Origin of the sequence: Sphingomonas sp. CFBP 13603 (assembly GCF_014892665.1) — a bacterium.
In the GTDB taxonomy this organism is placed as follows: Bacteria; Pseudomonadota; Alphaproteobacteria; order Sphingomonadales; family Sphingomonadaceae; genus Sphingomonas.
In genome coordinates this window covers 228018-284866 of record NZ_JADBIA010000003.1, presented here as the reverse complement: position 1 = coordinate 284866, position 56849 = coordinate 228018, and the positions used below count along the sequence as shown (strand labels likewise).

Sequence of the window (56849 nt, the reverse complement as noted above, 5' to 3'; positions counted from 1 at the left end):
CGGTTGAGTAACTGCCCGCGCTTGGCCTAGAGCTACCGGGAACACGAGGCCAACATGACCGATATCCCGAATACCCAGCCCGACAGCCGCGAGACCACGATCCTCGACGCACCCGACCGCATGGTGAAGGTGCGCGAGATGTTCGGGATCGATTCCGACATGGAAGTGCCGGCCTTTTCCGAAGCCGACGAGCGCGTCCCCGATCTCGATCCGGCGTACGTCTTCGATGCCGACACCACGCTCGCCGTCCTCGCCGGGTTTGCGCATAACCGTCGCGTGATGGTCCAGGGCTATCACGGCACCGGCAAATCGACGCATATCGAGCAGGTCGCGGCGCGCCTGAAATGGCCGTGCATCCGCATCAACCTCGACGCGCACATCAGCCGCATCGACCTGATCGGCCGCGATGCGATCGTGCTGAAGGACGGCCAGCAGATCACCGAGTTCCGCGAAGGCCTGCTGCCTTGGGCGTTGCAGACGCCGACCGCGCTGGTGTTCGACGAGTACGACGCCGGTCGCCCGGACGTGATGTTCGTAATCCAGCGCGTGCTGGAGACCGAGGGCAAGCTGACGCTGCTCGACCAGAACCGCGTGATCCGTCCGAACCCGTGGTTCCGTCTGTTTGCAACTGCCAACACGGTCGGCCTCGGCGACACCAGCGGGCTGTATCACGGCACGCAGCAGATCAACCAGGGCCAGATGGACCGCTGGAACATCGTCGTCACGCTCAACTATTTGCCCGCCAAGGTCGAGGCGCAGATCGTGCTCGCCAAGTCCGGCGAATACGACAAGCCCGAGGGCAAGAAGACCGTCGAGAACATGGTCCGCGTCGCCGACATGACGCGCAAGGGCTTCGTCAACGGCGACATCTCGACCGTGATGAGCCCGCGCACGGTGATCACCTGGGCACAGAACGCGCTGATCTTCGGCGACGTCGGCTTCGCGTTCCGCCTGTCGTTCCTCAACAAGTGCGACGAAGCGGAACGGCCGCTGGTCGCCGAATATTACCAGCGCGTGTTCGGCAAGGATCTTCCTGAGAGCGTGGTGGGTAAGGCCTGAGCCTTTGGCCAACGAAACCCCTCTCGATCGCTTCAAGGCGGTTCTTGCCGGCACGGCGCGTGCGATCTCGGAGGAGCCGGAGGTCGAGCTCGCGTTCACTGCCGACGCGCCGACGCAGAGCGGCAAGCACATCAAGGTGCCGATGCCGGCGCGCGCTCTTCCGCTCGAGCAAGTCGCTGAGGCGCGTGGGTTTGCGGACGGCTTCGCGCTTCGGTTAAAGCATCACGACATCGCGCTGCATAATCGTGCGGCGCCGGTCGACGCGGTGGCGCGTGCGGTGTTCGACTCGGTCGAAACCGCGCGGGTAGAGGCGCTTGGGTCGCGCGGCTATGCGGGCATTACCGAGAACCTCGAACGGGCGCTCGACGTTCGCCTTCGCGCCGATCCGATTACACGCGCGCGCAATCGTGACGAGGTGCCATTGTCGACCGCACTCGGCCTCATGGTACGCGAGCGGCTGACCGGGCAGGAATCCCCCGCGCTCGCCGCACCCGGTCTCGCGCTGGTGCGCGAGTGGATCGAGAGCAAGACCGACCTCGACGCGCTGGCCTACGCGCTCGACGACCAGAAGGCGTTCCAGGGTCTTGCGCGGAAGATGCTGCAGGAACTCGAACTGGTCGAGAGCGATCAGGTCCCCGAGGAGAGCGACGAAGGCGGCTCCGAGGACGAGGGCACCGACGAGCAGCAGCAGGACGAGGGCGACGAAGGCGACGAGCAGGGCGAGGACGGCCAGGGCGAAGTCGAGGCCCGCGGCGAACAGTCCGAGCAGCAGAACGAGGAAAGCGACGGCCAGGAGCAGAGCGACGAGTCGATGGACGACATCGACGGCGAGCCCGGCGACGACGGCGAGGAAGGCATGCAGCCGGTCCGCCCGAACCGTCCCTTCGCGGACATGGGCGGCGCGTTCGACTACAAGCCATGGACGACGCAGTTCGATGAGGTGATCGCCGCCACCGAGCTGTGCGACGCCGACGAGCTGGCGCGGTTGCGCGGCTATCTCGACCAGCAGCTCGTGCACCTGCAATCGACCGTGTCGAAGCTCGCCAACCGGCTCCAGCGGCGGTTGATGGCGCAGCAGTCGCGGTCGTGGGATTTCGACCAAGAGGAGGGTATCCTCGACGCGGCGCGCCTCGCACGCGTGATCGTCAACCCGACGCTGTCGCTGAGCTACAAGGCCGAACGGGAGACCGACTTCCGCGACACCGTCGTGACGCTGCTGATCGACAATTCCGGCTCGATGCGCGGCCGCCCGATTTCGATCGCAGCGATCAGCGCGGACATTCTCGCACGCACGCTGGAGCGCTGCGGCGTGAAGACCGAGATCCTCGGTTTTACGACGCGTGCCTGGAAGGGTGGGCAGAGCCGTGAGACCTGGCTCGCCGCGGGCCGTCCGCCGCAGCCGGGTCGCCTCAACGACATCCGCCACATCGTCTACAAGCGCGCCGATGAGCCGTGGCGCCGCGCGCGCAACTCGCTGGGCCTCATGATGCGCGAGGGGTTGCTGAAGGAGAATATCGACGGCGAAGCGCTGATGTGGGCGCATGCGCGTCTGGTCGCACGGCCCGAGGAACGTCGCATCCTGATGGTGATCAGCGACGGCGCGCCGGTCGACGATTCGACGCTCAGCGTGAACTCGGGTTCGTATCTCGAACGCCATCTGCGCCAGGTGATCGGCTGGATCGAGAGCAAGTCGCCGGTCGAACTGGTCGCGATCGGCATCGGTCACGACGTCACCCGTTATTACGCGCGCGCCGTGACGATCATGGACGTCGAGCAGCTCGGCGGCACGATCATCGAACAGCTGGCCTCGCTGTTCGACACCGAGTGATCACGGCTTGAGCGAGGGGCCGGGGATCGTCGCGCCATCGGACGGGTTTCACGGCCCGGTAAAACGATCGATCACGATTGCCGGCCACCAGACCTCGATCAGCCTAGAGCCCGTATTCTGGCAGGCGCTGGAAGCCGACGCGGTGCGCCACGGGCTGCCGCTATCCGCGCTCGTTGCCGAGATCGACGCGATCCGCATCGTCGCGGACGATCCCCCCAACCTTGCTAGCGCGTTGAGAACATGGCTCTTCAGTAACAATATGTGATAACCAGTCGCAATAGCGTTGACAGTGAGAACGACTCTCAATAGCGAGCCCCCAACTATCAAGGGGTTTCGCATGTCCGGTTTCTCGTCGCGCTCATCCGCCGCGCCTGCATTTCTGGCGCTTTCGTGCGTAGGATTCATCGCCAGCGCGCCCGCCTATGCCGCCGATCGTCCTGCCGAGGCGGCCAAGGTTCACGCGACGGACGATCAGGACAAGCAGCTCGAGCGCGACGAGATCGTCGTCAACGGCAAGAACGCGCCCGCGACCACGCTGGAGAGCCCGAAGGCAACGCGCAGCCTGCTCGACACCACGCAGACCGTGACGATCATTGGCGACCAGACGATCCGCAAGCAGAACCTGCTGACCCTGCGCGACGTGTTGCAGACCATCCCCGGCATCACCTTCGGCGCGGGCGAAGGCGGCGGCGGCTACGGCGACAGCATCAACCTGCGCGGCTATTCGGCCAACAACGACATCACGATCGACGGCGTCCGCGACAGCGCACAGTATAGCCGCAGCGAGACGTTCAACCTGCAACAGGTCGAGGTCTATAACGGCGCGAACAGCGTGTTCGGCGGTGGCGGATCGGTCGGTGGCACGATCAATCTCGTGACCAAGCGCCCGCAGGCGGAGACGCTGACGGTGGTATCCGGCGGCGTTGGCAGCGACGATTATTACCGCACGACGATCGATTCGAACGTCCGGGTCAGCGATCTGGTCGCGGTCCGCCTCAACGCAGTCGCGCACAAGAACGACATTCCGGGCCGCGACGTCGAGTATAACAAGCGCTGGGCCGTCGCGCCGTCGCTGATCGTCGGCGTCGAAGGGCCGACCAGCCTGACGTTGCAATATCTGCATCAGGAGGACGAGAACGTTCCGGTCTACGGCGTGCCGTATTTCCGTAACGCGGTGAACAACGGGCCGCTGCCGGGTGCCGACAATTCCGGCTATTACGGCATCCGCAACCTCGACGCGCAGGACATCACCGTCGACCAGGCGACCGCCACGGTCAGCCACAGCTTCTCCGACAAGGTCTCGATCCGCAATCTGAGCCGGTGGCAGCGCGTTCAGCAAGACTCGTTGACCAGCGCGCCGCAGGGTGTGTTCTGTCTGTCGACTGGGTTCCAGCCATTGCCGCTGACGAACGTCGCGACCACGCCTCTCACGTGCGCGGCGACGAGCGCGACCGGACCGCAGAACATTCCAGGCACCTATTATCCCAGTGGCCCGCGCGGTTTCGTGCGGAACCAGGAAAACCAGATTCTCTACAACCAGACCGATCTCCGTTCGGTCTTCGATACCGCCGGGCTTGAGCACACGCTGGTCCTTGGCGCGTCCTTCGCGCAGGAGGATTATACCATCGTCACGGGCAACACGCTGCGTACCGCGACCGGTGCGACGGTCGCGCAGCCACCGATCAACCTCGCCAACCCGAACACCGACTACACCGGCGCATCTAACTTCATCCAGGCCGGCCGGTCGCAGGGCACCACCAGCAATGCGGCCGTCTATGCCTTCGACACGATCAAGGTGATCCCGCAGATCGAGGTCAATTTCGGCTTGCGCTACGAACATGCCAAGGGAACGTTCCGCGCCGACACCTTCTCGGTCGTGCCCGACGCGACGCTCGGCAATTATACGCGCGGGCTGAACCAGACGAGCGACGAAACGCTGTTCTCGTACCGCGGCGGCATCAACTTCAAGCCGATCGAGACGGTCAGCCTGTATGCATCGTACGGCAATGCGACCACACCGACGTCTGCGACCGTCCGGCTCGGTTGCGGAACGCTGATCAATGCGCCCGCGGGTCAGTTGGACCCATGCGACGTAAAGCCGGAAAAGGCGGTGAACTACGAACTTGGCGCGAAGGCGGACCTGTTCTCGCGCAAGCTGCAACTTACAGCGGCCGTGTTCCGTAACGAGCGAACCAACTACCGCGTCGCCACGAACGACCCGATCGTCACGACGCTCGGCGTCAACGACGGCCGTTCGCGCGTCGACGGCATCGCGCTGGGCGCTAGCGGCAGCATCTCGCACGCCTTCTCGATCTTCGCCAACTACACGTATCTGAAGGCGAAGATCATCCAGAGCGTTTCGAACTTCTGTCTCGCCAATCCGGGGCCGGTCCGTACGACCGTCGGTACGGTCACGACGACGAACAATGCGTGCGGCAACTCGGCCGCGATCCTCGATACGCAGGCAGGGCAGGCGCTCGCGAATACGCCGAAGCATTCGGGCAGCCTGTTTGCGACCTACACGCTGCCGTTCGGTCTACAGCTTGGCTACGGTCTGACATATCAGGGTGCGTTCCCCTTGAACCAGAGCGCGCTGGCCACCCCGCTCGCGCCGACCACCGTGGTGACGCCGGTCTTCCACTCGGCGGATTACCTGACGCATCGTGCGTTCCTGTCGTACACCGTCGGCAACGGCCTGACCGCGCAGCTCAACGTGCAGAACTTCACCAACGAGAAATACTACACCGGCATCCGCAACAATGGCTGGGCGACGCCTGGCGAGGCGCGCTCGGTGCGGCTGACGCTGTTCTACAGCATGTGAGGCTCGGCGGCGATGCGGGCAGATTGCCGGTATCGCCGCTGCATTCTAGGGTGAAGCCATGTTGATCGCGATCCCCGATGTCCTCGATGCGGCCGGTGTCGCGCATGTCCGCACGCTGATCGACCAGGCCGAGTGGATCGACGGCAATGCCACGTCGGGGCCGCAAAGCGCGCTCGCCAAGCGCAACGAGCAATTGCCCGAGGACTCGGCGGCCGCGCGCGAGGCGGGCGGGATCGTGCTCGACGCGCTTGGGCGATCGGCCTTGTTCGTCGCTGCGGCGCTCCCTCTGAAAGTGTTCCCGCCGCTGTTCAACCGCTACGCTGGCGGCCAGGATTTCGGGCTGCACGTCGACAACGCGATCCGGATGAAGCGCGGCACCGATTTCCGCATCCGCAGCGACCTGTCCGCAACGCTCTTCCTCGACGATCCCGAGACGTACGACGGCGGCGAACTGGTGATCGAGGATCAGTTCGGTCCACAGTCGGTCAAGCTGCACGCCGGGCACATGGTCCTCTACCCCGCGTCCAGCCTGCACCGGGTGACGCCGGTCACGCGCGGGGTGCGTACCGCGTCGTTCTTCTGGCTCCAGTCGATGGTGCGTGACGACGGCGCCCGGCGGATCCTGTTTGATCTCGACCAGGGCGTGCAGGCGGTCGCGGTCGCACAAGGCCAAGGCGATCCGGCGACCGTGCGGCTGACGGGGGTGTATCATAACCTGCTGCGCCGCTGGGCGGACGCCTGACCCGCGATTGACGCGCGGCGATCCGCCTGCGACGCCGGCGCGAACAGGGCGGAGTGATGGGCGAATGAGCAAGCTGGCGATGCGGCGCGCGTGGTTCCAGATCCACAAGTGGATCGGGCTGGTGCTGGCGATCCTGATCATCCCGCTGTCGCTCAGCGGCGCGGCGCTGGTTTGGCATGACGCGCTCGACCGGATCGTCGATCCGGCGCGCTATGCGGTCTCGGGGAGGACCGTGGTCGGGCCCGACAGCTATGTCGCCTCGGCGCGTGCTGCGTTGAAGCATGGCGAGCGGATCGCGAATTTGACGATGCCCGACGACGACGGCCCGGTGGTCGTCGCGGCCAGTCCGGCCAGCGCGCCGACCCGGCCGGGGCCTGGCCAGCGGACGATGGTGTATCTCGATCCGCCGACCGCGCGCGTGCTCGAGGTGTCGCCCTCGAACGGCGGGCTCGTGCGGTTCCTGCACGTTCTGCACGGGAGCCTGCAACTGCCCGGCGTCGGGCGCTCGATCGTCGGCTGGATCGGCGTCGCGATGATGGCGTCGTGCTTCACCGGGCTGTGGCTGTGGTGGCCGACGGTGGGGAAGTGGACGCGCGGATTGCGGTTCCGACGGCACCGCGACGTCGAGACCAACCTGCATCACCTGTTCGGGTTCTGGATCGCGTTGCCGCTGTTCGTGCTGTCGCTGACGGGTGCCTGGATCTCGTTCCCGCAGGTCTTCGGGAAGCTCACCGGCGAGACGTCGCGGCCGAGAGGCGGTCCCGATCGCGGCGCGATGATGCGCGCAAAACCGCTGGCGTCGCCCGCGCAGCCTCTCGCGGTGGCGATCGGCAAGGCGCGCGGCATCGTCGACAATGCGTCGTTGCGGAGTGTCACGTGGCCGACCGACCTCAGCGCGGACTGGACGGTGACGTTTCAGGGCAGAGACTCGCCGATCGGTGTGAAGGTCGCGGACGACACCGGCGGCGCGACCGCCGCGCCCGCGCGGCCTCAGGGCGGCGTGGCGCGGTGGATTCGGCGGATCCACGATGGCACCGACATGGGGCCGCTGTGGCAGAGCGTGATTTTTCTCGGCGGGATATTGCCCGCGGTGCTGGCGGTGACCGGCGTGATCATGTGGGTGCGCGCACGCAAGTGGAAGGCGGAGTTGGCGGCGCGACGGGCGTAACCTGTCCCTCTCCCCTCCGGGGAGAGGGAAGGAGGAGCCTCTTGGCGACGGGAGGGTGAGGGGTAGTTAGGATCTGCGTCCCGAGCCCCATTCCCCTCACCCTCCCACGCGCAAGAGCACGCGGGCCCCTCCCTCTCCCCGCAGGGGAGAGGGGTAGCAGTTACCGCCCCAGCAGCACCCGCGCCTGACCGGCGATCTGCGCGAGCATCGCCGCGTTCGGCACCGCCGCATGGCGCGCGCGGTCGATCACCGCCTTGAACTGCGCCACCCGCGCCGCATTCGTCAGCAGCCACTTCTCGACCGCACCCTGCGGATCCTGCGCCCCACACCGCGCAAGGAACTCCAGCCGCAACTGCTGGAAATCGCGTGCCAGCCCGGCGACCAGCAACCGCTCCCAAGGATCGGTCGGACTGATCCGCGCCGCATTCGCCTGCGCCCAATCGAGCCCCAGCGCCTGCCCGAGATGCGTGAACGCCCGCGTCACCACCGCCTCGTCGAGCGCCATCCGCTCGCCAAGATCCGCCAGCCCGACCGCGCCGTCCATCTCGAAAAGGCGAACGACCTTGCGCACCAGATCGCCCGGTGCACCGACCGCCTCGAGCTGCCCCGCGATGCGGCTGCTCTGCGCGCTGGCCTCTTCGAGCAGCAACGCAGCAGTCTGGCTGTCGAGCTGCGTGATGCCCTTCGCCAGCCGCGCGAGGACGTCGCCCGGCACAGCGCCCGGTGCAGACACGCGCAACAAATCGGCGATCTGCGAGCGGGTCGCGACCGCCACCTCGTCGAACAGCGCGATCCGTGCCGCCTCGGGCATCACCGCGGTTTCGATCTCCGCCCACAGTGCCGGCAGGTCGAACAGGCGCTCGGCGACGACGAACATCGCCGCGATGTCGCCCATCGCCGCGCCTTCCTCTTCCGCCAGTTCGAACGGGTAGAGGATGCCCAATCGATTGACGATCCGGTTGGCGAGCTTGGTCGCGACGATCTCGGGCCGCAGCCGATGCTCGTCGATCGCTGTCTCGAACCGCTCGCGCATCGCCGCGGGGAAAGCGGCGTGCAGATCGGGTTTGAGCGCGTCGTCCTTCGCAATGTCGCTATGCTCGATCGCGTCCTGCAACCCGAGCTTGGCGGTCGCCAGCAGCACCGCCAGCTCAGGCCGCGTGAGCCCCAGACCATCCTGCCCGCGCCGCAGCAGGATATCGTTCGACGCCAGCCCCTCGACCGCCCGATCGAGCCTGCCGCCGCCCTCGAAGATCTCGATCACGCGGACATAGCTCGGCATCGCGACCGCGCCGTCCGCTTCCGCGATCGACAGCGCCAGCGTCTGGAGGCGGTTGTCCTCCAGCACCAGATGCGCGACGTCGTCGGTCATGCTGGCGAGCAGCGTGTTGCGGTCCTCGTACTCCAACCGCCCTTCGATCATCTCGCGGTTGAGCGCGATCTTGATGTTGACCTCGTTATCCGAGCAGTCGACGCCCGCCGAATTGTCGATGAAGTCGGTGTTGATCCGACCCCCGCGCGCCGAGAACGCGATACGCGCCGCCTGTGTGACGCCCAAATTCGCGCCTTCGCCGATCGCAATGACGCGCAGGTCCTCCGCGTTGACGCGCAGCCGGTCGTTGGCCGGATCGCCGACCGCGACGTTCGCCTCGGACGCGGCCTTCACATAGGTGCCGATGCCGCCGAACCAGAGCAGGTCAGCGGGCGCCTTGAGGATCGCCGAGATCAGCGCGCCCGGCTCCATCTCGCTCGCCGTCACGCCCAGCGCGGCCTGCACCTGCGGCGACAGCTTCACGATCTTGTCGGTGCGCGCGAACACGCCGCCGCCCTTCGAAATCAGGCTGGCGTCGTAATCCGCCCAGCTCGACCGCGGCAGCGCGAACATCCGGTTGCGCTCCTCCCAGCTGGTCGCTGGATCGGGATCGGGATCAAGGAAGATGTGGCGGTGATCGAACGCCGCGATGACCTTCAGCGTCTTCGACAGCAGCATGCCGTTGCCGAACACGTCGCCCGACATGTCGCCGCAGCCGACGACGGTGATGCTCTCGCTCTGCACGTCGAGACCGCGTTCGGCGAAGTGCCGCTGGACGCTCAGCCACGCGCCCTTGGCGGTGATCCCCATCGCCTTGTGATCGTACCCGACCGAGCCACCGGAGGCGAACGCGTCGCCCAGCCAATAGCCGCGTTCGAGCGCGAGCGCGTTCGCCACGTCGCTGAACGTCGCGGTGCCCTTGTCGGCGGCGACGACGAAATACGGGTCCTCGCCGTCGAGGATCGTCACGCCGTCCGGATGCACGACCTTGCCCTCGACGATGTTGTCGGTGATCGACAGCAAGGTGCGGATGAAGATCCGGTAGCTCTCGGTGCCCTCGGCGAGCCACGCGTCACGGTTCGACGGGGCAGGGAGTTGCTTCGGATAGAAGCCGCCCTTCGCGCCGGTCGGCACGATGACGGCGTTCTTGACGCGCTGCGCCTTCATCAGCCCGAGGATCTCGGTGCGGAAATCGTCGCGACGGTCGGACCAGCGCAGGCCACCACGTGCGACCGGGCCGGCGCGGAGGTGGATACCCTCGACGCGGGGCGAATAGACCCATACTTCGCGCCACGGCACGGGGGCGGGCAGGCCGGGGATCAGATGGCTGTCGAGCTTGAACGCGAGCGCTTCAGACGCGGCGGGCGTGAACGCGTTGGTCCGCAGAGTCGCCGCGATTAGGTTGCGATACGCACGCAGGATGCGGTCGTCGTCGATCGCCGTGACGGCATCGAGCCCGGCTTCGATTGCCTGGTCCGCTTCGATCGCGTTGCCGGGATGATCGGGGTGGTGGACCGCCGTGAACCGCGCGATCAGAGCGGCGGCAACCTTCGGCGCACGCCGGAGCGCATCGACGACGGTGGTCAGGCCATACGGAAGCCCCGCCTGGCGCAGATACCGGAACCACGCGCGGAACAGCACGATCGCTTCGGGACGCATCCCGAGTTCGACGATCAGCCGGTTGAACGCGTCGTTCTCGGCCGCGCCTTCCAGCACCGCCGCGATCGCGCCTTCGAGCACGCTCGCATCGCTCTGCTGCGCCGCGTCGTTCGCCTCAAGCACGAAGTCATGCACGAACGGCACGCTGTCGTCGCGCAACCGCGTCGGCAACTCGCCGATCACGCGGAAGCCGAAATTCTCCAGCACCGGGACTGCGTCGGACAGGGGGAGTGCACCACCCAGCTTGTAGATCTTCAGCTGCGGATCGGTGCCGGCTTCGCCCGGAACGAGGCGCACGCCGCGTGCATCCGCGTCGTTCAGTGCGGCGATGCGCTGGATGTCTTCGGCAGCTTCGGCCGCCGTGCTGAGATTGCGATAATTCTGCGGGAACGCAGCCGCCCATTTCAGCGCCAGACGCGCAGCGCGTGGCGGCGGCAACGTCTCGACCAGCGCGGCCTCGACGTCCGACACCCAGCCACGCACCATCCGCTGCAACCGCAGCGCAAGCGGCGCAACATCGGGCATCCGGCCATCGCCGCGCAGATCGAGCGTGTAGCGGATCATCGCGACCTCGCCGTCCTCCAGCGCGATCGACCAGTTGAGCACGCTGGCATTCGCCGCCTCCGCCAGCATGTCGCCGATCGCGACACGGCGCGTGTTGGTCACGTCGTCGCGGGGCAGCCAGACGAACCCGAACAGGTGACGCCCGAGCGCGGACTCGACCAGCACGAGCGCCGGCCGGGGCCGATCCGCGATGCTCATCGCCGTCAGTGCCAGATCCTCCAACGCATCGGGTGCGAACGCGATCACCAGGTCGTGCGGCAACGCCGTGAACGCATGCGTCAGCGCCTTGCCGGCATGACCACGCGGATCGAACCCGAATTTGGCCTTCATCGCCGCCAGGCGCGTGCGCAATACCGGCACGTCGCGCGGCATCGCGGCCAGCGCGGCGCTGGTCCACAGCCCGCTGTAAATCGACAGCCCGGCGACCGTCGCGCCCTCCATCACCGGCACCACGACCAAGTCGAGCGGGACGGCGCGGTGGACGGTTGAGATCAAATTCGACTTCAGCAGCAACGGTGCGTCGTTGCCCGCTTCGAACCACGCGATCGCGAGTGCGCGCGATGCTTCGGCGAGGATCGGCACGCGGTGTTCGTTGCGCGCGATACCGAGCGCGGCGTGACCGCTCCCGTCACGATGCCAGATCTGATGCCCGAGCAGAGTCAGATGCCCGTTCAGAAACCACTGCAACAGCGCGGCACCCTCGCCCTCGGGCAGCTTCGCGATATCGTCGTCGAGCGCCGCCTGCATCGCGCGCCAGTCGGTCACCGCCGCGCGGACGTCGGCCAACACGGCCGTGAGGTCCTCGATCAGCCCGCGACGGTCACGCGCATCGGCACGCTCCATCTCGAGATAGATCATCGATTCTGGCCGACCTGCGCCCTGGCCGTCCGCGTCGATCGCGTGCAGCGTGCCATCGGGGGCGCGCGTCGTTCGGACGACGGGGTGGATGATCCGATCGACCGCGATGTCCTGCGCGCCGATCGCCGCCGCGATCGAATCGACCAGGAACGGCATGTCGTCGTTGACGATCGCGAGCCGCATCCGCCGCCGCGTGTCGTCCGCACTGATCGGCTCGATCGCGATCGCCGGCGCGCCGTCGTCACGGTGCGCGGCGGTCGCGGCGACGAACGCCGCGGCCTGCGCGACCTCGCTCGCCCCGAAATCCCTCAGTTCGCCCGGAAGGGCCCGTTCGGTCAACCGGCCCGCGAGGGTTTCGGTGAGCGTCTTCAACGATTGGTTCGCCATAGGTCAGGGCCTATGCGCCTGCCTTCCGGCTAGCTCAACCCTTGTGGCAGGTGCGAAGGGATATGCTGCAACGCACCTAGATCGCGCCGTGCTCGGCCTCGGCGATCATGGTCAGGTCACCACCGAACCCGTCGAGAAAGCTTGGCAGTCCTCCGGTCGGCACATGGTGGCGCCGCGCATGCCGCAGGACCGTGGCGAACTCCGCCAGTCGCGCCGCGCCGAACGCGGGACCGAACACGAGCGTGACGATCCGTGTCGTCGTTTCCGTTTCGCCGGGACGGCCCGGCGCGGACCACAGCGCTGCACCGTCGTTGCCGTCATATTCGGCCGATACGGCGAGGTCGTGCGCCTGTCCGAGCGCCCGGTGGAGCGCCGCGCGGCCTCGCGTCTCGGCGTCACGGACTTGCGCAGCGCTCTCGCGGGCCATCGTCAGCTGATCGCCGAGCGGTCCGGCGATGACGTCCGCGGCCAGCGGATCGTCGTCCGATAGGATAGCCTGTGCCTGGGTGTATGGGATCGACGGTTCGGCATCGAACCCGCCGCTTGGACCATCGGCCCAGATCTGCGCCCCGCCCGACGGCGGGGACTGTGCGGGCGGGGTGGTGCTGACCGAGGCATGGAGTTCGGCCGACAGTGCCTCCAGCATGTCCGCGTCGGCGAGTTCCTTCCAGTTGATGACGCCGTAGATGAAGTCGATCGAGTCGCCGCTCGACGAGAACGGCATCAGGATGCCGCGGTATAGCGTCGTGCGGCCGCGGCTGCTGACGAACTCCGCCTCGAAGCCGATCGGTGCGCGGTTGGCGATGATCTGGAGGTAATGGTCGGTCAGGCGGGAGAGCAGCGAGCGGCTCGGCACGTCGGCGATCGTCGCGATCGGTCCTTCCAGCCCGCATTCCTCGCGCAGCGCGCGGCCGAGATATGCGATCTTCGGGTCGCCCATGCCGCGGCTGAAGTCGAGCAGCACGCTGTGCGGTCCGAAATCGGTGATCGTCTCGGGTTCGAGGTTGGCGATCGACGGGTAGGGGCGACCGTTCAGCAGCGACACCCAGTGGTTGTAGGCGCGGACGTGCATTCGTCGCTCGTCGCCGCCGAGGTCGAACATCACGTCGTTGACGCCGGCGTCCGCCATGTCGCGGACGAACGCCGTGCGCGCCTCCACGCCCCCGTGTTGCCCGTCGCGCCGGACTCCCATCGGTCCGTCGCTCAGCTCACAAACTCGATCCATGCCGACTGGCCCCCAAAGTCACCGTAATACATCTACACCCCCGTGGTGAACGACCCGTAAACACGCAAACCGCTTGTCAGCGCAAAAAAGCCCTGTTAAGCGCCGCCCCCTCGACCGGAGAAATCCAGCGTCGGGCCGCTTTAGCTCAGTTGGTAGAGCATCGCATTCGTAATGCGGGGGTCACAGGTTCGAGTCCTGTAAGCGGCACCAAACTACAAGCATTGCGCCTGACAGGCGATGACGTCGCGCGATGGCGTGCGTCGCGCTTGACTTGTAGGGTAATGTTGCTCAGATGTTCTCCCCGCAATAATAGGCGGGGATGGCATGGTCCAGACATCGAGCGGTTGTGAGCGGAACGCGTTTTCGCTGTGGTTGCGGACGGGTAAGGTGCCATCGGCGCTCAGTCCTGACGGTCTCGAACTAAAATTCAATCCATGGCATGATCCGGTAAGCGGCAGGTTTACCTTTGCAGGCGCGGGTCGCCATGATGGGTTTAGCAAGAGCGACACGACCAACACTGGGAGCGGTCGCCCGTCATCCCATGTCGGTCGCGCTCGGAGCCTCGATGATCATGATATGTCGCGCACTGCGGCGCGCCCGAAAGCCAAAGTGCCGCAGGCCAGTCCGATCGCGGGAGATGGCCAGAGGTCGGCAGAGAGCGGGTCGTTTACAGTGCAGTCCACGCACATTCCGGGGGCGCGGTTGGGTGACCAGCCAAACCCCATCGCTGAATTCGTCAGGGGCGTCGGTCTGGGACTTTACGATGTTGGGGAAGGAACGGTCGCAGGAGTCCGTACTGCGCTGACCACAAATCCGATCACTACTGTTCGCAGCGCCGGCCGCGGCATAGCCGGCATGATCGACACCGCGATCGCCGCCGAGGATATGCCCGCTCGCGTGCAAATCTCCCGTGCGGTAGGCTCGATCGGCAATGCATCGGCGCGTGATATCGGTAATGCCACGGGATCGGTTGCCGGGAATGTCGCGCTGGCGGTCGCGCCAGGGGCGGCGCTCTCCAAGGTTTCAGCGTGGCGCAGCCTGCGCATCGCGAGGCAACACGACACCTATAATCCGCCGCAGATCGGCTGGGTGAAGGAAACCCTCAAGCCCGATGAACCGTGGACAGCATATAATGATTCGGCGACTGGCGCCCGCGCAGGACAGGCGCCGACGCTCATGCGGACGATGCCGGACGGCTCGAAGCGACCGGTCAAGTTCGATGGCATACAAGGCGATTATGTTATCGATCGTAAGTGGGGCGTAAGGGACGCGCCGCATGCGCGAGCCCAAATATTGCGACAATCCCAGGTGTTGGCTCAACATCGACTGACTGGCACGTGGGAGGTTCCCAACACAGTTCAGAGGACAAAGGCGCTGAAAATACTGAAGAAGTTGAAGGTGACCAACATCAAAGTCAGGGTGGTGAAGCCATGATAGCCATACAGGTCGCCCGCATCATCGCTCGTTTCGTGGTTTTTGCAGATCTGACCGAGGCAGACCTGCTGGATCCGGATACCTCTGTCGAGATGATGGAAGTTCTGGGCGCACAGCTGGAAGCCCTGGAAAAGGGGTTTCTTCGCGAGTTGGTCGACGCCTTCGTTGTAGTCGCCGAAGAGTACGGCGGAGAAGCGCAGCAGGTGGTGCGTGACATCGCACACAGCTTCTATCTCGAAGAAGCGCTCGCAGCCGACGATCCGGCGAGACTGGCCGAGTTGGAAGCCTCGCGGGACGCGAGAGATTGAGACCGAGAGTACAGCAGCACCCGAACGACTCAGCGGTCATGGGATCACTATGTTAACACGGCCCCATCAGCGGTGATGGATATGAATTGTCTAATGATCTGAGTCCTCATCTTTACCCCCTGTGCGCCACACTACACGGAAGCTTAGCAGAACGACGCGGATCTCAACATCCGCTCGCGTCGCACTCGACTTGCAGGTAATGTTGCCCTGATGTTCTCGTCGCTATCGGGAGCGGGCAACGTGACCAGCGTACCTGACCAAAAGCGATATGCTTTCACGGTATGGCTGCGCACAGGTCGGCTGCCGCCTATGTATCGAGCCGCCGGACTCGAGTTCGAGTTCGGTCCATATCATGACCCGCGTGACGTTCGTTCACCTTTGCGCCAAGCGGGCAACGTGTACAAGTCGACGTGGGTTTTGGCTACGCAGGTTCTCAGTCTCGATCAGTCCGCTCTTCCGCAAATTCGGGAAGCGCTGGCAAAGTATGCCGCAAGCCGCGTCGTCAGCACTGCGGAACGTATCAGTATCGTGGACTGCAATAGACTCGCGACTTGGCTCGGGACCGCAACGGCCGCCCCTTGGACGTGGTGGTAATATCAGAGCTTTCGAGGGCCCGATGACGCTGGAGCATTCGTTCTTGGGCCTACGCGCCTCGCTAAGGCGAGATGATGTTTGCCGTTGCTGACAACCTGTTCGATCTGACCAGTCCCGCGAATGCGATGACCGCAGAGGTGCTGCAGAGTCACGCGAAAAAAAATTTTCGGAGTAGATCAAATCATCGATCCTCAATGGCATTACGATGAGCTCGTACCGATCGGTGCGCTCGGCAATCCAAGTAGAAACGGTGGATGGCCTGAGCGCGAGGGTGAACGACTTGCGCTTGCAACGGGCAAGTGGTCGTGCGAGCGAAGGAGGAATACGAGCCGCTCCAAGTCGAGATATTCCGCTTAGTGCAGCAGCATGCCGACCTCGCCTAAGATCGGAGAGTGGCACTGCTCAAGGCGGAACGCCTCACGCCAAGGTTGTTTGATCAGGAGGCGTTGGGCAACTATGTCGACCGGCAGGTTCGCTAAAACGTTCGCGACCGCTACACCTTACTGAGCATAGATGCAGCTGGTGCAGGACCCGTCCGGGTTAATCGCAGGGAGAACAATAGTTTGGGCAGCGATCTTACCTGCTGACCCCCAGGCGCAAGGATAAAGTACGTGGCATTCGATGTAACGCTCACGCATAAGACATTGAGCACTTCACAGGTCCGCGGCTTCTTAGACGCCGACTTTCGTCCGAGCCACGTGATCATTATCCATCCAAGCCAAATGGCAGCCGATCACACCCACGCCATTTCACGCCCGGAGGCGCAACGACGAGCAGCCCATTTTTCGACCCTCGGCCCTACGTCCCGGGATCGCTGAGTGAGTTCCACGACCTGCTGGGATCAATGGCTTGGATGCGCCGAGGTTCTTGGACCCGCTCGGTAATTTTCCATAACGAAACATACATACTATTTTTCATATGTTTGTTGAAGGATTGGGCGTCGTTCGTCACAAGCTTGGTGAGCAACGCTACGCGGTGCTTTTGGATCTAGCGGCTCGCGCGATGGCATTGTCCGTTGCCGACCAAGACGACACGAATGGCAATACCGACTGGGGACGTACCTTGCTATTAGAGATGGAAGACGTGCTTAGGGATTTCCGCAATCGCCGGGCGAAGGGAAATCTGCTAGATGAGGACGGTGAAATTATCGGCAACTGACGGTAATTCTGCAATGATCTGAGTGCCCATCTTCGACCTCTGTGAGGCACCACCTCACAAAAACCTTCGGTAAATCATCGTTCAGGCTACGGTCTCAAGCGGATTGTCGCATAACGGTATCGCACATGCCCCCCCCCAAAAAAAACTTTTCTAAGCTACTCAGATCGTTCAGTTCGGGTGCTCTGAAGTGTAGCGCAGAGTAGCAGGTGGAGTATGGCGTTAAGGCGCTTTGCGCCGGATGGACGAGACCTACCGGATCCAGATGTCGTTGTTGATCTGATGGATGCACTGGGTGTCGACCTCGAAGCTCTGGGCGGGGGATGTCTTCGCGAAATGATCGAGGTCTTCGGCGATTGCTACGAAATATGGGTGGGGCGCAGAAGATGGCGCGTGACGTCGTGCGTAGCTTCTATCTCGAAGGGGCACTCGTGGCCGACGAGCTGGCGAGGCTAGTGGAGTTGTAGGTGCTGCACGAAGCGCAGCATTGAACGCGCGGGCGTCATCAATCGGACGACGAAAGTGCGATGCAGCTATCGCGCGCTCAGCGGTGGTTAGGCCGAGTGTTGCTTGCCAGCCAGTACAAGCATCTCGTCGTTGGTCCGTCGTATCGCTTCTGGTCGAGCAAATCCTCAACTAAATACCCAGCCGGGGAATGAGGCAAGGTCAACGATCGGGTCCATTTATCGGCGCGATAGGCGAAATTGCGTCACTAGCATCTCTACATGAAGATGTTTTTATTAGCTAAGTGAACAAAAGGGCCTGTAAAGCGTATGCTGGATACCTTGGTGTTTATTCAGCAGCAAAGCCGCCGGTAGTTGCGACAGGGTCTTAATACGAATTCAAGGAAATAGCGTGACGGATACAATCAACACGGTCGAACTCGCCGCCGAACTGACTGCTGCGTGGCTGGCGAACCCCAATACGCGTACGGCTGCCGACGACGTGCCTGCATTTCTCGTCGCGATGCATGCTGCGGTCGAGAAACTCACCGGAAATGGCGATGTGGAGCCCGAAGCAGCGCCGACGTCTGCGTCCGAGCCTGCCGTATCGGTGCGAAAGTCGCTGGCATCGCCCGATCACATCATCTCGATGCTTGATGGCAAGAAGTACAAGACGTTGCGTCGGCATCTGTCGACCAATGGCCTGACGCCAGAGCAGTATCGCGAGCGGTTCAATCTGAAGTCGGACTATCCGATGGTCGCGGCGACCTATTCGGAAGCGCGCCGGGCGATGGCGAAGTCGATCGGTCTTGGCCGCAAGGCTGGCTCGACCGTCGAAAAGGCAGCCGACGGCGCGGCGAAGACGGTTCGCAAGGGCGGCAAGGCAGCATTGGATGCCGCAAAGAAGACGCTGGGCAGCGAAGCCTGAGTGCATGGGGGAGGGCACGGCCTTCCCCCCTTTTTCGACCGGCAAGATCGTGTCGGATATTGTTTCTACGGCCGCGCTTTTAGGCGCACCCGGCTAGGCCAAACTGCCGTCCTCGATCAGCGCTTCTGCGAGCAACGCGCGGATGGCGCGCAGTGCCGGGATTGGAGACGTGATCGTTTCCCGCACGATAGGCTGAGTCTTCTCCGCCGCCAGCAACTGCTGGACGCCGCGAACGGTATAGCCCTCGCGGTTGAGCAGCGTGTCGATCCGTCGCACCAGATCGATGTCCTCGGCGCGGTAATAGCGCCGATTACCTGCGCGTTGCAGCGGGCGAAGCTGCGGGAAACGCGTCTCCCAATAGCGCAGGATATGCTGCGGCAACCCCGTCTCGCGAGACAGTTCGCCTATCGTTCGAAACGCTGCGCCGGCTTTTCCAGTGGGAGGCGCGCCGCTATCGTCGGCGTCGCCCGACATTGATTCAGCCGGCACCGACGATGCGCTCACGCATCATCTGACTAGCGCGGAACGTCAGCACGCGGCGGGGTGCGATCGGCACCTCGATGCCCGTCTTCGGATTGCGACCGACGCGCTCGCCCTTGTCGCGGAGCACGAACGTGCCGAACCCCGAGATCTTGACGTTCTCGCCGCGCGACAGGGCGCCACACATCTCCGCAAGGATCTGTTCGACGATCTTGGACGAATCCGCGCGCGACAATCCTACGTTGCCGTGCAGCGATTCAGCCAGATCGGCTCGTGTCAAAGTACCGGTAATCGTCATTGGCAAGCTCCCACACTCGGTGAACTACCTACACAAGCAGACAGGCGACCGGAAGGACTTTGTTCTGCAAGCGAACCAAAGCGTTTCACAAGGATTAGAAGCGGATAACCGCCGCACCCCAGGTGAACCCACCGCCCATCGCCTCCAGAACGACGATCTGTCCTTGCTGGATCCGCCCGTCACGCACCGCGACGTCCAACGCAAGCGGCACCGACGCAGCAGAGGTGTTGGCATGCTGATCGACGGTCACGACCACCTTCGCAGGTGCGAGACCAAGTTTTCGCGCAGTCGCGTCGAGGATGCGGGCGTTCGCCTGATGCGGGACGACCCAGTCGACCTGGTCCGACGACAGCCCGGCCATCGCCAGCGACTCGGTCATCACCGAGGCCAGATTGGTCACCGCATGGCGGAACACTTCGCGGCCCTTCATGCGGAGCTTGCCGACGGTGCCGGTCGTCGAGACGCCGCCATCGACATAGAGAAGCTCGTTGTGACGGCCGTCCGCGTGGAGCTTCGTCGTCAGGATGCCGCGACCGCCTTCGTCCGCGGAGGCCTGCGCTTCGAGCACGATCGCACCGGCGCCGTCGCCGAACAGCACGCACGTCGTCCGGTCTTCCCAGTCGAGGATGCGGCTGAACGTCTCCGCGCCGATCACCAGCGCGCGCTTGGCGACGCCGCTGCGGATCATGCTGTCGACGACCTGGACCGCGTACAGGAAGCCCGAGCAGACCGCCGCGACGTCGAACGCGACGCAATCGTTGATGCCGAGCATTGCCTGCACCTTGGTAGCGCTGGCGGGGAAGGTCTGGTCGGGCGTCGCGGTGGCAAGCACGATCAGGTCAATGCTGTCGGCTTCGATCCCAGCCGCGGTCAACGCTGCGCGGCACGCGTCGGCAGCGAGCGTCGCGGTCGTCTCGCCGTCGCCGGCGATGTGGCGGAAGCGGATGCCAGTGCGCTCGAAGATCCACTCGTCACTGGTGTCGACCTGCTCCGCGAGTTCAGCGTTCGAGACGCGGCGCGCGGGCAGGGCGGAGCCGGTGCCGATGACAACCGAACGGATCATGCCGCCTTCTCCACGCTGCCGAGATCGTCGGCAATGCGCCGGATCAGGTCGTTGCGTACCATCTTGGCGGCGTTGCCGATCGCGGTCGCGACGCCGCGCTCGGTGGCGCCGCCGTGGCTCTTCACGACGATGCCGTTGAGCCCGAGAAAGACCGCGCCATTATGATTGTTGGGATCGAGGTGATCGCGCAGCAACTCGGTCGCCGGCCGCGAGATCAGGAAGCCGAGCTTCGACCGAACCGAACTACGAAACGCGCGCTTGAGCAGGTCGGCAACGAATCGCGCTGTGCCCTCGGCGGTCTTCAGCGCGATGTTGCCCGAGAATCCGTCGCACACGACGACGTCGACCTCGCCGCGCGACAGACGGTCGCCCTCGATGAAGCCGTTGAACTGCATGTCCACGGCCGGCGTCGCGCGCAGTTGAGCCGCCGCATCGCGAATCTCGTCCGTGCCCTTCATGTCCTCGCTGCCGATATTCAGCAGCGCGACGCGGGGGTGCGGGATGTCGAGCGCGGTGCGGGCATAGGCGGCGCCCATGATCGCGAACTGGACGAGGTTGCGCGCGTCGCACTCGGTGTTCGCGCCGAGGTCGAGCATCACCATGTCGGTGTCGCCAAGCGTCGGCAAACGCGCCGCGAGGGCCGGCCGGTCGATCCCGGGCAGCATCCGCAACGACAGCTTCGCCATCGCCATCAGCGCGCCGGTATTGCCCGACGACACCGCAGCGGCGGCGCGACCCTGTTTCACCAGGTCGATCGCGATGCCCATCGACGTCTTCTTGGCGCGACGAATCGCCTGGGTCGGCTTGTCGCTCGACCCGACGACTTCCGGCGCGTGGACGATCTCCGAATGCTGCGACAGGTTCGGATGAGCCTTCAGCCCCTCGCGAATCGCAGCTTCGTCGCCGACCAGCAGGAAGCGCATGCCCTCGAATTGATGACGTGCGCGGGCGACGCCGGCGAGCATCACTGCCAGCCCGTCATCGCCACCCATCGCATCGACCGCGATCCAGCCGCTGTCGGGCATCGCTTATCCTTCGTTCAAGTTAGAGGTTCCGGACGGAAGCCTCAGCCCTCGATCGAGAGGATTTCGCGACCGTTATAGTGACCGCACGAACCGCACAGGTTGTGGGGACGCTTCAGTTCGCCGCAGTTGGGGCATTCCTGGAACGACGCGATCGTGAGCGAGTCGTGGCCACGGCGCATGCCGCGCTTGGAGGGCGAGGTTTTTCTTTTGGGGACGGCCATTTCGGCACCTTGTTCAATCTAAAGGTCGGGGCTCCGAGTACGTCCGGACACGGGACACAGGCAACCGACAAGAATGCCGGCCGCCTGAAGCAACCCATGCGGCCTGACGCTCGCGAAGCGTGGCGCTATAGCGATTTCACCCCGCGTTGCAAGCTTCCGCCCCCCACGTTGCAACCCCTGATGTCCAGTGGCAGGGCATGCGCCTGACAAAAGACCTGATATTCGAGGGGCAACGCCGTGATATTACCCGTAACGCTGACGATCGCCGCGGCCGCCGCCGTCGTCAACCTGTGGCTCGCCTTCCGAATCGTGCCGATGCGCGTGAAGGAAAGCGTGCTGATCGGTGACGACGGCAACCAGCGCCTGCAGGCACGGATGCGCGCGCATGCCAACTTCACCGAATACGCGCCGTTCATCCTGATCCTGATCGGGCTGATCGAGCTCGCCGGCGGATCGACGCTTTGGCTGTGGATCGCCGGTGCGGTGTTCGTGATCGCGCGAATCGCGCACGCGTTCGGGATGGACCGGACGACATCCAGCGCACCACGGGCAGGGGGCGCACTGGCGACCTGGGCGCTGATGGCGGTGTTGGCCGGGTGGGCGCTGACGATCGCGTATCAGGCGAACAGCGTACCCGCTGCGAAGACCTTCCAGGTCGTGCCGTCGGGTGGCCGGGCATGAACGCGCTTCGTTTATGGGGTGCCGCCACGCTGCTGGCTGCGTCACCGGCGGCCGCGCAAGTATCGCCAGAGCGGTTGTCCGCCGACGTGAAGACGCTCGCCTCCGACGCGTTCGAGGGCCGTGCGCCCGGAACCCCCGGTGAGACCAAGACCATCGCGTGGCTGATCGCGCAGTTCAAGGCGATGAAGGCGCAGCCCGGTGGCCCGAACGGCAGCTGGACGCAACCGGTGCCGCTCGTCCACACCCGGATGGGCGCGGGCACCGTCCGCGCCGGCGACACCGCGCTGGTGCAGGGCCGCGACGTGTATCTCAGCACCGTCCGCGGCGTCGACCGCGTCGCGATCGCCAACGCGCCGATGGTGTTCGTCGGCTACGGCGTCAGCGCGCCCGAGCGCGGCTGGGACGACTTCAAGGGTCTGGACCTCAAGGGTAAGGTCGCGGTCTTCCTCGTCAACGATCCCGATTTCGAAGCGATCGCCGGCGACGATGCGAAGGGCAAGTTCGGCGACCGCCGGATGACTTACTACGGCCGCTGGACGTACAAATACGAAGAGGCCGCGCGACGTGGCGCGGTCGGCGCGCTGATCGTCCACGACACGGCGGGCGCCGGGTATGGCTGGAACACCGTCACCGCCCCCGCCGGCGAGAATTACGATATCGTCCGGAAAGACCCTGAGTCGCGGGTGATGCTCCAGGGCTGGCTCGAAGGCGGCGCGGCGACCCGGTTGTTCGCAGCCTCGGGCTTCGACCTGGCGGCGTTGCGCAAAGCAGCGCGGCGGAGCGACTTCCGCCCGGTCGCACTGAAGCAGGCGTTCACCACCGATCTGCCGGTCAAACACGACACCGCCGTGAGTCAGAACGTGCTCGCGAAGCTGCCGGGCACGAAGCACGCGGACGAAGTCGTCATGTTCGGTGCGCACTGGGACGCCTACGGCATCGGCGCGCCCGATGCGCAGGGGCGCACCATCCGCCCCGGCGCCAACGACGACGGCCTCGGCGTGGCGGGCGTCCTCGAACTCGCGCGCAATTGCGCCAAGGCCCCCCGCACCGACCGCAGCCTCGTCTTCGCGCTGTGGAGCGGCGAGGAGCGCGGGTTGCTCGGGTCGGAGACCTATGCGGTGAGCCCGGTCTATCCGGCCGCCAAGACGGTCGCAAACCTGACGCTCGACATTCTCCAGACCGCAGGGCCGGCGAAGGACGTCATGCTGGTCGGCGCCGGGCAGAACAGCCTCGAGGACATGCTGGGCGACGCCGCCAAGGCGCAAGGCCGCGTCGTAACCCCCGAAGCGCTCCCCGAACGCGGGCTGTTCTACCGCGCCGACCATTTCTCGGTCGCGCGGCGCGGCGTGCCGACGCTGCTGCTGATGGCGATCAGCGGCGCGCCAGATCTGGTCAAGGGTGGCCGGACCGCGGGGCAGGCTTGGCTGGACGGCTATATGAAATGCTACCACCAGACGTGTGACGCGTGGGGCGCCGACTGGGACCTGCGCGGGGCGGCGCAGGACGTGGACCTGTTCAAGACGATCGGCACGAAGCTGGCGAACAGCCGGTCGTGGCCCGAGTGGCGCGACGATTCCGAGTTCAAGTCGGTGCGGGCTGAGACGGCAGAGGAGCGGAAGTAAGGCCAACCCTCACGCTCGGGACCACCCCGGCGAAGGCCGGGGCCCAGTTGGAGAGGTCGCAATAACAGACCGCGACGCCAGCCAAACCTCGTCCCTCAACTGGGCCCCGGCCTTCGCCGGGGTGGAGCAATTGAGAGGATAGCGCTTCTGTTTCTTGTTCCCCCGCGAAGGCGGGGGCCCAGGGGCCAAGCGTACCGCCCTTGGTTGAGTCTGTGCCCCCGCCTCCGCGGGGGAACAGCTAGGGTTGCAAGCGGACGCTACTCCGCCAAAGCCCGATCGCTCACGAACATATTCGTCGCCCGCTCATGCGCGAACGTGCTCGCCGGCCCATGTCCCGGAATAAAGCTCGTATCGCTCCCGAGCGGCCAGAGCTTCTCGACGATCGACTTCACCAGCGTCTCGTGATTCCCGCCAGGCATGTCCGATCGCCCGACCGACCCTTGGAACAGCACATCCCCCACCTGCGCGAACTTCGACGGCGCGTGGTGGAAGATCACATGCCCCTCGGTATGTCCCGGCGTCTCGTACACATCGAGCACGAGGTCGCCGACCGAGACCGTGTCGCCCTCGACCAGCCACCGGTCGGGCTCGAAATTGACGCCCGAAATCCCGTATTTCGGCCCATCCTGGTCGAGCCGCTGCAACCAGAAGCGATCCGCCTCGTGCGGCCCCTCGATCGGCACGCTCAGATCGTTCGACAGCCGCTTCGCACCGCCGGCATGATCGATATGCCCATGCGTCAGCAGGATCTTCTCGACCGTCACCCCCGCCTGTTCGACCGCCGCCATGATCCGCGGCAGGTCGCCACCCGGATCGATCACCGCCGCCTTCATCGTCGCGGTGCACCAGATGATCGTGCAGTTCTGCTGGATCGGCGTGACGGGCACGATCGCGGCGCGGAGTGGTGGATTTGTCATGCCCTCGAAATAGGATGGCGCGTCGGTTGGAGCAATCGCCGCTTGCGGTTTACCCCATCGCCCGTGCAACAGTGAAGGCGATGTGGACCGCGCCCTACGTGTTGCTCGATGACGCCCGCGCGGCAGGCGCCCCGGCGCGAGTGTACCGCGATCCCGTCCGGATCATCCGCGCCGATACGCTCGCCGAAATTCGCCCCGCGCTCGACGCCCTCCGCGACGCCCGTAAGGAAGGGCTCCACGCCGCCGGATACCTCACCTACGAAGCCGGCGCCGCACTCGCCTCGAGGCCGGTCGACGTCCGCACCGAAGGCCCGCTGCTCTGGTTCGGCCTGTTCGCCAATTACCGGACGATCGCGCCCGAAGACGTGGCCGCCTTGCTCCCCGACCCCGCGGGCGCCTGGACCGGCGCACCCAAACCCCTGATCGACCGCGACACGTACGACGCTAGCCTGTCGCGCGTACTCGACCTGATCGCGGCGGGCGACATCTACCAGGCCAACCTCACCTTCGCCGCCAGCGTGCCGTTCGTCGGCAACCCTCTCGCGCTCTACGCCCGGCTGCGGCAACAGGCGAAGGCGGGCTATGGCGCGCTCATCGACACCGGCGAGACGCGGTTCCTGTCGCTCTCCCCCGAACTCTTCTTTGCGCTCAACGGCGACACGCTCACCTGCCGCCCGATGAAGGGCACCGCACCGCGCGGCGACACGCCCGACACCGATCGCGCGCTCGCCGAGACACTTGCGGTCGACCCGAAGCAGCGCGCCGAAAACCTCATGATCGTCGACCTGATGCGCAACGACCTGTCGCGCGTCGCTACCCAGGTCGCGGTCCCTGACCTGTTTACCGTCGAGACCTATCCGACCGTCCACCAGATGACCTCGACCGTCACCGCGACGCTGAAACCGGAGTGCGACGCGGTCGACGTCCTGACCGTACTGTTCCCGTGCGGATCGATCACCGGCGCGCCGAAACAGCGCGCGATGGAGGTCATCGCCGAGGTCGAGCACGCGCGCACTCGCGGCATCTACACCGGGTCGATCGGTCGGCTTGATCCCAATGGCGACGCGATCTTCAGCGTCGCGATTCGCACGATTGCGATCCGGGATGAGACCGCGACGATGAGTCTCGGCTCGGGCATCGTCGCCGACAGCGCAGCCGACGCCGAATGGGACGAATGCCACGCGAAGGGCGCATTCGTCACCGCCGGCCAGCGCCGCTTCGACCTGATCGAGACGATGGCGTTCGATCCCGACGACGGCCTCGCCCGTCTCGAGGCGCATCTCGCACGGATGAAGGCGAGCGCAGAGGCCTTGGGCTTCACCTTCGACCGCCACACGGCGCGCAACGAACTCCAGGCCGCCACCTTCCGGCTGCGCGGACCCCGCCGCATCCGCCTGTTGCTCAGCCCATCGGGCGCGATCGCGATCGAGGCGGCGCCACTCCCGCACTCGCCTGCGCAAGCGACCGTCGCGATCGTTCCGCTGCCCGTCGCCGCGACCGACTTCCGCCTCCGTCACAAGACGAGCGCGCGCGCCTTCTACGACGACGCGCGGAAAGCCGCGGGGACGTTCGAGGTGGTGTTCGAGGACGCGGAAGGCCTTCTGACCGAAGGCAGCTTTACCTCCCTGTTTGTCCAGCGCGGAGAAGGCCTCGTCACGCCGCCGCTACGGCATGGCCTGCTCCCCGGGATATTGCGAGCCGACCTCCTTGAATCAGGCCGCGCAACCGAAGCCCCGCTAACCCGCGCCGACCTGACCGCCGGATTCTTCATCGGAAATGCAGTCCGCGGGCTCATTCCCGCCATCGTTACGGTTGCGAATTCGACCGATCGGCGCGTATAGCGCCCGCGAATTCCGCGGCGACGTTCGCGGACAACCGCAAAGGTTACACCATGCACGCATCCGCCGCGCTCGGCCGCATCAGCCCCTCGCCGACGCTCGCGATCACCTCGCGCGTTCTTGAACTGAAGCGCGCAGGCGTCGACGTGATCGGGCTTGGCGCGGGCGAACCCGATTTCGACACGCCGGACTTCGTGAAAGAGGCGGCGATCCAGGCGATCCGCGACGGCAAGACCAAATACACAAACGTCGACGGCACGATCGAACTGAAGCAGGCGATCGTCGCGAAGTTCGCGCGCGACAACAACCTCACCTACACCACCGATCAGATCAGCGTGAACGTCGGCGGCAAGCACACCCTGTTCAACGCGATGGTCGCGACGATCGATCCGGGCGACGAAGTCGTCATTCCCGCGCCGTACTGGGTCAGCTATCCCGACGTCGTGCAGTTCGCGGGCGGCGTGCCGGTGATCGTCAAGGCGGGTCCCGAGGTCGGCTACAAGCTCGATCCGGCCGCACTCGACGCTGCGATCACCTCGAAAACCAAGTGGGTGATCCTCAACTCGCCGTCGAACCCGACGGGGGCCGGCTACACGATCGACGAGCTGAAGGCGCTCGGCGCTGTGCTGGCGAAGCACCCGCACGTGTGGATCTTCGCCGACGATATGTACGAGCACATCGTCTATGACGGCTTCAAGTTCGCGACGATTGCGGAGGCATGCCCCGAGCTGTTCGATCGCACGCTGACCGTCAACGGCTGCTCGAAGGCCTATGCGATGACCGGTTGGCGGATCGGCTACGGCGCCGGCGCATCGTGGCTGATCAAGGCGATGGCCAAGCTCCAGTCGCAGTCGACCTCGAACCCGTGCTCGATCGCCCAAGCCGCCGCTGTCGCCGCCCTGAACGGCGACCAGTCGTTCCTCGCCGAACGCAACACCGCGTTCCAGGGCCGTCGCGACCTGGTCGTGTCGATGCTCAACGAGATCGACGGCATGCACTGCCCGACGCCGGAGGGTGCGTTCTACGTCTACCCGTCGTTCGCCGAGCTCATCGGCAAGACCACGCCGAACGGCCGCCTGATCGACACCGACGAGGCGATGGTCGGCTATCTGCTCGACGACGCCAAGGTGGCGGTCGTGCAGGGCGCCGCGTTTGGCCTCTCGCCGGCGTTCCGGATCAGCTACGCGACGTCAGACGCGCTGCTCCGCGAGGCCTGCACGCGCATTCAGGCGGCGTGCGCCGCGCTGACATAACGCCGGCAACATTCGAGACACGCGGCGACATCTTCCGGCAACCCTGCCGGGCGATGCCTGCTGCACGATGAACGCATCGGCCACGGCGCGTTAATCGAGAGTTTCTAAAAACGACATTGTGGTTGGCCGGCATCTCTACGACATGCCGGTCCGTAACTGACGCTGACCTATCCGGTCGGCGCCATCACTGGGTTTCATTGGGATCGCATCATGCGCAGCATCGTAAAGTCGAGTTTCTTCTGGCAGTTCAGCGGCGGTTTCGTCCTCGGCGCCATCGGCTTGCTCGCACTGCAGCCTGCCGAAGCCCGCCAGACCTTCGCCAGCCATTTCGAGCACAGCGTCTCCGCCACCACGCGATAACTGCGGCGACGGCCTAGCGAAGTCGAGCGGCAACCCCATGTATCAAAACATGAAAAAGCCGCTTCTCGCCACGCTCGCCGCCGTCGGTATCGCCGGTGCGCTTATTGCCACCGACACCGCGCAAGGCGCCCGCGCCGTCGTCATCCCCGCCGTCAAGACCGACCTTCCCGCGGCTCCCGGTATCCAGACCGCGGTACTAGCCGGCGGCTGCTTCTGGACGATGGAAGCGGTGTTCGAACATGTGAAGGGCGTGAAGACCGTCACGACCGGCTATGCCGGCGGCACCAAGGCGACCGCGACTTACGATCAGGTTTCCGCCGAGACGACTCGGCATGCCGAGGCGATCAAGATCGCCTATGATCCCCGCGTGGTCAGCTACGGCACGCTGCTTCGCGTCTATTTCTCGATCGCGCATGATCCGACGACGTTGAACCGCCAGGGACCGGACAGCGGCACCAGCTACCGTTCGGCGATCTTCCCGCAGTCGCCCGCACAGGCACAGGTTGCGCGGGCGTACATCGCGCAACTCGGTGCCACGCACGCGTTCTCCGGGCCAATCGTGACGAAGCTGGAGACCGGCCCGTTCTATCCGGCCGAGGCGTATCATCAGAATTTCTATGCCCGGAACCCGACGCATCCCTACGTCGTGATGTGGGACAAGCCGAAGGTTGCCGCCTTCCGCGCGGCGTTTCCGACGATTGCGAGCTGACGCGGCACCTCCCGTCAAAGTGCACCACCCCGGCGAAGGCCGGGACCCAATTGGAAAGGTCGCAATAACGACGGACCAACCTTCGTTATGAACCGCCCGCAATTGGACCCCGGCCTTCGCCGGGGTGGTGGAATACTTCGGGTTACGATCTAGGCAGCAACCGGAAACCGCAGCATCCGGTCCGCCACTGGCACCATAGCCTCTGCGCCGACCCCGACAGCCCGAACGATCTCCGGATGGTCCACGTCCAACCCGCCAGTCAACGACCCGAACGCAGGCAAAATCAGCTTCGTTGCCGTCGCTACGAAACACCGTCGCGCCACCTGCTTCCCGCGTACGCGCAGCCGAAGCTTCGGATGGAAATGCCCCGACAGTTCCGGTCGCGTCTCCGCCCGGTCCGCTTCATGCCGCAGCACCAGCCCGTCGACGACCACCTCGTCCACGACCTCCCCGCCACACCGATCGAGAATCGCCGGATCGTGATTGCCCGTGATCCATGTCCAGCGCGTCCCGTCGGTCATCGCCCGCAGCATGTCCTGCGCGCGCTGCGGCAATCGCTCGCAGCCGTCGCTGTCGTGGAAGCTGTCGCCGAGACACCAGACTTCGCGCGCGCCGGTCGCGGCAACCAATGCGGTAAGGTCCGCCAGCGTCGCGATCGAATCATAAGGCGGCAGCATCTGGCCGCGCTTGGCGAACCAGCTCGCCTTCTCGAAATGCAGGTCGGCGACCAGCAGCGCACGCCGCTCCGGCCAGAACAGCGCGCCTTGCGCCAACGCCAGAAGCGCATGCCCGCCGAACGAAAAGGGAACCATCCGCCCGCCATGCCGGTGCGCGCCCGGTGAATCAACCCGCCATTGCCCGAAACCGGCAGGACTTGCGCATGCCCCCAATCGGCGTAAAGCGCGCCGTCCCCTCAGGAGGAGCGCTCTTCGCGCCATGACGTCCGTCGCCGGAACACCCCAAACTGCCGCTGTACCGGAAACGCCTGGCGATCTGTCAGCGGCGCATCTGCATCCGCACCCCGCACTCGCCGCCTTGACCGTCGGCGCGATCGGCGTGGTGTTCGGCGATATCGGCACCAGCCCGCTCTACGCGTTCCGCGAGGCGCTCGGCCAGACGTCCGCAGGCGGCATCGATCCGACCGAGATCCTCGGCGTGCTGAGCCTCGCGCTCTGGTCGCTGTTCCTCGTCGTCACGGTCAAATACGTCATCTTCCTGATGCGCGCCGACAACCAGGGCGAGGGCGGCGTACTGGCGCTGGCCGCGCTCGCCCGTCGCGCGCTCGGCATGCGGTCGCGGATCGCGATCGTGCTCGGCGCGGCGGGCGCGTCTTTGTTCTACGGCGATGCGATCATCACGCCGGCGCTGTCGGTGCTCTCTGCGATGGAAGGCCTGCGGACGATCCCCAGCGCCGCGCACATCTTCAACGAAGGCGTGGTGCGCGCGCTGACGATCGGCATCCTGATCGGGCTGTTCCTGATCCAGTCGCGCGGCACGGCGCAGGTATCGAAGCTGTTCGGCCCGGTCTGCATCCTCTGGTTCGTCGCGATCGGTGCGCTAGGCATCTGGCACATCGCCGACGAGCCCTCGATCGTCCGCGTGTTCCTGCCGACCTACGGCATCTCGTTCCTCGCCACGCACGGCGTCACCGGGCTGTTCGTGCTCGGCGCCGTGTTCCTGACCGTTACCGGCGCCGAGGCGCTGACCGCCGACATGGGCCATTTCGGCAAGCTGCCGATCCGCATCGGCTGGTTCTTCCTCGTCTTCCCGGCGCTCGCGCTCAATTACCTTGGCCAGGGCGCGTTCGCCTTGTCGCGGCTCGAGGACGCGGCAACGCGCGGTGTGCCGTTCGTTAACCAGGACTGGTTCTTCCTGATGGCGCCCGAATCGCTGCGCCCGGCGCTGATCATCCTCGCCGGCTTCGCGACCGTCATCGCCAGCCAGGCGGTCATCACCGGCGCGTTCTCGCTGACGCAGCAGGCGATCCAGCTCGGACTGCTCCCGCGCCTGCGCATCCGCCAGACCTCCGCGGTGTTCGCCGGCCAGATCTACCTCCCCGCGATCAACTGGCTGTTGCTGATCGGCGTGCTGGTGCTGGTGATCCAATTCAAGACGTCGTCGGCGATGGCGGCCGCGTACGGCATTGCGGTGACCGGCACGATGGTGGTCACGACCTTGCTCGCGTACATCGTCGTCCGTCACCGCTGGAACTGGTCGCGCCCACTCGCACTGGCGGCGATCCTGCCGTTCCTGACGCTCGACCTGATCTTCTTCGGCGCGAACATCCTGCGCGTGATCGAGGGGGGCTGGGTGCCGCTGGTCATCGCCGCCGCGATCGGGCTGATCATCTTCACCTGGGTACGCGGCAAGAAGATCGTCAGCGCGTTCGAGAAGCGCCAGAGCATCCCGCTCAGCGATCTCGCCTCGGCGTTGGAGAAGCGCCCGCCCGAACGCGTGTCGGGGACGGCCGTGTTCCTGACCGGCAACCCGCACGCGACGCCGGGTGCGCTGCTGCATAATCTCAAGCACAACAAGGTGCTCCACGAGCGCAACCTGATCGTCAGCATCCGCACCGCCGACCGGCCGTTCGTCGAGGAGTCTCAGCGGGCGAAGGTAGAACGCGTCGACGACAATTTCTCGATCGTCGTGCTGACCTACGGGTTCATGGAATCCCCCGACGTGCCGCGCGATCTCGGCGTCGGCAACAAGACCGAGCAGCTCGGGCTCGACCCGATGCGGACGTCGTTCTTCATCGGCCGGAACACGCTGAAGCCCGACGCGGAAAAGGGCATGCCGCCCTGGCAGGACCGAATCTTCCTGTTCCTGCAAAGGAACGCCAGCGACCCCACCGACTTCCTGAAGATCCCACCCGGCAAGGTGCTGGAACTAGGCGAACAGGTCACGGTGTAAGTCTCGCGCAGGGCGCACGGTTAGCGCGTACTCCCTCGCCCCTCCGGGGAGAGGGAAGGGGCCCGCGGCACTTGCCGTGGGAAGGGAGAGGGGCGTTGGGACGCACGGTCTCGAGCCCCAAGCCCCTCTCCCTTCCATCGCCTAAAGGCTCCTCCCTCCCTCTCCCCGAAGGGGCGAGGGACGTGGCACTCACCCCGCGAATGCCTTCACTAAGTCAAAGAGGTAATCCCGGCCGTCATACAGCGAAGCCACCCGGATTCGCTCATTGAGGCCATGAATGCCCCCCATGTCCTTGTCGATGAACACCCCCGGAGCCCCATAAACCGGGATCCCGATCGCCTCGAAGAAGATACCGTCGGTCGCGCCGGTCGACATCAGTGGGAGAATCGGCAGGCCGGGGAAGTGCTTCGCCGCGACCTTGGTCACCGGGCCCATGATCTTCGGGTCGAGCGTCGGCGGGATCGCAGTCGGCCGCACCGGCTGGTTCGCCGTCACCGTCACCTTGGCCCCCGCCAGCTCCTTCAGCTTGGCGAGCGTGCCCTCCACCGTCTCCCCCGGAAAGATACGGCAGTTGATGTTCGCGGTCGCGCGCTGCGGCAACGCGTTCTCCGCGTGACCCGCGTTCAGCAACGTCGCCACGCAGGTCGTGCGCAACGTGGAGTGCATCGCCTTGTCGCGGCTGACGATCGCATCCGCCGTCTTGTCCTCGGGGTTCGCGAGCAGCTTCGTGATCGCATCCCCCATCTCGCCCGGCATCGCCTTCGCGCTCGCCGCGAAGAATGCCTTGGTCGTGTCGGTGAACTTCACCGGGAACTCGTAGCCCTGGACTGCCTTCACCGCATCGGCGAGTTCGTAGATCGCGTTCTCGGGGATCGGCTGCGAGCTGTGCCCGCCGGGATTGGTGGCGAGGAACGTGTAGTTCTGCGCAGCCTTCTCGCCGACCTGGATCGCCAGCAACTGGCGCTTGCCGTTGTCGTCGATCCGCCCGCCGCCGCCCTCGTTCAGCGCGAACTCGGCCGCGATCAGGTCGGGCTTCGACTTCGCCAGATATTGCGCGCCGTTCCACGCGAACGTCGTTTCCTCGCCGCAGGTCAGCGCCAGCTTGATCGTCCGCTTCGGCTTGTACCCGCTGGTCTTGAAGCGGATCATCGCGTCGGACCAGATCGCCGCCTGTGCCTTGTCGTCGACGGTGCCGCGCGCGTAATAATAACCGCCTTCCTCGATCAGCTTGAACGGATCGCGCACCCAGTCCTCGCGCTTCGCCTCGACCACGTCGAGATGCGCGAGCAGCAGCATCGGCTTGATCGACGCGTCCGATCCCTTCAGCACCGCGACCAGCCCGCCGTCCTTCGGGTGCTCGGGCACCGAGAAATAGGTGATGTCGGCATCGGTATAGCCCGCCGTCTTCAGTCGCGCGCCGATCTGCGCCGCGGCCTGCGTGCAGCTGCCGGACGACAGCGTCGTGTTGGTCTCGACCAGTTCCTTGTAGAGCCCGAGGAACGCCTTCTGGTCAGGGCGAGACTGCGCCTGTGCGGTGACGGGTGTGGTCAGAATCGCCGCCGTGAGTAGCCAACCAGTCGCGCGCATCGTCGTCCCCTTGTTCGTTTCTGTGGGGAGAGTTGCAGCGAACGCGCGGTTACGCAACCTCAGCGCCGCGGCTCTCCGCCACGACGCGTTCCGCGAGGCAATGCCAGCCTGACTTCACGGTTGGCGAAATCGATGTCGACGCGGCGAAACAACTGCAGCACATCCATCCCGAGCAGCATCGCGGGACGCTCGGACAATCCGAACTGCCGGAACGGCGGCGCATCGATCGCAGTGAACGCGACGGGCACGTCGCCGAGCGAAAGGCTCCCGATCGTGACGCGGTCGATCGTCGTGTAATCCGCAACCACCGTTTCGCCGGTGACGCCGGTCAGCGACACCGACTGCGACGGCCCAGCGCGGCCCAATCCCTTGCGCGTCACCTTCCGGCGGAGTGCGCCATTGGCCATGCTCACGGACGTGCCGGTATCGAGGATCACGCGGATGCGGATGCCGTTGCAATAGGCGTCGGTGACGACCAGCTGTCCGAACAGGCTGCGCGCTTTGATCACGATCTCGTCGGGACCTGCGCGTTCGCGAGTCTGACGTTTGCGCGAGGGGGTGACGGTCATCGTCTTCGTGTCGAAGTCGATCCCCACCGCATGATCCTGCAACGTGTCGATCCCGAGCAACCCGCGCGCGCCGAGGTTGATCGCGCTGATCGCAGGGGCCTCGATCGCGGCGCTGCCGATCACGCTCACCGTGAGCGAGGGAATCATGACGGTGCCGATGCTGTCCGAGCCGGTCATGCCGGTCACGCGGACGATGCGGCCAGGCGCAAGCCCGAGCGTGGCCGCGAGTTCGCGGGCGATGACGGTACGCTGCGCGCCGGTGTCGACGACGAAGGGGAAGGGGCCGGCGCCGGCGATCGTCACGGGGACCGTCATGCGGCTTTCGTCGTCGACGAACAGGAGCGTGGCGGGGTCTGGTTCTGCGGTTGATGCTGCGGCTGGAAGGGGTGCAGCATTTGGGCGTGGAGAGACTGCGTCCTGAGCGCTAGCTTGGGCGGCGATGACTAGCAGTAGCGGGGCTAGCCACTTGTGCATGCTGCAAATGCTGCGCCTGAATTCACGCGCGTGCAACTACCGTTGTTAAGGACGAACGCTGCTACAAACGGCACCACCCCGGCGGAGGCCGGGGCCCAGTTGGAAAGGTGGCAATAACTGCAAGCCGCCCTTCGTTAGCAGCGTTCCCCAACTGGGCCCCGGCCTCCGCCGGGGTGGTGTGTTTGGGTGGGGGGAGGGCAACTTTTAATCCGGCCGCATCGCGTCGGCGATCATCGCCTCCGCCTCGATCAGCAGCGCGTCGTCCGAGCTGTTGGTCGAGATCTTCTCGCGCCCGATCAGCGTCAGCACCGGCACCGCCAGCGGCGTCACCCGCTCCAGGTCGACATGCACCATCGTCGCCGCCGCACGATCGAGCAACGACGCCAAACGCCCGACATCGGTCATCCGCGCGCGCGCGTCCGCCCACGCCGCCTCCAGCAGCAGATGCGTCGGCTCGTACTTGCGCAGCACGTCGTAGATCAGGTCCGTCGAGAACGTCACCTGCTTGCCGGTCTTGCGCTTGCCCGGATGCTGGCGCTCGACCAGCCCGCCGATCACCGCGACCTCGCGAAACGCGCGCTTCAACAGATGCGATTGCTGCACCCATTCGACGAACTCGTGCTCGAGAATATCCGCCGAGAACAGCGACGCCGGATCGACGATCTTCTCCAGCCCGTACACCGCCAGCGCATAGTCATTGGCGACGAATCCGAGCGGTTTCAGCCCCTGCGTCTCCATCCGTCGCGTGATCAGCATGCCGAGCGACTGGTGCGCATTCCACCCCTCGAAACTGTACGCGACCATGTAGTGCCGCCCCTCACGCGGGAACGTCTCGACCAGCAGCTGGCCGGGCTCGGGCATCACCGATCGATACGCCTGCATCTCCAGCCATTCGCGCACGTCGTCGGGGAAGCGCGCCCATTCGCCCGGATGCGCCAGGAACCCGCGGACACGGTCGGCGAGGTTGGTCGACAGCGGCATCCGGCTGCCGCCATAGGTCGGGATCCGCGCGGGCTTCGACGTCGCACGCACGACGAGGTCCTCGAGGTCGATCTTCATCACCTCAAGGCTCAGTCCGGCGAAGAAGAACGTGTCGCCGTGGCTCAACTGCGCTGCGAATGCCTCCTCGACGCGGCCGAGCACGCGGCCATTGCCGAACCGTACGTTGAGCATCGTTGCCTCGACGATGATGCCTGCGTTCAGCCGGTGCTGGCCGATGAATCTCGGATGGCTGACGCGCCACGTCCCGTCCGCGTCCTTGGTCAGCCGCTTGAACCGGTCATAGGCCTTCAGCGAATACCCGCCGTCGCTGATGAAGTGCAGTACCCGCTCGAACGTCTCGGTCGGCAGCGCGGAATAGGGGAGGGCGGAGCGGATCTCGTCGAGCAACGCAGCTTCGAGGAACGGGGCCGCGCATGCGCACGCCATCACGTGCTGCGCCAGCACGTCGAGCGCGCCGACGCGAAAAATGTCCGCATCGAGCTCGCCCGCCTCGACCGCGTCGAGCGCCGCGCGCGCCTCAAGATATTCGAAGCGATTGCCCGGCACGACGATCGCCTGCGACGATTCGTCGAGCCGGTGGTTGGCGCGCCCGATCCGCTGCAACAGCCGCGACGATCCCTTTGGCGCGCCCATCTGGATCACACAATCGACATTGCCCCAGTCGACGCCCAGGTCGAGGCTCGACGTCGCGACCAGCGCGCGCAGTTTGCCCTCTGCCATCGCGTTCTCGACCTTCCGGCGCGCCTCTTTCGCGAGGCTGCCGTGGTGGACGCCGATCGGGAGGTTTCCCGCATTCACCTTCCAAAGATCCTGGAAGATCAGTTCCGCCAGGCTGCGCGTGTTGCAGAACACGATCGAGGTCTCGTGCGCCTCGATCTCCGCCATCACCTGCGCGGCGGCATAGCGGCCCGAATGCCCGGACCACGGCACGCGGCCCTCGGGCAGCAGGATCGCGATGTTGGGATCCGCACCCGCCTCGCCGCGGACCATCGCGACCTGGTCGATATCGCCATCGGGCGCGAGCCACGCACGATAGCCGTCGGCATCCGCGACCGTCGCCGACAGCGCAACGCGGCGCATCCCCGGCGAAATCTTCTGGAGTCGCGCCATGCAGAGGGAGAGCAGGTCGCCCCGCTTGCCGGTCGCGAAGGCGTGGACCTCGTCGACGACGATCGTGCGGAGGTTCTCGAACATCGTGATGCTGTCCGGGTAGCTCAGCAATAGCGATAGCGATTCGGGGGTCGTCAGCAGAATCTGCGGCGGCTTGATCCGTTGGCGGGCTTTGCGATCCGAAGGGGTATCGCCGGTGCGAGTCTCGACGCGGATAGCGACGCCCATCTCATCGATCGGCGTCAGCAGGTTGCGCTGCACATCGACCGCGAGCGCTTTCAGCGGCGATACGTAAAGCGTGTGGAGACCGGTGGTCGGGGCCTCGATCAGCTCGGCGAGCGTCGGCAGGAACCCAGCGAGCGTCTTGCCCGCGCCGGTCGCCGCGACGAGCAGGGCATGATGCCCCGCGCGGCCTTCCGCCAGCATTTCCAGCTGATGCCGCCGCGGCCGCCAACCCCTCGCGACAAACCAGTTTTTCAAGGGGGAGGGGAGGTCGCTCACGGCCTGTTCACGCATCAGCGTCATATGGGGGCGTCGCGCCGCACCGCTATGGACCGCGTGCGCGATGGCCGCCATTTCGGCCAAAGCTCTGTTGTGAAAGACGATCGGTGTCGCTTCTTCGTTATCTCCTGCCCCTGCCGTTGCTCGCACTTCTGCCGTTCGCCAATGCCACCGCCGCCGACAAGTCGTTCGTCGGGGGCGGCGGCATCGTCCGATTGTCCTACGCCTCCAGCCTGACGCCCACGCGCAATTTCGCCGGCCGCGCGCTGATGAACCGCGGCTGGCGCCAGATGTGGGATGGCGCGCCGGTCGGTCGCGGCGTCGGCATCGTTCGCTTCTGGGAGGTCGCCCGGCCGACCAATGGCCAAGGGCAGGTGACTGAAATGATCCAGGTCGGCTTCAGCCGGAGCGCGGGCGTGGTCGCGACCTGCGGCACCGAAGGGCTGGTCTCGGGCCATGCGAAGCGCCTGCCGAACCGGATGCTCGGCGGCCATCGCTGGACGGTCTACACCAATGGTGATGCGGGCATGAGCCAGCAGGTCAACGCGACCAACTTCCGCAGCGTCATCAACGGCGCCTGCTACGCGATCGACCGCGTCACCTACGCGGTACGGGCGGCGAACCCCGCGAGCCGCAACGCGCCGACCCAGGCGGTTGCGGCGGCGCGGATGAATGCGATCCTCGCGACGATCAAGGTCGGCGGTCGGCGCTGATCGATCCTCCCTTTGGCGGGGGATGACGACGTAGGGCGGTGCATACGCCGCCGACGGCACCGCACCCCTACGTCACGCGTTACTCCCGCATGGCAAAACTCGGCGACTGGCTCGAACCGCATCCGCACGGCATTCTCGTCAAGCCGATCGACGCCTGGATCGACCCGTCGATCCCGACCGCCAAGGCGCTCGTCACGCACGGCCACGCCGATCACGCGCGCGGTGGTCACGAGGCGGTCTGGGCGACGCCGGAAACGCTCGCGATCATGGACGCGCGCTACGGCCCGCAGGCCGGCAACCCGGTCGCTTACGGCGAGACGATCCGGATGGGAGAGGTCGACATCGGCTTCGTCCCCGCCGGCCACGTCCTCGGCTCCGCGCAGATCGTGCTCGACTATCGCGGCGAGCGGATCGTCGTCTCGGGCGACTACAAGCGCCGCGCGGACCCGACCTGCACGCCGTTCGAACCCGTCAAATGCGACGTCTTCATCACCGAGGCCACGTTCGGCCTGCCAGTGTTCCGCCACCCCGACACCGGCGACGAGATCGACAAGCTGATCGTCGCCCTGCATGCCAACCCCGACCGCTGCGTCGTCGTCGGCGCTTATGCTCTCGGCAAGGCGCAGCGCGTCATCGCCGAACTCCGCGAACGTGGCCACGAGGCGCCGATCTACATCCACGGCGCGCTGCAACGCCTGTGCGACCTGTATGCGGAACACGGCGTCAGGCTCGGCGAACTGCTCCCGGTGGCGGACGCTAAGAAGGCGGATATGGCGGGGCATGTCGTGATGTGCCCGCCCGGCGCGCTCAACGATCGCTGGTCGCGACGGCTGCCCGACCCGATCACCGCGATGGCGAGCGGCTGGATGCGCGTTCGGGGCCGTGCGCGACAGAAGAATGTCGAGCTCCCGCTGATCCTGAGCGATCACGCCGACTGGGACGAACTGATCGCCACGCTGACCGAGATCGCGCCGCGGGAAGTCTGGGTCACGCACGGCCGCGAGGACGCGCTGGTCCACTGGTGCATGACCCGCCAGATCAAGGCGCGCGCGCTGGCGCTGGTGGGGTTCGAGGACGAGGACGACTGAGCCCTCGTCCCGTCACGCCGGACGTAGTTCTCCGGAGAATGGCGGCGGCGTCGCCCTGCGCCACGGCAGCGCACGTCCCTCCACCAGCGATCGCCACGCCCACTCCACCGGGGCGATGTCGAACCTTCGTACATAGGCGTTGGCGAGCAGCAACAGCGCGATATCGATCGCCAGCGCGGTCGCCATGAGACCGGTCCAGCCGAGCGTCCCGTACAGGGCTAGCCCAAATGGCGGGAACAGGATCCACAGGCAGACGATCGTCTGGAGGATGTAGATCGACAGCGCGGTCCGCCCGGCCGCGATGAACGGCCGCAACAGCATGGCGCCGAACCCGGTGCCGAGCAGCAGGCACACCGCGCCGACATGGCCGAGCGTCATCGCCTCGCGCGCGACTTCGACGGTGGCCCACATCGTCTTGGGCGCATCGTCGAACCGCGTCTGCTCGATCGCGCCGACGATCCGCAACGGGATGGCGACCGCGTAGGCGATCAGCGTCATGCGCAGATAGAAGCCGCGCGATCGCGAACCTTGCAGGATGCCGAGCTTGTAGAGCGCGGCGCCGATCAGCATCACGCTGGCGGCTTCCCAGACGAACAGCAGTTCGAACCCGTGCGTCTCGAGATAGACCGTTACGCTCCACTGCATTGCCGCCCATGTCGCGAAATTGCCGGTCCGCGCCTTGTCCTCCGCGACGATCCTCGCACGGCTGTCGGCCTTGCTCTTGGCGCGCTTGGCGTCGCCGGTCGCGATCTTGGCAAGCACCTTCCGATCGTCCGCGGTGACCGGTCGACCTGCCGCGCGCGCTTCGTTGATCGCGGCGACCTGCGACCGCTCCTGCAGCGCCTGATAATAGCCGAAATATCCGCCCCCTGCGAACTGCGCGACGGCGGCGATCAGCCCGATCGTGATCAGCCAGCGCGGCCGCATCCGGCGGAACAGGAACGCGATCATCGCGGCGATCGCGTAGGTGTGGAGGATGTCGCCGGGCCACAACAGGATGAAGACGTGGACGACGCCGAACCCGAACAGCAGCAGGTTGCGGAGGTAATAGCGCTTCATCACGACGCGCTTGCCGGCGCTCAGCGCGGCGCGATCGGTCAGGATCACCATCCCCGCACCGAACAGCAGTTCGAGCATGCAGCGCGCGGTGCCGTTCGCGATCACCTCGCGCAGCCACCATGCGACCTGATCGGCCTGTGTCCACCCGATATGCCGAAAATCGCCGAACGACGCCCAGAGCGAGCCGCCCATGTCGTTGATGTTCATGAACAGGATGCCGAGGATCGCGATCCCGCGGAGGATATCGAGAACCGCGATACGCGGCGCACCGTCGGGCTCCGTCGCCTGCAAGATCGCTGGTTCGGCTGCCGTGGCGCCTAAGTCGCGTGTGGCTTGGTCGTCCATCGTTCTGGGCCCCCCCGAGATGACAGGCCCGACGCTAGGCCTATCGCGACGAAAGGCAAGCTTAGCCGATGCCCTCTAATGTACGGGCCCGGCGGCGTTGCACCGAGCTTCCGATCCCGAGCGCCTCGCGGTATTTGGCCACGGTCCGCCGGGCGATGTCGAAGCCTTTGGCGTTGAGCAGGTCGACCAGCGTATCGTCGGACAGGATCTTCGCGCCCTCGGTGTCGATCAGCGCCTTGATCGCGGATTTCACCGCCTGCGCCGACACCGCCTCGCCGCCGTCCGCGGACTGGATCGCGCTCGTGAAGAAGTATTTCAGTTCGTACAGCCCGCGCGCGCACGAGACGTATTTGTTGCTCGTCACGCGGCTGACGGTCGATTCGTGCATCTCGATCGCGTCCGCGACCTGACGCAGCGTCAGGGGCCGCAGATGCGCGACGCCCTTCAGGAAGAACGCTTCCTGCTGCTTCACGATCTCGGTCGCGACCTTGATGATCGTCCGCTGGCGCTGATCGAGTGCCTTCACCAACCAGTTCGCGCTGGCGAGGCAGTCCGACAGCCACGCCTTCGACGCCTTGTCCTGCTGCCCGCCCGATAGCTCGGTATAGTAACTCCGGTTGACCAGTACGCGCGGCAGGGTGGAGGCGTTGATCTCGATCGCCCAGCCGGCCTTGGTCCGCGCGACGAACAGATCGGGCGTCACCGACTGCGCAGGCTCGCCCCCATAGCGGCACCCCGGCTTCGGATCATAACCGCGCAGTTCGCGGATCATGTCGGCCATGTCCTCGTCGTCGACGTCGCACATCCGCTTCAACCGAGTCAGTTCACCGCGCGCAAGCAGGTCGAGGTTGTCGATCAACCGCGCCATGCATGGATCATAACGATCCGCCTCCGTCGCCTGCAATGCCAGGCATTCGGCAAGATCGCGCGCGCCGACGCCGGTCGGGTCGAAGGTCTGGATCGTCGCGAGCACGGCCTCGACGCGGACCAGCGGCACGCCAAGCCGGTTGGCGATGTCGAGCAGGGAGACGGTCAGGTATCCCGCCTCGTCGATCTGGTCGATCAGATGCGCGGCGATGAACGCGTCGTCTTGGGGAATCGCCGGCCCGGCCTGTGCGAGCAGGTGATCCGCGAGGCTGAGGCTGGTATCCGCGAACGCGTCCAGATCGGGGCCGTCTTCGCCGCCCGCACCGCCCGCGCTCGCGCCGGTCATCGACAGCGCGCCGTCCATCCCGCTGCCGCCGTCGGCGACGCTGTCCTGCTGGTGGCTTTCGGTGGCGTAGTCGACGTCGAGCGTCGGTTCGTCGCCGCTACCCGTGCCCGCGACCAGTTCGTCGGCGGCGACGCGTTCGTCGCGGACTTCGGGGGCCGGCTCGTGGTCGGGGGCGTCGCTGTCTTCGGCGGCGCTGGCTTCGAGGAGCGGATTGCGCTCGACTTCCTCGGCGATGAACCCCTCAATCTCCAGGTTCGACAGCGCCAGCAGCTTGATCGCCTGCTGGAGCTGCGGGGTCATCACCAGCGACTGCGACTGGCGGATGTCCAGGCGAGGGGCGAGGCTCACTAGATCCTCCCCTGCAAGGGGAGGTGGCGGCGCGAAGCGTCGACGGAGGGGGGGCGCGTCAGACGCTGCGTTTGCGGAGGGCCCCCTCCACCAGCTCCGCTGGTCCCCCTCCCCGTGCCGGGGAGGAATGGATGCGCCAGCCTGTTCATAACTCTAGAGCGAGAAGCCTTCGCCGAGATACAGCCGCCGGACGTTCGCATCGGCGACCAGTTCCTCGGGCGAGCCGGAGAACAACACCCGGCCGTCGTAGATGATGTAGGCGCGGTCGACGATTTCGAGCGTCTCTCGGACGTTGTGATCGGTGATCAACACGCCGATGTCGCGGCGCTTGAGGTCCTTCACCAGATCGCGGATGTCCGCGATCGAGATCGGATCGATGCCCGCGAACGGCTCGTCGAGCAGCATGATCGATGGGTCCGCCGCCAGCGCGCGCGCGATTTCCGCGCGTCGTCGCTCGCCGCCCGACAACGCCATCGCCGGTGCCGCGCGGAGGCGGGTCAGGCCGAACTCCTCAAGCAGCGTGTCGAGTTTGCGCTGCCGTGCCGCCTTGTCGGGCTCGGACAGCTCCAGCACGGTGAGGATGTTCTTCTCGATCGTCAGCCCGCGAAAGATCGACGTCTCCTGCGGCAGATAGCCGAGGCCGAGGATCGCGCGCCGGTACATCGGCAGCTTCGTGATGTCCTCGCCGTCGAGCATGATCCGGCCCGAATCCGGTTTCACGAGGCCCATCACCGAGTAGAAGCACGTCGTCTTGCCCGCGCCGTTCGGCCCGAGCAGCCCGACGACCTCGCCGCGCCCGACCGAGACCGACACGTCCGTCAGCACGACGCGCTTGTCGTAAGACTTGGCGATCGAGACGACCTGGAGCCCGTTGCTCACCGGCGGCTCGGAAATCGGCTCGACGTTCTCGATCGGGGGCAGCGTGGTGGCGTCCATGGGATCAGGCCCTCGCAAAAGTCAGTCGCCGAAAACTCGGCGTTGATGGTGTCGCCGAACAGTCGGCGGGGGTTTGGCAGGAAACATGCATGAGCGCGCCGCCGGAGGGAAGCCCCTACGAGCCCCTCACGACGCCCCTGCTGGCTCAGTTGCGCTTGGGGACCGAGAAGGTGCCGGTCACGCGACCGCCGGTTTGGGTCACAGTGCCACCGCTTGCCGCCGATCCGCCTGCGCTGCCGCCGGCGACCGACGAGCCGTCGATCACCGACCGCCCGGTGTCGAGGTTCATCGTCAGGCGCCCGCCGTTCACGGTGTTCCCCGCCTGCGTCAGCGTCACCGCGCCGAGCATCGTGATGACGCGGCGGTTGAGATCGTAGATTGCGTACTGGCTCCGCGCCGTCTGGTCGGGACGCTTGACGATCACGCCGCCCGACGCATCGAGCCGCGAGACCTGCGGGTTCCCGCCGATCACCTGGCCTGTGTACGCCACCGTCATCCGCGCCGAGTTCAGCGTCATCTCGGCCTGCTTGACCGCGACGTTGCCCGACAGGATCGCGCGGTTCGCCTTGTCCTGCAGCTCGATATGATCCGCGCCGAAATCGATCGGGGCGTTGGAATTGTGCGCCTGCTGCGCGACCGCGGTCGTGGAGAGCAGAACGGCGGACAGGGCTGCAAAGATGTGAGTGGCGCGCATGGCGGCTATTTCGGCCCTCTGGGGATGATCCGCAAGCGCGCATTGCCATCGAGCGTCACGGTCCGCTCTTCCAGGTTCGCGCGCAGCTTGTTCGCGCTGAACGTGCCCTGCTGGACGGTGCCGGTCGCCGCGCCGCCGCTTTCGAGCGTCCGCGCCTTCATGTCGATCGTCGCGTTGGTGGTCTTGAGGTCGTAGCCGCCCGCTGCGGTGGCGTTCAGCGGACCGAACAGCTGCACCTTCTCGGTGTCCATGTCGTAGCGGCCGGTGTTCGCCTTGATATTGGCGGGGCCGTCGGTCAGCTGGATCTGCGCGGCGAGCTGATTGAGCTGCACGATCGGCTCGGCCGAGCTTTTCTGGATCGCCGAGGCGGCGTCGAGCGTGAACGCCTGGCCCTTCGTATCCTCGCCGCGATAGCGCGCCGCCTGTGTTTTCATCCGCTCCTGCGCGACGTCGACCTTGTTCTTGTCGAGCAGGAACGACACGTCGCCGCCCGCCGTCAGCGGCGCCATCACCAGGAACGCCGCCAGCACGCCGATCGCGGTCGGCAGGCCGACGCGGGCGATCGCCACGAACCGATCGTGGCTGCCGCCCGGCGCGGCCCAGTCCTGTCGCGCGCTACGGACGCGACGGGCGACGGGTGAGGGGGGCGGAACGTCCATCAAGCGTGTGCGAAAATGTCGATTTCGGGCCAGCCGGCGATATCGAGCGCGGCGCGAGTCGGCAGGAAGTCGAAGCAGGCCTGGGCGAGCTCCATCCGGCCTTCGCGAATCAGCCGCTTGTCGAGCTCGGTTCGCAACCGGTGGAGGAAGCGCACGTCCGACGCCGCATAATCCTTCTGCGCCTCGGACAGTTCGGGGCTGCCCCAGTCCGACGACTGCTGCTGCTTCGAAATGTCCTGGCCGAGCAGTTCGCGGACGATTTCCTTGAGGCCGTGACGATCGGTGTAGGTCCGCACCAGCCGCGACGCGATCTTGGTGCAGTATACCGGTGCCGCGACGACGCCGAGATAATACTGGACCGCGGCGATATCGAACCGGCCGAAATGATAGAGCTTCACGCGTGCAGGATCGGCCAGCAGGGCCTTGAGGTTGGGTGCGTCGTAGCCGGCTCCCGCGGCGAATCGAACGAGGTGCTCGTCGGGGCCGCCATCGGAAAGCTGGACGAGGCACAACCGGTCGCGAGGCGTGATCAGCCCCATCGTCTCGGTATCGACGGCGATCGCGGCGCCGGCTGCGAACAGGTCGGCGGGAATGTCGCCTTCGTGGAGATGAACTGTCATGCGTCGGCCGTAGCCGCCTGAAGCTGAACGCTCAATGCCTCTATATGCGTCACCGATCCGAATCAGGCGACAAGAAGGCTTTGCGATCGTCGATGCGACGAGTCGTGGCTGGCGCGCGACACTTGCGTCAGTATCGATCCAAATCGAGAGCCCTCGGATCAGAATCTATTCGCGACGGCTTGTATTTTGCGCTAAGGGGCCCCTCAAGGCGCAAAAGGTTTCGCGCTGGAAAACCTGCGTTCGTCGTCCGGCACAAGGGTTTTGAGAAATTTGCGGGCGAACCGGGAAGACGAACAGAGCTTATGGGTTTCGATAAAGGTGGCCGCGGGAACCGTGGCGGGCGTGGCCGCGACAAGCGCGACAGCTTCGGCGGCGGCGATAACGAGTTCGGCGGCGGCAGCAGCTTTGGCGGTGGCGGCGATCGGTTCGGCGGCGGCGGTAGCAGCTATGGCGGCGGCGGTGGCTCGAGCTACGGTGGCGGCGGTGGCAGCAGCTACGGCGGCGGCAGCAGCTTCGGTGGCGGCAGCGGCGGCGGCGGCGGTGGTTACCGCGGCGGCGGTGGCGGCGGCGGCTTCTCGGGTGGTGGCGGCGGCGGCGGTGGTCGCGGCATGCCTCCCCAGGTCGTCGGCGAAGGCACCGGCGTCGTAAAGTTCTTCAACGCGCAGAAGGGCTTCGGCTTCGTCGTTCGCGATGATGGCGGCGAGGACGTGTTCGTCCACATCAGCGCCGTCGAGCAGGCCGGCATGGTCGCTCTCGCCGAGGGTCAGCCGCTCGGCTTCACGCTCGTCGACCGCGGTGGCCGTATCTCGGCAACCGACCTGAAGATCGACGGCGAGCCGATGGCCGTCACCGATCGCGGCCCGCCGCGTGACCGTGATGCCGGCCCGGGCGCGCCCCGTGGTGGCGATCGCGACCGTGACGGTGGTGCAGGTGGCGCACAGCGTCAGCTCACCGGCGAGAAGGCGACCGGCACGGTCAAGTTCTTCAACGCGATGAAGGGCTTCGGCTTCATCCAGCGCGACGACGGACAGCCTGACGCATTCGTCCACATCTCGGCCGTCGAGCGCGCCGGCATGTCGACGCTGAACGAGGGCGACAAGCTCGAGTTCGAGCTCGAGGTCGATCGTCGCGGCAAGTACGCAGCGGTGAACCTGAGCGCAGGCGGCTGATAGCTGTCTGACTCAGAACGCTGATCGTACCGTGTTCGGTAGGATAATGATTGCGGCCGGTTTCGCTTTGGCGGGACCGGCCGTTCTCGTTTCATCGTCTTCGCTGTCGTCCGCGGCGCAGGCCGGGCAGGGTGCTGTCGCAGCTCCGCGCGAGCCGACCCGCGTGCCGGTGTTCTCGGCAACGATCGTCGCGCGCTACCCGCACGATCGCACTGCGTTCACCGAAGGCCTCCTCTGGCACGACGGCGCGCTGTACGAGAGCACGGGGCAGGAGCGGCAATCCGACGTCCGCCGCGTCTCGCTCAAGGACGGCAAGATCCTCGCCAGGGCGCGAATCGACCCCGCGCAGTTCGGCGAAGGCCTCGCGCTGTGGAAGGACCAGCTCGTCAGCCTTACCTGGCATGACGGCATCGCGCACCGCTGGGGCGTTCGCACGCTGAAACCCAAGGGCCAGAACCGCTACACCGGCGAAGGCTGGGGCCTGACGAGCGACGGCGTCTCGCTGCTCCAGTCCGACGGCAGCCCCGACATCATCGTCCGTGATCCGCTGACACTGGTCGAACGCAAGCGCGTCGCGGTGACGATCGATGGGCGACCCTTGCGCGACATCAACGAGCTCGAATATGTCCACGGAGCGCTGCTCGCCAATGTCTGGCACACCGGCTTCCTCGTCCGCATCGATCTCAAGACCGGCAAGGTGACCGCGGTGATCGACCTCCGCCCACTGGTCGCCGAGATCGCCGCGACCGACCGCGAGGCGGTCCTCAACGGCATCGCCTGGGACGCGAAAGCCGACCGGCTGTTCGTGACGGGCAAATACTGGCCGACGCTCTTCGAGATCAAGATCGCCGCCAAGCCGCAATAGTCTGCGTGGTTCCGGTCCATGCCAACGCACCCCTACTTGTTCTCCCGCGAAGGCGGGGCCCAGACTGGACTCCCGCCTTCGCGGGAGAACATGGGGGCCGCCGCGGTCCATCGGCTTAACCGTCACCCCAGCGAAAGCTGGGGTATCCCCGTTGGCGGGCGCGTACCCCACACGATAAGATCCCAGCTTTCGCTGGGATGACGATTGGGGGATGGGCGGAAGTTTGAGTAATTGAGGGATTGGGTCGGGAGCGCACGACGTAGCATCTCGCCCGACCTTAGAACCCCCGTCCCGCACTCGGCGCCACCGCCCGTATCGTCGCCAGTACATGCCGCAGCAACCCATCAGCATCGTGATGGATGTTATGCCCCCCCGGCATCCCGACCTTTCGCGCGTTCGCGGTGGTCAGCAGCGGACACAGGCTGTCAGTCTCCTCCAGCCCGTAGATACACGTCACCGGCGCCCAGGTCAGCCGGTTGCCGGTCGTCGCCCCCATGCTCTCGGGCGTCCCGTGATCGTAGAGCAGCCCCGAAGGGTCGGCGCGGTAGAACACCGTGTCGCCGGGCAGGATCAAAACGATCGCCGCTACACGCGCGCGCAGGTCCTTCGGAAGGTTCACTAGCCCCGTCTGGACGATATCCGCGCCATAGGACTGCCCCATCACGACGATCCGCTTCGCACCCGTCCGCGCCAGCGCGGTCCGCACGCCGTCCGCGATGATCGCATCGAGCTCCGGTCGCGTCCGATGATGCGCGAACAACGCCGGCGTGGTGATGCCGACCACGGGGATACCGTGCTCGGTCAGCCCGCGCGAGGTCGATGCGCCGAGCAGGAACCGCAGCCCCATGTCGCCCGAGAAGTTCACCACCGCTACCGGTGGCGGTCCCGAGGCCTGGACGCCGATCGCCGGATACACATGCACCGGATCGCGGTCGAAATAGCCGGCGAGGTAGACGAACAGCACGACGATCGCGGACACGATGCCGGTCACCCAGGCGCCGCGCCGCCAGCGTCGTGCCGCTGCCGTGCGAGAATGTTTCGTAACTGTCACCGGATCATCCTGACTCGTACCAAGACCGGGTCAATACCCCGCACGGCTGCGGACTATCATGACGCGCGGATTACGTGATCATTCGCTTGAGCGTCTCGATCCGGTCCGCCTCCGCCGCGGGCTTGTCCGTCCGGATCCGCGCGATTCGCGGGAAACGCATCGCCACTCCTGATTTGTGCCGCTTCGAATCGTGCAGCGAATCGAACGCGATCTCCAGCACCAGCGTCTTCTCGACTTCGCGCACGGGCCCGAACCGGTTCTGCGTATGGTTGCGCACGAAGCTGTCGAGCATTTTGAGCTCTTCGTCGGTAATCCCCGAATACGCCTTCCCGACCGGGAGCAACTCGCCCTCTTCGGTCCAGCAGCCGAAGGTATAGTCCGAATAATAGGACGATCGCCGCCCCGACCCACGCTGCGCGTACATCATCACGCAGTCGGCGGTCAGCGGATCGCGCTTCCATTTATACCAGAGCCCGGCGCGTCGGCCACCGACGTACGGCGAATCGCGACGCTTCAGCATGACGCCTTCGATCGCCGAATCGCGTGCGGTGGCACGGATCGCCTCCAGCGCGGTGAAGTCGTCCGCGTCGATCACGACGCTCAGATCGAACCGTTCGGAATCGAGTTGCGGCACGAACGCCTCCAGCCGCGCGCGCCGCTCGGTCCACGGCAGCGCGCGCAGATCCTCCTCGCCATCGATCAGCAGATCATAGAGCCGCACGAACGCCGGATAGTCCGCCAGCATCTTCGCCGACACGGTCTTGCGGCCCAGCCTCTGCTGCAACGCGTTGAAGCTGGCCGCGCCGCCGCCATCCTCCAGCGTGCCGCCTTGATGTTCGCCCTTCACCAGCAGTTCGCCGTCGACCGTTCCCGGCGTCCGGAACGCGACGGCAATCTCCGGGAAGCTGCCCGTCACGTCGTCGCCAGTGCGGCTGTAGAGGCGCGTCTCACCCGCGACATGGACGATCTGGACGCGGATGCCGTCCCATTTCCACTCGGCGGCATAGTCGGCGAGGTCGATGCGGAGGTCTTCGAGCCCGTGCGCCAGCATGAACGGCCGAAACACGGGCACGTCGGCCGGCGTCGGTTGTGCGCCTGTGCCCTCCGCCCATGCGAACAGGCTCGCATACGGTGCATCGAGCCCGTGCCAGACCTCCTCGACCGCATCGACGTCGAGCCCGAACGCATCCGCCAGCGCCGTCTTCGCCAACCGCGCCGACACGCCGATCCGCAACGCGCCAGTCGCCATCTTAAGCAGTGCGAACCGCTCCTCGGCATCGGATCGGTCGAGCATGTCCGCCAGCGCACCCGGCGCATCGGCCCGCGACAACGCCGCCAGCCGCTCGACGACGTCGGTGATCGACAAGGGGGTGGGATCGACCGGCACCGTCGGTTCGGGCCAGAGCAGCGCGACCGTCTCCGCGGTATCGCCGACATAATCACGGCTCATCCGGAACAGCACCGGATCGACCCGCTCCTCAATCAACCCACGGATCACCGCCGACTTCACGCCCTTGAGATCGAGATCGCCGGTCAGCGCCGCCATCGCCCAGCCCCGGTCCGGGTCGGGCGTCGCGCGCAGATAATCCGCGATCAGCTTCAGCTTCGCGTTACGCGACCGTGTGTAGGTGAGCGAGTCGAGCAGGGCGGCAAAAGCGTGCATCGTGGGAGAACGCTCCTGCCGCGCGAAGGGATGCAGAACAGGTCCTACGCCGCTCGCTCCATTCTCAATCCTCTCCCTTGCGGGGGAGGATTTCGGATCCAGACACGAAACGACCGCCGCCGGAAGGTCCGACGACGGTCGTTGTCATGCGATCGGATCGCCCGCGTCAGTCGACCGCGTTCTTGATGCCCTTGCCGGCAAGCAGGCCGAGCACGAGGAAGATTACGAACAGCGTGATCGCGATGAAGAACAGGATCTTGGCGATACCGATGAACGCCCCGCCGATTCCGCCGAAGCCGAGCAGCGCGAGAACTGCGCCGATGACGAGAAAGGTAATTGCGAGCTTCAACATATCGGCCTCCTGTTTGGTAAGGTCGCTCAACCGGCTTGGCGTCCGATTTGTTCCTCGGGCGTAACGATCAGGCCTTGCGGCTCGCCTCAAACAGGAACCACGCACGCTCCTCGGCGTGATCCGTCCACTCATCCACAATCCCACTCGTCGCGTTGTCCTTGGCGGCGTCGGCGGCGTCCTTGACGATGCGGAACTGCTCGACGAGCTTCAGATTGTCCTCGCGCAGTTCGGCGAGCATCTCGGTCGGGCCGACGAACGCCATGTCGTTGTCGGCGATCGTCTGGTGGCGCGAGATGTCGCCGATCGAGCGCAGCGTGGTGTTGCCGGTCTTGCGCACGCGCTCGGCGATCGCGTCGGTCACGCCGATGATCTGTGCAGACTGGTCGTCGAGCAGCAGGTGATAGTCGCGGAAATGCGGCCCCGACATGTGCCAGTGGAAATTCTTGGTCTTGAGGTACAGCGCGTAGCAATCGGCGAGCGCAGCGTTCAGCGCGTCGGCGACCGACTTGGTGCTGTTGCTCGGCAGGTCAGTCGGCGTGTCGAGGGCGGGGTTGATGTCGGCCATGTCTAGCTCCGGTTTGAAAGTCGTTGCGTGAACGATTCGAACACCGAATTGCTCCCGATTGCTAGACCACCCGATCGCTAGACCAATCGCAAGGCGCCGAGCGCGAGAACGATGCCGAAGATCAGGAATACGATGCCGATGGCGATGCGCAGCGGCTTGAGCGGCAGTTTCAGCCACGCGGCCTCGCCCATCAGCGCGGCGGGGACGATCACGACCAGCGAGCCGATCATCGCGCCGATCGCGGCGAGCGCGGGGACGGGCGTCCGCGCGGCGAGCGTCAGGACGATGAACTGCACGCCGTCGCCGAAGGCCAGAATGAACAGGCCTAGAGCGGTGGTGGCGATCGCGCCGATCTTCCAGCGATCGAGCCGCTCGGGCACTTTTGCCGGGAAGAACGATCCGCCGCCCTGCAATAACAGCGCGAGTGCCAGCATCAGCTGTTGGGCATTGGGGGCGAGCTTCGGCCCGATCACCGCGCCGAGCGCCGCCGCCAAGCCACTCGCCGCGAGCAACGCCAGCGCCGCCATCGCGATCACCAGTCCGGGCTTGGCGTACCGGTCCGACAGGATCGCCGCGAGCCACGCCGTTCGATCGCCGACCTGCGCCAGCGCGGCCGCGACGAGTGCCGCCATCAAGGCGTCCATGGATTATCCCGCAAGACGCACCGAACAGGCGGCGGCGAATACGTGGCACGCCTGGACGTCCTGCCGCTCGCACCCGACCGCATCGCGCAGGATCGACAGCCAACCATGCACCAGCGCGCCATGCTCGCCGCGCGACAGGGCCGAATCGACGAAGTGCGCGACGGTCACCGCCGGGTTGAGGCCGTTGGTATGCGCTATCACGCGGATCGCATCGATCTCGGTGGCGATGTCGCAGGGGCGGGAATAGGGCGCTCGGACATCGATCGCCGCGATTCGCGCCGCGAGATCGGCCTTCACCGCCATCATGTCGTCGATTCGAACCAGCGCCTGCCCCACGATCCCGCTCCTGTCTTTATCTGATGATATGATGCGCCCCGGACAGTGAATAGCGGGTTAAATGAACCGTCTCGACGTGTGGCGATGGGGTAAAGCTTGACTTCGCTCCCTCCGTCCGCCATGCGCCGCCCCTGATGGAGCGGCGGCGTCAGTTCGCCGCTTTCGCATTTTCAAGCCATAGGAATTGGGCTCATGGCCAAGCCGACCACCGTAAAGATCAAGCTGCTCAGCACCGCTGACACCGGCTTCTTCTACGTCACCAAGAAGAATCCCCGTACCAAGACGGAGAAGCTCTCCTTCTCGAAGTACGATCCCGTCGTGCGCAAGCATGTCGAGTTCAAGGAAGCCAAGATCAAGTAATCCGGCCGGCGGTGCGAACCGCCGTCTGATTGCGACGATCCGAAAAGCCGCGGATAGCGATATCCGCGGCTTTTGGCGTTTGTGATTCCCCTCCCGTTCGTCCCCCCTCCCGTTCGTCCTGAGTAGCCGTCGAGTAGTCGCCGTAGGCGGCGTATCGAGATGGCGTATTGAAGGACAGGTTGGCGGGTGGAGCCTATGCTTCGATACGAGCCCTCGATACGCTTCTGACGAAGCTACTCGGTCTCTACTCAGCACGAACGGAAGATTGGAGAGCCGGGCTGCTCAGATCAGCGCCCCCACCGCATCCATGAACCGCGCCAGACTGATCGGCTTGGACACATATGAGTCCGCGCCCGCAGCCCGAATCCGCTCCTCGTCCTCGCGGCCGGCATACGCGGTCACCGCCATCACGGGAATCGCGCGCAAGTCCTCGTCCGCCTTCAGTTCGAGGATGATCTCGTAGCCGGTGACGTGCGGCATCTGGATGTCCATGATGATCAGGTCGGGCACGAATTCCCGAGCGCGCGCAACGGCTTCGCGGCCGTCGCGTACGGGTTCGACGGCGAACTGGTGCGCGCGCAGCAGGTCGCAGAATAGTTTGAGGTTCAGTTCGTTGTCCTCGACAACGAGCACCTTCTTTGTCACCGCCGCACCTTATCCGGAAAGAAGGCACGATAGGCAATGCGCGACCGCGATTCAAACGAAGACGCCGAAGCGCTCGCCCTGCGCGCTTTGGTATGGACGCTGGGGGAACCCGACCGCGCGATGCGGCTGTTGTCGGTGACCGGCCTCGACCCGAGCGACCTGCGTGCGCGAGCAAGCGACCCGGCGGTTTTGTCCGCGGCGCTCGGTTTTCTCGAAAACCATGAGCCGGACCTGATCGCCTGCGCTGAGTCGCTGGGCGTGAAGCCAGAGGCGCTGGTCCGCGCACATGCCAGACTCGATCAAGGAGACTTCGAAGCATGAGGCCGCTGCTGATCAGCGATTGCGACGAAGTGCTGCTGCACATGGTCAAGCATTTCGGCGTCTGGCTCGACGAGCGCCACGACATCGATTTCCAGATCCAGCACGGCGATTTCTCGACCGCGATGACGCGCCGCGACGGTGGCCCGCCGCCGTCGCGCGAGGACATGTGGGCGATGCTCGGCGAGTTCTTCCCCGGCGAAATGCACCGCCAGACACTCGTGCCACACGCGGTCGACGCGCTCGAGCGGCTGGCGCAGGTGGCGGACATCGTCATCCTCACCAATCTCCAGGACGAATGCCGCCAGCCGCGGATCGAGCAGCTGGCCAAGTTCGGCATCGCGCACCGGGTCGAGTGCAACCAGGGCGGCAAGGGCACGCCGGTGTCGCGGCTGGTCGAGGAATATGGCTCGCCGGTGACGGTGTTCGTCGACGATCTCGCGGTGCATCACGAGTCGGTCGCCAGGCACGCGCCGGGGGTGCACCGGTTGCACATGGTCTCCGAGCCGACGCTGGCGGTGAGTGTGCCAAAGGCGCCCGAGGCACATGCGCGGATCGACGACTGGCGCGAAGCGGCCGACTGGATTTCCGCACGGTTCGAGGCTGGGTTGCCGGCGGACGCCTGAATCGTCTGTTCCCCCGCGAATGCGGGGGCCCAGGAGCCACAAACGGCATCGTCCGTAGTCCTGGGCTCTCGCCTTCGCGGAAGAACAGAAATGGCGTGCTTCTGCCGTCATCCCCGCGGAGGCGGGGACCCAGACGCGCTACGGCTTCGATCATGTCCCGCAGCCAGTATGGGTTCCCGGCTCCGCGGGAATGACAGTTGGAGTGTGGAGAAGCCCCCCACTTGACCCGTCCCCTACCGCTGTGGTGATACCTCACCCATGACCGATCGTATCGACCGCAAGCTCGAAGAGCTGGGCCTCACCCTCCCGCAGGCTGCCGCACCCGTGGCGTCCTACGTCCCGACCGTGCTGGCGAATGGCATGCTCCATATCTCGGGCCAGTTGCCGTTCAAGGACGGCGCGCTGGTCACCGGACGCGTCGGCGCCAGTGATGACGGGGGCGTCTCGCTCGAAGACGCGCAGGAGGCGGCCAAGCTCTGCGCGCTCATGCTCGTGGCACAGATGAAGGCGGCACTCGGCACGCTCGGACGCGTCGAGCGGATCGTGAAGCTCGGCGTGTTCGTCAACTCGACCGGCGACTTCACCGACCAGCCCAAGGTCGCCAATGGCGCCTCCGACCTGATGGTGGCGCTATTCGGCGATGCTGGCAAGCATGCCCGCTCGGCGGTCGGCGTGCCCGTCCTCCCGCTCGGCGCCGCGGTCGAGATCGACGCGATCGTGCAGGTTTCCGCCTAAGCTCCTTGGAGGCGCGCCCTCGCGTCTCTACCTAACGCAGTGATGAATTCGGTCACTGCTCGCATCGCCCAAGGCGTCACCTCGATCGCGGCCGAGGATTGGGAGGCGTGCTCCGGCACCGCCAACCCGTTCGTCGGCCACGCCTTCCTCTCCGCGCTCGAAGCCTCGAAAAGCGTCGGCGGCCGTTCGGGCTGGCAAGCGTTGCCGGTGGTGGTCGACGGCCCCGATGGCAAGCCAGCGGGAATCGCCCCCGCCTATGCCAAGAGCCACAGCCAGGGCGAATACGTCTTCGACCAGGGCTGGGCCGACGCGTGGGAGCGGGCAGGGGGGCAATATTACCCCAAGCTCCAGATCGCTGCGCCGTTCAGCCCCGTGCCCGGTCCGCGCCTGCTGCTTCGCGATCGCGAGCACGCTCCTGCGCTAATCGCCGCGCTGGAGGCGGTGACCGACCAGAGCGGGCTATCCTCCGCGCACGCCACCTTCATCGACCCCGACGAAGTGGCGCTCTTTGAGGCCGCCGGCTGGCTGATCCGACAGGGCACGCAGTTCCACTGGAAGAACGACGGCTACGCCAGCTTCGACGACTTCCTCGCCGTGCTCGCCAGTCGCAAGCGCAAGGCGATCCGCAAGGAACGCGCCGCCGCCGTCGAAGGGCTGACGATCCGCCACCTCGTCGGCGCCGAAATCACGCCCCGGCACTGGGACGCGTTCTGGGTCTTCTACCAGGACACCGGCAGCCGCAAATGGGGCCAGCCCTACCTGACGCGCGCGTTCTTCGACCAGATCGGCAAGACGATGGGTGACCGCGTGCTGCTCATCCTCGCCGAGCGCGACGGCGTACCGATCGCGGGTGCACTCAACCTGATCGGCGACGACACGCTCTATGGCCGATACTGGGGCGCGACGGAGGAGGTGCCGTTCCTCCACTTTGAACTCTGCTATTACCAGGCGATCGACGCCGCCATCGCGCGCGGCCTGAAGACCGTCGAGGCCGGCGCGCAAGGGGAACACAAGCTCGCGCGTGGCTATGCGCCGGTCGCGACCTATTCCGCGCACTACATTCCCGACCCGAGCTTCCGCCGCGCGATCGCCGACTATCTCGTCCGCGAGCGCGAGGCCGTTGCCGAACAGCAGGAGTATCTCGGCGAGCTTACTCCGTTCCGGCGGGGCGAACAGCAGCAGCCCGGTTGACGCGGTACAGCAGGCTGGTGCCATCACGCCGGATAAGCGTCAGGTCGCGAACCAGTTTCGAATCGAACTTCGGCGGGTGGATCAGCCACACGTAATCGAACGCATCGCGCGGGAATTTTTCCAGCGCCATCGAGATCGGCCGCCAGAACTGGCCCCGACACTTGATGTCGCTGACGATCTCCGACGGATCGTGCGCAAAGCCCTTCGCCGCCGGATAGTGCGTCGTCATCAACTGCGCGCCGGCCATCGACCACTGGTCGTTGGTGAACGCCAGCCGCCGCTCCAACAGCAGCGCGGGCACATGCTCGAGTCGCGAATACGCCCAGTCGTCGCGACACCGCCGCCCCACGAACGACACGACCCGCGAGCGCTCGGGCACCGTATCGATCGCTGCGATCGCCTGGTCGTAGCTGCGATCGTACATCAGGTAGCTGACCGTCGTCCCCGCCAGCCGCACGCCGAAGAATGCAAAGCCCAGAACCGCGAGCACCGCCGCGCCGCGCAGCGACAGCCCGTGCCGCGGCCGCAGCGCGATCACCGCGATCCCGAGCATGAACGGCGCGAGTCGCATGTCGGCATAGGCCGACCCGAACACGATCCGCGGCAGCAGGATATACACGATCGCGAGGAACAGCGCCGACAGGCTCAAATTGCGCGAATACTCGATCGTCTGATCGCGCACGCCGCGGAACAAGATCACGAACAAGACGGTGACCGACGCGATGTCGAACGTCATCCAGCGATCGCGCAGGACCATCGTGATCCAGTTCATCTTCCAGCGCCAGTTGAACCAGTCTTGCGTCTTGCCGCCGACATGATCACCCGAGCGCCAGACGATCATCATCACCATCGGCAGCGCCAGCGGCAGGCAGTTCAGCCCCGCCTGGATGCACGCCTTGAACCAGCCATGCGCCCAGCTCTTGGGATCGCTGTCACGGCGGATATCGTGCTGGCGGATCAGCTCGGCGGAGAAGGCGAGCACGCCCAGCACGCCCCAGCCGAACGTATGGCACAGCCACAACAGGCACGAGACGGGTACGAAGATGATGGTCCGCAGCCGCCGCCGGTCGAGCCGCCCCATCCGCAGCCATAGTGCGAACAGGTTGAGCGCGAGCGCCATGCCGAGCGCGAAATTCACGAATCCGAACTGGAAGGGGTAGCTGTAGGCGAGCGGCAACGCGAACAACGCGGTCGCGGGGATTCGCCCGTGCACTTCGCGCGCGATCCACAAAAGCCCGGTCACGGTCAGCGCGGGAATCGCCATCACGATCAGCTTCACTGCCAGCTGCAACCCGAAGATCGGCGCGAGCGGCACGATCAGCAGGTCGATGCCGAGGTTGCCGATCATCTGCCAGCGGAAGTTATACCACTGGGAAAGCCATGGATTGTCGGCGATCGCCAGCTGGACGCGGTACCGGCCCATATGTCCGGGCAGGTCGACCAGCGGCGGTATTTCCGGCCACAGCAACGGTATGATCGATGCGATCGCAACCGCGGCAACGAATGCGCGCGTCTGCCACCAATGCAGCTTTTCCCCCTGAGTAATCATATC

The 56849-nt window shown here is 65.6% G+C and carries 52 protein-coding genes and 1 tRNA gene; 27 read left to right on the top strand and 26 right to left on the bottom strand.

Going from position 1 to position 56849, the window contains the following annotated elements:
• Window positions 1-54 precede the first annotated feature (54 nt).
• The 6 genes from cobS (at window position 55) to IFR23_RS06775 (ending at window position 7618) form a co-directional block, all read left to right on the top strand.
• The gene (gene cobS / locus IFR23_RS06800) at window positions 55-1059 is read left to right on the top strand and encodes a cobaltochelatase subunit CobS (RefSeq protein ID WP_056052421.1); all 1005 of its coding nucleotides are present in this window, start codon (window positions 55-57) and stop codon (window positions 1057-1059) included.
• A 4-nt stretch (window positions 1060-1063) separates the two neighbouring features.
• Window positions 1064-2887, top strand: coding sequence for a cobaltochelatase subunit CobT (gene cobT / locus IFR23_RS06795; RefSeq protein ID WP_192975227.1), 1824 nt, complete (start codon window positions 1064-1066; stop codon window positions 2885-2887).
• A gap of 7 nt (window positions 2888-2894) precedes the next feature.
• Window positions 2895-3152 (top strand): ribbon-helix-helix domain-containing protein, encoded by a 258-nt coding sequence (locus IFR23_RS06790; RefSeq protein ID WP_107963993.1) that lies wholly within the window; start codon window positions 2895-2897, stop codon window positions 3150-3152.
• Between the two features lie 72 nt (window positions 3153-3224).
• The gene (locus IFR23_RS06785; RefSeq protein WP_192975226.1) at window positions 3225-5708 is read left to right on the top strand and encodes a TonB-dependent receptor; all 2484 of its coding nucleotides are present in this window, start codon (window positions 3225-3227) and stop codon (window positions 5706-5708) included.
• 58 nt (window positions 5709-5766) lie between these two features.
• Window positions 5767-6450 (top strand): Fe2+-dependent dioxygenase, encoded by a 684-nt coding sequence (locus IFR23_RS06780; protein WP_192975225.1) that lies wholly within the window; start codon window positions 5767-5769, stop codon window positions 6448-6450.
• A 64-nt stretch (window positions 6451-6514) separates the two neighbouring features.
• Window positions 6515-7618, top strand: a complete 1104-nt coding sequence (locus IFR23_RS06775) for a PepSY-associated TM helix domain-containing protein (protein WP_192975224.1) — start codon at window positions 6515-6517, stop codon at window positions 7616-7618.
• Between the two features lie 160 nt (window positions 7619-7778).
• On the opposite strand, the gene IFR23_RS06770 is transcribed toward IFR23_RS06775, so the two are convergent.
• Window positions 7779-12395, bottom strand: coding sequence for an NAD-glutamate dehydrogenase (locus IFR23_RS06770; RefSeq protein ID WP_192975223.1), 4617 nt, complete (start codon window positions 12393-12395; stop codon window positions 7779-7781).
• Window positions 12396-12471: 76 nt separating this feature from the next.
• Entirely contained in the window at window positions 12472-13554 is a 1083-nt protein-coding gene (locus IFR23_RS06765) for a hypothetical protein (RefSeq protein ID WP_192975222.1), read from the bottom strand.
• 200 nt (window positions 13555-13754) lie between these two features.
• Between IFR23_RS06765 and IFR23_RS06760 the strand changes: the two genes are divergently transcribed.
• The 5 genes from IFR23_RS06760 to IFR23_RS06740 all read left to right on the top strand — a co-directional run bounded on the left by IFR23_RS06760 (window position 13755) and on the right by IFR23_RS06740 (window position 18482).
• Window positions 13755-13830: transfer RNA gene (locus tag IFR23_RS06760), tRNA-Thr, on the top strand.
• A gap of 366 nt (window positions 13831-14196) precedes the next feature.
• A complete protein-coding gene (locus tag IFR23_RS06755; RefSeq protein ID WP_192975221.1) occupies window positions 14197-15054 on the top strand; it encodes a hypothetical protein in 858 nt (285 codons plus the stop codon).
• Window positions 15051-15362 (top strand): hypothetical protein, encoded by a 312-nt coding sequence (locus IFR23_RS06750; protein ID WP_192975220.1) that lies wholly within the window; start codon window positions 15051-15053, stop codon window positions 15360-15362. Before IFR23_RS06755 ends, IFR23_RS06750 begins: the two co-directional genes overlap by 4 nt.
• Window positions 15363-16874: 1512 nt before the next feature.
• The gene (locus tag IFR23_RS06745) at window positions 16875-17114 is read left to right on the top strand and encodes a hypothetical protein (RefSeq protein WP_244655495.1); all 240 of its coding nucleotides are present in this window, start codon (window positions 16875-16877) and stop codon (window positions 17112-17114) included.
• Between the two features lie 852 nt (window positions 17115-17966).
• Entirely contained in the window at window positions 17967-18482 is a 516-nt protein-coding gene (locus IFR23_RS06740) for a MucR family transcriptional regulator (protein WP_342344884.1), read from the top strand.
• A 93-nt stretch (window positions 18483-18575) separates the two neighbouring features.
• Here the strand turns inward: IFR23_RS06740 and IFR23_RS06735 are convergent, their stop codons facing one another.
• The 5 genes from IFR23_RS06735 to rpmF all read right to left on the bottom strand — a co-directional run bounded on the left by IFR23_RS06735 (window position 18576) and on the right by rpmF (window position 21569).
• Window positions 18576-18956: a MerR family transcriptional regulator gene (locus IFR23_RS06735; RefSeq protein WP_192975389.1), complete on the bottom strand. Its 381-nt coding sequence runs from the start codon at window positions 18954-18956 to the stop codon at window positions 18576-18578.
• Between the two features lie 4 nt (window positions 18957-18960).
• Complete coding sequence (locus tag IFR23_RS06730; RefSeq protein ID WP_107963972.1) at window positions 18961-19260, bottom strand: integration host factor subunit alpha; 300 nt, start codon at window positions 19258-19260, stop codon at window positions 18961-18963.
• Window positions 19261-19354: 94 nt separating this feature from the next.
• Window positions 19355-20323, bottom strand: coding sequence for a beta-ketoacyl-ACP synthase III (locus tag IFR23_RS06725; RefSeq protein ID WP_192975219.1), 969 nt, complete (start codon window positions 20321-20323; stop codon window positions 19355-19357).
• Entirely contained in the window at window positions 20320-21348 is a 1029-nt protein-coding gene (plsX, locus tag IFR23_RS06720) for a phosphate acyltransferase PlsX (RefSeq protein WP_121905083.1), read from the bottom strand. Before plsX ends, IFR23_RS06725 begins: the two co-directional genes overlap by 4 nt.
• A 41-nt stretch (window positions 21349-21389) precedes the next feature.
• A complete protein-coding gene (gene rpmF / locus IFR23_RS06715; protein WP_056054400.1) occupies window positions 21390-21569 on the bottom strand; it encodes a 50S ribosomal protein L32 in 180 nt (59 codons plus the stop codon).
• A 237-nt stretch (window positions 21570-21806) separates the two neighbouring features.
• Between rpmF and IFR23_RS06710 the strand changes: the two genes are divergently transcribed.
• Both IFR23_RS06710 and IFR23_RS06705 read left to right on the top strand, forming a co-directional pair.
• Window positions 21807-22250 carry an MAPEG family protein gene (locus tag IFR23_RS06710; RefSeq protein WP_192975218.1) on the top strand — a complete coding sequence of 148 codons (444 nt, stop codon included), beginning with the start codon at window positions 21807-21809 and terminating at the stop codon, window positions 22248-22250.
• Complete coding sequence (locus IFR23_RS06705; RefSeq protein WP_192975217.1) at window positions 22247-23872, top strand: M28 family metallopeptidase; 1626 nt, start codon at window positions 22247-22249, stop codon at window positions 23870-23872. The genes IFR23_RS06710 and IFR23_RS06705 overlap by 4 nt, the downstream gene beginning before the upstream one ends.
• Window positions 23873-24129: 257 nt before the next feature.
• Here IFR23_RS06705 and IFR23_RS06700 read toward each other — a convergent pair whose 3' ends face one another.
• Window positions 24130-24789 carry an MBL fold metallo-hydrolase gene (locus IFR23_RS06700; RefSeq protein ID WP_192975216.1) on the bottom strand — a complete coding sequence of 220 codons (660 nt, stop codon included), beginning with the start codon at window positions 24787-24789 and terminating at the stop codon, window positions 24130-24132.
• An 80-nt stretch (window positions 24790-24869) separates the two neighbouring features.
• On the opposite strand from IFR23_RS06700, the gene pabB reads away from it, so the two are divergent.
• The 4 genes from pabB to msrA all read left to right on the top strand — a co-directional run bounded on the left by pabB (window position 24870) and on the right by msrA (window position 28949).
• Entirely contained in the window at window positions 24870-26630 is a 1761-nt protein-coding gene (gene pabB, locus IFR23_RS06695; RefSeq protein WP_192975215.1) for an aminodeoxychorismate synthase component I, read from the top strand.
• 50 nt (window positions 26631-26680) lie between these two features.
• Window positions 26681-27880 (top strand): pyridoxal phosphate-dependent aminotransferase, encoded by a 1200-nt coding sequence (locus IFR23_RS06690; RefSeq protein ID WP_192975214.1) that lies wholly within the window; start codon window positions 26681-26683, stop codon window positions 27878-27880.
• 210 nt (window positions 27881-28090) lie between these two features.
• A complete protein-coding gene (locus IFR23_RS06685; RefSeq protein ID WP_192975213.1) occupies window positions 28091-28240 on the top strand; it encodes a hypothetical protein in 150 nt (49 codons plus the stop codon).
• A gap of 49 nt (window positions 28241-28289) precedes the next feature.
• Window positions 28290-28949: a peptide-methionine (S)-S-oxide reductase MsrA gene (msrA, locus tag IFR23_RS06680; RefSeq protein WP_192975212.1), complete on the top strand. Its 660-nt coding sequence runs from the start codon at window positions 28290-28292 to the stop codon at window positions 28947-28949.
• Between the two features lie 149 nt (window positions 28950-29098).
• Here msrA and pdeM read toward each other — a convergent pair whose 3' ends face one another.
• The gene (pdeM, locus tag IFR23_RS06675; RefSeq protein ID WP_192975211.1) at window positions 29099-29761 is read right to left on the bottom strand and encodes a ligase-associated DNA damage response endonuclease PdeM; all 663 of its coding nucleotides are present in this window, start codon (window positions 29759-29761) and stop codon (window positions 29099-29101) included.
• Between the two features lie 124 nt (window positions 29762-29885).
• On the opposite strand from pdeM, the gene IFR23_RS06670 reads away from it, so the two are divergent.
• Window positions 29886-31859, top strand: coding sequence for a potassium transporter Kup (locus IFR23_RS06670; protein WP_192975210.1), 1974 nt, complete (start codon window positions 29886-29888; stop codon window positions 31857-31859).
• Window positions 31860-32048: 189 nt separating this feature from the next.
• Here the strand turns inward: IFR23_RS06670 and IFR23_RS06665 are convergent, their stop codons facing one another.
• The 3 genes from IFR23_RS06665 to IFR23_RS06655 form a co-directional block, all read right to left on the bottom strand.
• On the bottom strand, window positions 32049-33446 hold the full coding sequence (locus IFR23_RS06665) for a M20/M25/M40 family metallo-hydrolase (RefSeq protein WP_192975209.1): 1398 nt from the start codon (window positions 33444-33446) through the stop codon (window positions 32049-32051).
• Between the two features lie 59 nt (window positions 33447-33505).
• The gene (locus IFR23_RS06660) at window positions 33506-34330 is read right to left on the bottom strand and encodes an aspartyl protease family protein (protein WP_244655494.1); all 825 of its coding nucleotides are present in this window, start codon (window positions 34328-34330) and stop codon (window positions 33506-33508) included.
• Window positions 34331-34693: 363 nt separating this feature from the next.
• On the bottom strand, window positions 34694-37117 hold the full coding sequence (locus tag IFR23_RS06655; protein WP_192975207.1) for a ligase-associated DNA damage response DEXH box helicase: 2424 nt from the start codon (window positions 37115-37117) through the stop codon (window positions 34694-34696).
• Between the two features lie 92 nt (window positions 37118-37209).
• Between IFR23_RS06655 and IFR23_RS06650 the strand changes: the two genes are divergently transcribed.
• Both IFR23_RS06650 and IFR23_RS06645 read left to right on the top strand, forming a co-directional pair.
• A complete protein-coding gene (locus IFR23_RS06650) occupies window positions 37210-37815 on the top strand; it encodes a hypothetical protein (RefSeq protein WP_192975206.1) in 606 nt (201 codons plus the stop codon).
• 89 nt (window positions 37816-37904) lie between these two features.
• Complete coding sequence (locus IFR23_RS06645) at window positions 37905-38903, top strand: ligase-associated DNA damage response exonuclease (protein ID WP_192975205.1); 999 nt, start codon at window positions 37905-37907, stop codon at window positions 38901-38903.
• 12 nt (window positions 38904-38915) lie between these two features.
• Here IFR23_RS06645 and IFR23_RS06640 read toward each other — a convergent pair whose 3' ends face one another.
• From IFR23_RS06640 to IFR23_RS06615, 6 genes are all read right to left on the bottom strand, one after another.
• The gene (locus tag IFR23_RS06640) at window positions 38916-40307 is read right to left on the bottom strand and encodes a DUF418 domain-containing protein (RefSeq protein ID WP_192975204.1); all 1392 of its coding nucleotides are present in this window, start codon (window positions 40305-40307) and stop codon (window positions 38916-38918) included.
• A 61-nt stretch (window positions 40308-40368) separates the two neighbouring features.
• Entirely contained in the window at window positions 40369-41868 is a 1500-nt protein-coding gene (gene rpoN / locus IFR23_RS06635) for an RNA polymerase factor sigma-54 (RefSeq protein ID WP_192975203.1), read from the bottom strand.
• Window positions 41869-42021: 153 nt separating this feature from the next.
• A complete protein-coding gene (gene lptB, locus IFR23_RS06630) occupies window positions 42022-42804 on the bottom strand; it encodes an LPS export ABC transporter ATP-binding protein (protein WP_107963957.1) in 783 nt (260 codons plus the stop codon).
• Window positions 42805-42949: 145 nt separating this feature from the next.
• The gene (locus IFR23_RS06625) at window positions 42950-43498 is read right to left on the bottom strand and encodes an LptA/OstA family protein (RefSeq protein WP_192975202.1); all 549 of its coding nucleotides are present in this window, start codon (window positions 43496-43498) and stop codon (window positions 42950-42952) included.
• Window positions 43499-43503: 5 nt separating this feature from the next.
• Entirely contained in the window at window positions 43504-44157 is a 654-nt protein-coding gene (gene lptC / locus IFR23_RS06620; protein WP_192975201.1) for an LPS export ABC transporter periplasmic protein LptC, read from the bottom strand.
• On the bottom strand, window positions 44157-44777 hold the full coding sequence (locus IFR23_RS06615; RefSeq protein WP_056063589.1) for a ribonuclease D: 621 nt from the start codon (window positions 44775-44777) through the stop codon (window positions 44157-44159). The genes lptC and IFR23_RS06615 overlap by 1 nt, the downstream gene beginning before the upstream one ends.
• Before the next feature lie 302 nt (window positions 44778-45079).
• Here IFR23_RS06615 and IFR23_RS20415 point away from each other — a divergent pair, with 302 nt between their 5' ends.
• Window positions 45080-45946, top strand: a complete 867-nt coding sequence (locus IFR23_RS20415) for a cold-shock protein (RefSeq protein WP_192975200.1) — start codon at window positions 45080-45082, stop codon at window positions 45944-45946.
• Between the two features lie 46 nt (window positions 45947-45992).
• Complete coding sequence (locus IFR23_RS06605) at window positions 45993-46811, top strand: glutaminyl-peptide cyclotransferase (RefSeq protein WP_192975199.1); 819 nt, start codon at window positions 45993-45995, stop codon at window positions 46809-46811.
• A 277-nt stretch (window positions 46812-47088) separates the two neighbouring features.
• Here IFR23_RS06605 and IFR23_RS06600 read toward each other — a convergent pair whose 3' ends face one another.
• The 6 genes from IFR23_RS06600 to IFR23_RS06575 all read right to left on the bottom strand — a co-directional run bounded on the left by IFR23_RS06600 (window position 47089) and on the right by IFR23_RS06575 (window position 51422).
• Window positions 47089-47862 carry an AcvB/VirJ family lysyl-phosphatidylglycerol hydrolase gene (locus IFR23_RS06600; protein ID WP_192975198.1) on the bottom strand — a complete coding sequence of 258 codons (774 nt, stop codon included), beginning with the start codon at window positions 47860-47862 and terminating at the stop codon, window positions 47089-47091.
• Window positions 47863-47932: 70 nt separating this feature from the next.
• Entirely contained in the window at window positions 47933-49525 is a 1593-nt protein-coding gene (locus IFR23_RS06595; protein WP_192975197.1) for a cisplatin damage response ATP-dependent DNA ligase, read from the bottom strand.
• Between the two features lie 166 nt (window positions 49526-49691).
• A complete protein-coding gene (locus tag IFR23_RS06590) occupies window positions 49692-49877 on the bottom strand; it encodes a DUF1328 family protein (protein WP_192975196.1) in 186 nt (61 codons plus the stop codon).
• Between the two features lie 67 nt (window positions 49878-49944).
• Complete coding sequence (locus IFR23_RS06585; protein ID WP_093398573.1) at window positions 49945-50442, bottom strand: Dps family protein; 498 nt, start codon at window positions 50440-50442, stop codon at window positions 49945-49947.
• Window positions 50443-50519: 77 nt separating this feature from the next.
• Window positions 50520-51086, bottom strand: a complete 567-nt coding sequence (locus IFR23_RS06580) for a TMEM165/GDT1 family protein (protein WP_192975195.1) — start codon at window positions 51084-51086, stop codon at window positions 50520-50522.
• Between the two features lie 3 nt (window positions 51087-51089).
• Window positions 51090-51422, bottom strand: a complete 333-nt coding sequence (locus IFR23_RS06575) for a hypothetical protein (RefSeq protein WP_342344882.1) — start codon at window positions 51420-51422, stop codon at window positions 51090-51092.
• Between the two features lie 192 nt (window positions 51423-51614).
• On the opposite strand from IFR23_RS06575, the gene rpmG reads away from it, so the two are divergent.
• On the top strand, window positions 51615-51782 hold the full coding sequence (gene rpmG / locus IFR23_RS06570; RefSeq protein ID WP_055881863.1) for a 50S ribosomal protein L33: 168 nt from the start codon (window positions 51615-51617) through the stop codon (window positions 51780-51782).
• Window positions 51783-52064: 282 nt separating this feature from the next.
• Here the strand turns inward: rpmG and IFR23_RS06565 are convergent, their stop codons facing one another.
• Window positions 52065-52427: a response regulator gene (locus tag IFR23_RS06565; protein ID WP_056063573.1), complete on the bottom strand. Its 363-nt coding sequence runs from the start codon at window positions 52425-52427 to the stop codon at window positions 52065-52067.
• Window positions 52428-52463: 36 nt separating this feature from the next.
• Here IFR23_RS06565 and IFR23_RS06560 point away from each other — a divergent pair, with 36 nt between their 5' ends.
• The 4 genes from IFR23_RS06560 (at window position 52464) to IFR23_RS06545 (ending at window position 55297) form a co-directional block, all read left to right on the top strand.
• Window positions 52464-52748 carry a DUF3572 domain-containing protein gene (locus tag IFR23_RS06560; RefSeq protein WP_056063571.1) on the top strand — a complete coding sequence of 95 codons (285 nt, stop codon included), beginning with the start codon at window positions 52464-52466 and terminating at the stop codon, window positions 52746-52748.
• Window positions 52745-53371, top strand: coding sequence for an HAD family hydrolase (locus tag IFR23_RS06555; RefSeq protein ID WP_192975194.1), 627 nt, complete (start codon window positions 52745-52747; stop codon window positions 53369-53371). The genes IFR23_RS06560 and IFR23_RS06555 overlap by 4 nt, the downstream gene beginning before the upstream one ends.
• 258 nt (window positions 53372-53629) lie before the next feature.
• Window positions 53630-54106 carry a RidA family protein gene (locus IFR23_RS06550; RefSeq protein WP_192975193.1) on the top strand — a complete coding sequence of 159 codons (477 nt, stop codon included), beginning with the start codon at window positions 53630-53632 and terminating at the stop codon, window positions 54104-54106.
• A 42-nt stretch (window positions 54107-54148) separates the two neighbouring features.
• Window positions 54149-55297, top strand: a complete 1149-nt coding sequence (locus IFR23_RS06545) for a GNAT family N-acetyltransferase (protein WP_192975192.1) — start codon at window positions 54149-54151, stop codon at window positions 55295-55297.
• Here IFR23_RS06545 and IFR23_RS06540 read toward each other — a convergent pair.
• Window positions 55257-56846, bottom strand: a complete 1590-nt coding sequence (locus IFR23_RS06540) for a hypothetical protein (RefSeq protein WP_192975191.1) — start codon at window positions 56844-56846, stop codon at window positions 55257-55259. The genes IFR23_RS06545 and IFR23_RS06540 overlap by 41 nt on opposite strands.
• Between the last annotated feature and the right edge of the window lie 3 nt (window positions 56847-56849).

What these genes read in the sequence shown, in the direction of transcription:
- cobS (WP_056052421.1), top strand. Translation starts at nt 55, where the DNA reads ATGACCGATATCCCGAATACCCAGCCCGACAGCCGCGAGACCACGATC.
- IFR23_RS06785 (WP_192975226.1), top strand. Translation starts at nt 3,225, where the DNA reads ATGTCCGGTTTCTCGTCGCGCTCATCCGCCGCGCCTGCATTTCTGGCG.
- IFR23_RS06780 (WP_192975225.1), top strand. Translation starts at nt 5,767, where the DNA reads ATGTTGATCGCGATCCCCGATGTCCTCGATGCGGCCGGTGTCGCGCAT.
- IFR23_RS06775 (WP_192975224.1), top strand. Translation starts at nt 6,515, where the DNA reads ATGAGCAAGCTGGCGATGCGGCGCGCGTGGTTCCAGATCCACAAGTGG.
- IFR23_RS06770 (WP_192975223.1), bottom strand. Translation starts at nt 12,395, where the DNA reads ATGGCGAACCAATCGTTGAAGACGCTCACCGAAACCCTCGCGGGCCGG.
- IFR23_RS06755 (WP_192975221.1), top strand. Translation starts at nt 14,197, where the DNA reads ATGTCGCGCACTGCGGCGCGCCCGAAAGCCAAAGTGCCGCAGGCCAGT.
- IFR23_RS06750 (WP_192975220.1), top strand. Translation starts at nt 15,051, where the DNA reads ATGATAGCCATACAGGTCGCCCGCATCATCGCTCGTTTCGTGGTTTTT.
- IFR23_RS06745 (WP_244655495.1), top strand. Translation starts at nt 16,875, where the DNA reads ATGTTTGTTGAAGGATTGGGCGTCGTTCGTCACAAGCTTGGTGAGCAA.
- IFR23_RS06735 (WP_192975389.1), bottom strand. Translation starts at nt 18,956, where the DNA reads ATGTCGGGCGACGCCGACGATAGCGGCGCGCCTCCCACTGGAAAAGCC.
- IFR23_RS06730 (WP_107963972.1), bottom strand. Translation starts at nt 19,260, where the DNA reads ATGACGATTACCGGTACTTTGACACGAGCCGATCTGGCTGAATCGCTG.
- IFR23_RS06725 (WP_192975219.1), bottom strand. Translation starts at nt 20,323, where the DNA reads ATGATCCGTTCGGTTGTCATCGGCACCGGCTCCGCCCTGCCCGCGCGC.
- plsX (WP_121905083.1), bottom strand. Translation starts at nt 21,348, where the DNA reads ATGCCCGACAGCGGCTGGATCGCGGTCGATGCGATGGGTGGCGATGAC.
- rpmF (WP_056054400.1), bottom strand. Translation starts at nt 21,569, where the DNA reads ATGGCCGTCCCCAAAAGAAAAACCTCGCCCTCCAAGCGCGGCATGCGC.
- IFR23_RS06705 (WP_192975217.1), top strand. Translation starts at nt 22,247, where the DNA reads ATGAACGCGCTTCGTTTATGGGGTGCCGCCACGCTGCTGGCTGCGTCA.
- IFR23_RS06700 (WP_192975216.1), bottom strand. Translation starts at nt 24,789, where the DNA reads ATGACAAATCCACCACTCCGCGCCGCGATCGTGCCCGTCACGCCGATC.
- pabB (WP_192975215.1), top strand. Translation starts at nt 24,870, where the DNA reads ATGTGGACCGCGCCCTACGTGTTGCTCGATGACGCCCGCGCGGCAGGC.
- IFR23_RS06690 (WP_192975214.1), top strand. Translation starts at nt 26,681, where the DNA reads ATGCACGCATCCGCCGCGCTCGGCCGCATCAGCCCCTCGCCGACGCTC.
- IFR23_RS06685 (WP_192975213.1), top strand. Translation starts at nt 28,091, where the DNA reads ATGCGCAGCATCGTAAAGTCGAGTTTCTTCTGGCAGTTCAGCGGCGGT.
- msrA (WP_192975212.1), top strand. Translation starts at nt 28,290, where the DNA reads ATGAAAAAGCCGCTTCTCGCCACGCTCGCCGCCGTCGGTATCGCCGGT.
- pdeM (WP_192975211.1), bottom strand. Translation starts at nt 29,761, where the DNA reads ATGGTTCCCTTTTCGTTCGGCGGGCATGCGCTTCTGGCGTTGGCGCAA.
- IFR23_RS06670 (WP_192975210.1), top strand. Translation starts at nt 29,886, where the DNA reads ATGACGTCCGTCGCCGGAACACCCCAAACTGCCGCTGTACCGGAAACG.
- IFR23_RS06665 (WP_192975209.1), bottom strand. Translation starts at nt 33,446, where the DNA reads ATGCGCGCGACTGGTTGGCTACTCACGGCGGCGATTCTGACCACACCC.
- IFR23_RS06660 (WP_244655494.1), bottom strand. Translation starts at nt 34,330, where the DNA reads ATGACGGTCCCCGTGACGATCGCCGGCGCCGGCCCCTTCCCCTTCGTC.
- IFR23_RS06655 (WP_192975207.1), bottom strand. Translation starts at nt 37,117, where the DNA reads ATGCGTGAACAGGCCGTGAGCGACCTCCCCTCCCCCTTGAAAAACTGG.
- IFR23_RS06645 (WP_192975205.1), top strand. Translation starts at nt 37,905, where the DNA reads ATGGCAAAACTCGGCGACTGGCTCGAACCGCATCCGCACGGCATTCTC.
- IFR23_RS06640 (WP_192975204.1), bottom strand. Translation starts at nt 40,307, where the DNA reads ATGGACGACCAAGCCACACGCGACTTAGGCGCCACGGCAGCCGAACCA.
- lptB (WP_107963957.1), bottom strand. Translation starts at nt 42,804, where the DNA reads ATGGACGCCACCACGCTGCCCCCGATCGAGAACGTCGAGCCGATTTCC.
- IFR23_RS06625 (WP_192975202.1), bottom strand. Translation starts at nt 43,498, where the DNA reads ATGCGCGCCACTCACATCTTTGCAGCCCTGTCCGCCGTTCTGCTCTCC.
- lptC (WP_192975201.1), bottom strand. Translation starts at nt 44,157, where the DNA reads ATGGACGTTCCGCCCCCCTCACCCGTCGCCCGTCGCGTCCGTAGCGCG.
- IFR23_RS06615 (WP_056063589.1), bottom strand. Translation starts at nt 44,777, where the DNA reads ATGACAGTTCATCTCCACGAAGGCGACATTCCCGCCGACCTGTTCGCA.
- IFR23_RS20415 (WP_192975200.1), top strand. Translation starts at nt 45,080, where the DNA reads ATGGGTTTCGATAAAGGTGGCCGCGGGAACCGTGGCGGGCGTGGCCGC.
- IFR23_RS06605 (WP_192975199.1), top strand. Translation starts at nt 45,993, where the DNA reads ATGATTGCGGCCGGTTTCGCTTTGGCGGGACCGGCCGTTCTCGTTTCA.
- IFR23_RS06595 (WP_192975197.1), bottom strand. Translation starts at nt 49,525, where the DNA reads ATGCACGCTTTTGCCGCCCTGCTCGACTCGCTCACCTACACACGGTCG.
- IFR23_RS06590 (WP_192975196.1), bottom strand. Translation starts at nt 49,877, where the DNA reads ATGTTGAAGCTCGCAATTACCTTTCTCGTCATCGGCGCAGTTCTCGCG.
- IFR23_RS06585 (WP_093398573.1), bottom strand. Translation starts at nt 50,442, where the DNA reads ATGGCCGACATCAACCCCGCCCTCGACACGCCGACTGACCTGCCGAGC.
- IFR23_RS06580 (WP_192975195.1), bottom strand. Translation starts at nt 51,086, where the DNA reads ATGGACGCCTTGATGGCGGCACTCGTCGCGGCCGCGCTGGCGCAGGTC.
- rpmG (WP_055881863.1), top strand. Translation starts at nt 51,615, where the DNA reads ATGGCCAAGCCGACCACCGTAAAGATCAAGCTGCTCAGCACCGCTGAC.
- IFR23_RS06560 (WP_056063571.1), top strand. Translation starts at nt 52,464, where the DNA reads ATGCGCGACCGCGATTCAAACGAAGACGCCGAAGCGCTCGCCCTGCGC.
- IFR23_RS06555 (WP_192975194.1), top strand. Translation starts at nt 52,745, where the DNA reads ATGAGGCCGCTGCTGATCAGCGATTGCGACGAAGTGCTGCTGCACATG.
- IFR23_RS06550 (WP_192975193.1), top strand. Translation starts at nt 53,630, where the DNA reads ATGACCGATCGTATCGACCGCAAGCTCGAAGAGCTGGGCCTCACCCTC.
- IFR23_RS06545 (WP_192975192.1), top strand. Translation starts at nt 54,149, where the DNA reads ATGAATTCGGTCACTGCTCGCATCGCCCAAGGCGTCACCTCGATCGCG.
- IFR23_RS06540 (WP_192975191.1), bottom strand. Translation starts at nt 56,846, where the DNA reads ATGATTACTCAGGGGGAAAAGCTGCATTGGTGGCAGACGCGCGCATTC.